54 protein-coding genes (1 of these 54 running past the window's edge) are annotated in these 57,671 nt (G+C 40.8%); 42 read left to right on the top strand and 12 right to left on the bottom strand.

What is annotated here, in order from left to right:
• From B5X70_RS18245 to B5X70_RS02395, 5 genes are all read left to right on the top strand, one after another.
• On the top strand, positions 1-124 hold the 3' portion of the coding sequence (locus tag B5X70_RS18245) for a DUF438 domain-containing protein (RefSeq protein WP_232468293.1). 113 nt of this gene lie to the left of the window's left edge; only the last 124 of its 237 coding nucleotides appear in the window; its start codon lies off the left edge, out of view; it ends in the stop codon at positions 122-124.
• A gap of 22 nt (positions 125-146) precedes the next feature.
• Complete coding sequence (locus tag B5X70_RS18240; protein ID WP_232468294.1) at positions 147-344, top strand: PAS domain-containing protein; 198 nt, start codon at positions 147-149, stop codon at positions 342-344.
• A 37-nt stretch (positions 345-381) separates the two neighbouring features.
• Positions 382-495: a DUF1858 domain-containing protein gene (locus B5X70_RS18135; protein WP_143255013.1), complete on the top strand. Its 114-nt coding sequence runs from the start codon at positions 382-384 to the stop codon at positions 493-495.
• An 82-nt stretch (positions 496-577) separates the two neighbouring features.
• Positions 578-2,632, top strand: a complete 2,055-nt coding sequence (locus B5X70_RS02400) for a DUF2264 domain-containing protein (RefSeq protein ID WP_079556280.1) — start codon at positions 578-580, stop codon at positions 2,630-2,632.
• A gap of 66 nt (positions 2,633-2,698) precedes the next feature.
• Positions 2,699-3,199, top strand: coding sequence for a hypothetical protein (locus B5X70_RS02395; protein WP_079556279.1), 501 nt, complete (start codon positions 2,699-2,701; stop codon positions 3,197-3,199).
• Positions 3,200-3,329: 130 nt separating this feature from the next.
• Here B5X70_RS02395 and B5X70_RS02390 read toward each other — a convergent pair whose 3' ends face one another.
• Positions 3,330-5,387 (bottom strand): alpha-amylase family protein, encoded by a 2,058-nt coding sequence (locus B5X70_RS02390; RefSeq protein ID WP_232468295.1) that lies wholly within the window; start codon positions 5,385-5,387, stop codon positions 3,330-3,332.
• A 491-nt stretch (positions 5,388-5,878) separates the two neighbouring features.
• On the opposite strand from B5X70_RS02390, the gene B5X70_RS02385 reads away from it, so the two are divergent.
• From B5X70_RS02385 to B5X70_RS02375, 3 genes are all read left to right on the top strand, one after another.
• Complete coding sequence (locus B5X70_RS02385; protein WP_079556278.1) at positions 5,879-6,352, top strand: NADH-quinone oxidoreductase subunit NuoE family protein; 474 nt, start codon at positions 5,879-5,881, stop codon at positions 6,350-6,352.
• 63 nt (positions 6,353-6,415) lie between these two features.
• A complete protein-coding gene (locus B5X70_RS02380; protein ID WP_079556277.1) occupies positions 6,416-7,594 on the top strand; it encodes an NADH-ubiquinone oxidoreductase-F iron-sulfur binding region domain-containing protein in 1,179 nt (392 codons plus the stop codon).
• Positions 7,595-7,698: 104 nt separating this feature from the next.
• A complete protein-coding gene (locus B5X70_RS02375) occupies positions 7,699-9,489 on the top strand; it encodes an NADH-dependent [FeFe] hydrogenase, group A6 (protein ID WP_079556276.1) in 1,791 nt (596 codons plus the stop codon).
• 57 nt (positions 9,490-9,546) lie between these two features.
• Here the strand turns inward: B5X70_RS02375 and B5X70_RS02370 are convergent, their stop codons facing one another.
• Positions 9,547-10,374 carry a hypothetical protein gene (locus B5X70_RS02370; RefSeq protein WP_143255012.1) on the bottom strand — a complete coding sequence of 276 codons (828 nt, stop codon included), beginning with the start codon at positions 10,372-10,374 and terminating at the stop codon, positions 9,547-9,549.
• Positions 10,375-10,477: 103 nt separating this feature from the next.
• Between B5X70_RS02370 and B5X70_RS02365 the strand changes: the two genes are divergently transcribed.
• The 13 genes from B5X70_RS02365 to B5X70_RS02305 all read left to right on the top strand — a co-directional run bounded on the left by B5X70_RS02365 (position 10,478) and on the right by B5X70_RS02305 (position 22,485).
• Complete coding sequence (locus tag B5X70_RS02365) at positions 10,478-10,729, top strand: (2Fe-2S) ferredoxin domain-containing protein (RefSeq protein WP_079556274.1); 252 nt, start codon at positions 10,478-10,480, stop codon at positions 10,727-10,729.
• Positions 10,730-10,765: 36 nt separating this feature from the next.
• On the top strand, positions 10,766-12,637 hold the full coding sequence (locus tag B5X70_RS02360; protein ID WP_079556273.1) for a [Fe-Fe] hydrogenase large subunit C-terminal domain-containing protein: 1,872 nt from the start codon (positions 10,766-10,768) through the stop codon (positions 12,635-12,637).
• A gap of 9 nt (positions 12,638-12,646) precedes the next feature.
• Positions 12,647-13,840, top strand: a complete 1,194-nt coding sequence (locus tag B5X70_RS02355; protein ID WP_079556272.1) for a SpoIIE family protein phosphatase — start codon at positions 12,647-12,649, stop codon at positions 13,838-13,840.
• 240 nt (positions 13,841-14,080) lie between these two features.
• Positions 14,081-14,425 (top strand): DRTGG domain-containing protein, encoded by a 345-nt coding sequence (locus B5X70_RS02350; protein WP_079556271.1) that lies wholly within the window; start codon positions 14,081-14,083, stop codon positions 14,423-14,425.
• 20 nt (positions 14,426-14,445) lie between these two features.
• Entirely contained in the window at positions 14,446-14,859 is a 414-nt protein-coding gene (locus B5X70_RS02345; RefSeq protein WP_079556270.1) for an ATP-binding protein, read from the top strand.
• A gap of 15 nt (positions 14,860-14,874) precedes the next feature.
• On the top strand, positions 14,875-16,254 hold the full coding sequence (locus B5X70_RS02340) for a [Fe-Fe] hydrogenase large subunit C-terminal domain-containing protein (protein ID WP_079556269.1): 1,380 nt from the start codon (positions 14,875-14,877) through the stop codon (positions 16,252-16,254).
• The gene (locus tag B5X70_RS02335) at positions 16,241-16,576 is read left to right on the top strand and encodes a serine kinase (RefSeq protein ID WP_079556268.1); all 336 of its coding nucleotides are present in this window, start codon (positions 16,241-16,243) and stop codon (positions 16,574-16,576) included. Before B5X70_RS02340 ends, B5X70_RS02335 begins: the two co-directional genes overlap by 14 nt.
• Before the next feature lie 19 nt (positions 16,577-16,595).
• Positions 16,596-17,348, top strand: a complete 753-nt coding sequence (locus B5X70_RS02330; protein ID WP_079556267.1) for a PHP domain-containing protein — start codon at positions 16,596-16,598, stop codon at positions 17,346-17,348.
• 11 nt (positions 17,349-17,359) lie between these two features.
• Positions 17,360-17,905: an ATP-binding protein gene (locus B5X70_RS02325; RefSeq protein WP_232468296.1), complete on the top strand. Its 546-nt coding sequence runs from the start codon at positions 17,360-17,362 to the stop codon at positions 17,903-17,905.
• Positions 17,906-17,935: 30 nt separating this feature from the next.
• Positions 17,936-18,328, top strand: coding sequence for a (2Fe-2S) ferredoxin domain-containing protein (locus B5X70_RS02320; protein WP_079556266.1), 393 nt, complete (start codon positions 17,936-17,938; stop codon positions 18,326-18,328).
• A gap of 25 nt (positions 18,329-18,353) precedes the next feature.
• The gene (locus B5X70_RS02315) at positions 18,354-20,147 is read left to right on the top strand and encodes an NADH-quinone oxidoreductase subunit NuoF (protein WP_079556265.1); all 1,794 of its coding nucleotides are present in this window, start codon (positions 18,354-18,356) and stop codon (positions 20,145-20,147) included.
• A 35-nt stretch (positions 20,148-20,182) separates the two neighbouring features.
• Positions 20,183-21,955, top strand: coding sequence for an NADH-dependent [FeFe] hydrogenase, group A6 (locus B5X70_RS02310; protein ID WP_079556264.1), 1,773 nt, complete (start codon positions 20,183-20,185; stop codon positions 21,953-21,955).
• Positions 21,956-22,008: 53 nt separating this feature from the next.
• A complete protein-coding gene (locus B5X70_RS02305) occupies positions 22,009-22,485 on the top strand; it encodes an NADH-quinone oxidoreductase subunit NuoE family protein (protein ID WP_079556263.1) in 477 nt (158 codons plus the stop codon).
• 326 nt (positions 22,486-22,811) lie between these two features.
• Here the strand turns inward: B5X70_RS02305 and B5X70_RS02300 are convergent, their stop codons facing one another.
• Positions 22,812-23,162 (bottom strand): TM2 domain-containing protein, encoded by a 351-nt coding sequence (locus B5X70_RS02300; RefSeq protein ID WP_079556262.1) that lies wholly within the window; start codon positions 23,160-23,162, stop codon positions 22,812-22,814.
• A gap of 10 nt (positions 23,163-23,172) precedes the next feature.
• Positions 23,173-23,466, bottom strand: coding sequence for a DUF2752 domain-containing protein (locus B5X70_RS02295; protein ID WP_079556261.1), 294 nt, complete (start codon positions 23,464-23,466; stop codon positions 23,173-23,175).
• A gap of 108 nt (positions 23,467-23,574) precedes the next feature.
• Here B5X70_RS02295 and B5X70_RS02290 point away from each other — a divergent pair, with 108 nt between their 5' ends.
• Together B5X70_RS02290 and B5X70_RS02285 are read left to right on the top strand one after the other, a co-directional pair.
• Positions 23,575-24,156, top strand: coding sequence for a hypothetical protein (locus B5X70_RS02290; protein ID WP_079556260.1), 582 nt, complete (start codon positions 23,575-23,577; stop codon positions 24,154-24,156).
• A gap of 161 nt (positions 24,157-24,317) precedes the next feature.
• Positions 24,318-25,577, top strand: coding sequence for a PLP-dependent transferase (locus B5X70_RS02285; protein ID WP_079556259.1), 1,260 nt, complete (start codon positions 24,318-24,320; stop codon positions 25,575-25,577).
• Between the two features lie 11 nt (positions 25,578-25,588).
• On the opposite strand, the gene B5X70_RS02280 is transcribed toward B5X70_RS02285, so the two are convergent.
• Positions 25,589-26,221, bottom strand: coding sequence for a SagB/ThcOx family dehydrogenase (locus B5X70_RS02280; protein WP_079556258.1), 633 nt, complete (start codon positions 26,219-26,221; stop codon positions 25,589-25,591).
• A gap of 305 nt (positions 26,222-26,526) precedes the next feature.
• On the opposite strand from B5X70_RS02280, the gene B5X70_RS02275 reads away from it, so the two are divergent.
• From B5X70_RS02275 to B5X70_RS02220, 12 genes are all read left to right on the top strand, one after another.
• On the top strand, positions 26,527-27,099 hold the full coding sequence (locus tag B5X70_RS02275) for a hypothetical protein (RefSeq protein ID WP_079556257.1): 573 nt from the start codon (positions 26,527-26,529) through the stop codon (positions 27,097-27,099).
• A gap of 193 nt (positions 27,100-27,292) precedes the next feature.
• On the top strand, positions 27,293-27,859 hold the full coding sequence (locus tag B5X70_RS02270) for a DUF3267 domain-containing protein (RefSeq protein WP_079556256.1): 567 nt from the start codon (positions 27,293-27,295) through the stop codon (positions 27,857-27,859).
• A 433-nt stretch (positions 27,860-28,292) separates the two neighbouring features.
• Positions 28,293-28,907: a V-type ATP synthase subunit E gene (locus B5X70_RS02265; RefSeq protein ID WP_079556255.1), complete on the top strand. Its 615-nt coding sequence runs from the start codon at positions 28,293-28,295 to the stop codon at positions 28,905-28,907.
• Positions 28,904-29,770, top strand: coding sequence for a DUF2764 family protein (locus B5X70_RS02260; RefSeq protein WP_232468297.1), 867 nt, complete (start codon positions 28,904-28,906; stop codon positions 29,768-29,770). The genes B5X70_RS02265 and B5X70_RS02260 overlap by 4 nt, the downstream gene beginning before the upstream one ends.
• Complete coding sequence (locus tag B5X70_RS02255; protein WP_079556254.1) at positions 29,754-31,520, top strand: V-type ATP synthase subunit A; 1,767 nt, start codon at positions 29,754-29,756, stop codon at positions 31,518-31,520. The genes B5X70_RS02260 and B5X70_RS02255 overlap by 17 nt, the downstream gene beginning before the upstream one ends.
• Before the next feature lie 24 nt (positions 31,521-31,544).
• Positions 31,545-32,864: a V-type ATP synthase subunit B gene (locus B5X70_RS02250; RefSeq protein ID WP_079556253.1), complete on the top strand. Its 1,320-nt coding sequence runs from the start codon at positions 31,545-31,547 to the stop codon at positions 32,862-32,864.
• 59 nt (positions 32,865-32,923) lie between these two features.
• Positions 32,924-33,523 (top strand): V-type ATP synthase subunit D, encoded by a 600-nt coding sequence (locus tag B5X70_RS02245; protein ID WP_079556252.1) that lies wholly within the window; start codon positions 32,924-32,926, stop codon positions 33,521-33,523.
• Positions 33,520-35,358: a V-type ATP synthase subunit I gene (locus tag B5X70_RS02240; RefSeq protein WP_079556251.1), complete on the top strand. Its 1,839-nt coding sequence runs from the start codon at positions 33,520-33,522 to the stop codon at positions 35,356-35,358. The genes B5X70_RS02245 and B5X70_RS02240 overlap by 4 nt, the downstream gene beginning before the upstream one ends.
• Before the next feature lie 32 nt (positions 35,359-35,390).
• Complete coding sequence (locus tag B5X70_RS02235; protein ID WP_079556250.1) at positions 35,391-35,846, top strand: V-type ATP synthase subunit K; 456 nt, start codon at positions 35,391-35,393, stop codon at positions 35,844-35,846.
• A gap of 379 nt (positions 35,847-36,225) precedes the next feature.
• Positions 36,226-36,429, top strand: a complete 204-nt coding sequence (locus tag B5X70_RS18545) for an LITAF-like zinc ribbon domain-containing protein (protein WP_079556249.1) — start codon at positions 36,226-36,228, stop codon at positions 36,427-36,429.
• Entirely contained in the window at positions 36,401-36,844 is a 444-nt protein-coding gene (locus tag B5X70_RS18540; RefSeq protein WP_079556248.1) for a DUF2752 domain-containing protein, read from the top strand. Before B5X70_RS18545 ends, B5X70_RS18540 begins: the two co-directional genes overlap by 29 nt.
• Before the next feature lie 27 nt (positions 36,845-36,871).
• Positions 36,872-37,060, top strand: coding sequence for a hypothetical protein (locus tag B5X70_RS02220; protein ID WP_079556247.1), 189 nt, complete (start codon positions 36,872-36,874; stop codon positions 37,058-37,060).
• A gap of 80 nt (positions 37,061-37,140) precedes the next feature.
• Here the strand turns inward: B5X70_RS02220 and B5X70_RS02215 are convergent, their stop codons facing one another.
• Positions 37,141-40,398, bottom strand: a complete 3,258-nt coding sequence (locus tag B5X70_RS02215; protein WP_079556246.1) for a chitobiase/beta-hexosaminidase C-terminal domain-containing protein — start codon at positions 40,396-40,398, stop codon at positions 37,141-37,143.
• Between the two features lie 259 nt (positions 40,399-40,657).
• Positions 40,658-42,325, bottom strand: a complete 1,668-nt coding sequence (locus B5X70_RS02210) for a T9SS type A sorting domain-containing protein (RefSeq protein WP_143255011.1) — start codon at positions 42,323-42,325, stop codon at positions 40,658-40,660.
• A 423-nt stretch (positions 42,326-42,748) separates the two neighbouring features.
• Between B5X70_RS02210 and B5X70_RS02205 the strand changes: the two genes are divergently transcribed.
• Positions 42,749-44,827 carry a beta-galactosidase gene (locus tag B5X70_RS02205; protein WP_079556244.1) on the top strand — a complete coding sequence of 693 codons (2,079 nt, stop codon included), beginning with the start codon at positions 42,749-42,751 and terminating at the stop codon, positions 44,825-44,827.
• 269 nt (positions 44,828-45,096) lie between these two features.
• Here the strand turns inward: B5X70_RS02205 and B5X70_RS02200 are convergent, their stop codons facing one another.
• Together B5X70_RS02200 and B5X70_RS02195 are read right to left on the bottom strand one after the other, a co-directional pair.
• Positions 45,097-47,313, bottom strand: a complete 2,217-nt coding sequence (locus tag B5X70_RS02200) for a heavy metal translocating P-type ATPase (RefSeq protein ID WP_079556243.1) — start codon at positions 47,311-47,313, stop codon at positions 45,097-45,099.
• 87 nt (positions 47,314-47,400) lie between these two features.
• A complete protein-coding gene (locus B5X70_RS02195) occupies positions 47,401-47,961 on the bottom strand; it encodes a helix-turn-helix domain-containing protein (RefSeq protein WP_079556242.1) in 561 nt (186 codons plus the stop codon).
• 92 nt (positions 47,962-48,053) lie between these two features.
• On the opposite strand from B5X70_RS02195, the gene B5X70_RS02190 reads away from it, so the two are divergent.
• Entirely contained in the window at positions 48,054-50,189 is a 2,136-nt protein-coding gene (locus B5X70_RS02190; RefSeq protein WP_079556241.1) for a hypothetical protein, read from the top strand.
• A gap of 12 nt (positions 50,190-50,201) precedes the next feature.
• On the opposite strand, the gene B5X70_RS02185 is transcribed toward B5X70_RS02190, so the two are convergent.
• The 3 genes from B5X70_RS02185 to B5X70_RS02175 all read right to left on the bottom strand — a co-directional run bounded on the left by B5X70_RS02185 (position 50,202) and on the right by B5X70_RS02175 (position 51,035).
• On the bottom strand, positions 50,202-50,438 hold the full coding sequence (locus B5X70_RS02185; protein WP_157666503.1) for an ATP-binding protein: 237 nt from the start codon (positions 50,436-50,438) through the stop codon (positions 50,202-50,204).
• A complete protein-coding gene (locus tag B5X70_RS02180; protein WP_079556239.1) occupies positions 50,432-50,728 on the bottom strand; it encodes a 4a-hydroxytetrahydrobiopterin dehydratase in 297 nt (98 codons plus the stop codon). Before B5X70_RS02180 ends, B5X70_RS02185 begins: the two co-directional genes overlap by 7 nt.
• Before the next feature lie 115 nt (positions 50,729-50,843).
• Positions 50,844-51,035: a GTP-binding protein gene (locus B5X70_RS02175; RefSeq protein WP_079556489.1), complete on the bottom strand. Its 192-nt coding sequence runs from the start codon at positions 51,033-51,035 to the stop codon at positions 50,844-50,846.
• A gap of 79 nt (positions 51,036-51,114) precedes the next feature.
• Between B5X70_RS02175 and B5X70_RS02170 the strand changes: the two genes are divergently transcribed.
• From B5X70_RS02170 to B5X70_RS02150, 5 genes are all read left to right on the top strand, one after another.
• Complete coding sequence (locus B5X70_RS02170; RefSeq protein ID WP_079556238.1) at positions 51,115-51,747, top strand: DUF2459 domain-containing protein; 633 nt, start codon at positions 51,115-51,117, stop codon at positions 51,745-51,747.
• Positions 51,748-51,770: 23 nt separating this feature from the next.
• Complete coding sequence (locus B5X70_RS02165; protein WP_079556237.1) at positions 51,771-52,808, top strand: patatin-like phospholipase family protein; 1,038 nt, start codon at positions 51,771-51,773, stop codon at positions 52,806-52,808.
• Positions 52,809-52,996: 188 nt separating this feature from the next.
• The gene (locus tag B5X70_RS02160) at positions 52,997-53,896 is read left to right on the top strand and encodes a helix-turn-helix domain-containing protein (RefSeq protein ID WP_079556236.1); all 900 of its coding nucleotides are present in this window, start codon (positions 52,997-52,999) and stop codon (positions 53,894-53,896) included.
• Positions 53,897-54,240: 344 nt separating this feature from the next.
• Positions 54,241-56,673, top strand: a complete 2,433-nt coding sequence (locus B5X70_RS02155; RefSeq protein ID WP_079556235.1) for a beta-galactosidase — start codon at positions 54,241-54,243, stop codon at positions 56,671-56,673.
• A gap of 68 nt (positions 56,674-56,741) precedes the next feature.
• Entirely contained in the window at positions 56,742-57,641 is a 900-nt protein-coding gene (locus B5X70_RS02150) for an IS1595 family transposase (protein WP_079556234.1), read from the top strand.
• Positions 57,642-57,671: the final 30 nt, after the last annotated feature.

Below are 57,671 nucleotides of genomic sequence, written 5' to 3'. Positions count from 1 at the left end.
ACTTAAAAATATTCCCTACGACGAAGTGGTAGAGGTGGAACAGGAGCTGATTTCTGAAGGTCTGCCGGTTGAAGAGGTTTTAAAGTTGTGTGATTTTCATACGCAGGTGTCATCCTCCCGGTAGTGTTCATATTGTTGATCAGATTGTGGAAGATTTTAAAAGTGGAAAAGAGAGTAGTGCTGCCTTTTGGATCAATTTCAAGGAGCGATTTATTTACATCGAATATTTTGCAATAAAGGGTAAGGATGGTGAATATTTAGGAGTAGTTGAATTTACTCAGGATTTAACCAAACTAAGAAAGCTTGAAGGAGAACAAAGATTACTGAATTACTCAAACGAGTAATTCAGTCGTTTCAAATAATTGTTATTACGTTGCTTATATGTCTAACAAACAACTGGTCATTACTCCAAAAACAAAAGTGGGTGAGTTGCTCGATACATATCCCCAATTGGAAGAAGTGCTGATTGGGATGTCTCCTGCTTTTCATTTCTGATTTTAAACCCTTGTTTGTTAAATATTTTAAATTGTGGTAAGTTTATGGAAGACTTCTTTAAGAAACCCCTTATTAGATAACTATGAAACCAGCTTTTGAAGTACAGAATCCGGATTTTGAATTAAGCCCGCTAACGGGCATGACCCGCCATCACTATATAGAGTGTGCAAAATACCTGCTGGAGCGGGCTTTTACCCACATCGATTCCATAGACCAACATCTTTCGTTTCCGAGGGTTCCCGGTAAAACCTATCCGCAACCCAATGCTCCCGAGTGGCGGTATCGGTCTGCTGATTTTGAAGCTTTGGAACGGACTTTTACTTTGGCTGGCCCTTTGATTCTAAACGATCCGGAAGTATCCATTAAAGGCATAAAACTAAGAGATTATTACAGCTTGCATTTCTATAGAGCGTTTACTCCCGGACATGCCAACTCGTTACCACTTCCCGAAGAGTTGCCCGATTCGAATTATCAGTTTACCTGCGAGTTTGGTGGTTTGTTTAAAACACTTTTACTGATGCCCGATACCATTTGGTCCCAATATACCGAAGAACAAAAAAGTGAAATGGTTAAAACCATTTCAAAATGGGGGCATCACCGAACCACACAAAATAATTGGCGTATTTTTAATATCACCACGCTCTCTTTTCTTAAAAAACATGGATACGAAATAGATGATGACCTGTTGAAAAGTCATCTTTTATGGGTCGCTTCTTACCACTCAGGTAACGGGTGGTATCTTGAACAAACTTATAATTACTATTCCATCAGCCTGTTTATTGTTTATACCACCATTTGGAACCGGGCTTTTGGAGACGAGTATTACCCTGAAATTGCAGATGTAATTGAAAGGTCGGCTCAGAAGCTGATGGAATCTCTTCCCAGCTTTTTTGGGCGCGATGGATACATAAACATGTGGTCGCGGAGTATTTGTTATCGTACGTGGGTTTCCGGTGCATTCCCGGTTGCTTTTATGCTTAAAAAGCAAAATCTGCTGGATGCTGGATGGGCCAGGAGGTTGTGTTCCGGTTCTTTGTTACAGTTTGTAACTCGCGAAGATTTCTATCATAATGAAATTCCAAGTCTTGGCTTTTATGGTACACGTGAATACATGGTTCAAAACTATAGCTGTCCGGGAAGTCCCTATCTGATGTTCTTGCCATTTATTTGTCTTGCCTTGCCTGAGGATTCTCCATTCTGGACTGCGAAAGAAAATGATGGTTTCTGGGAAAATCTTGGAAACGATTCAAAAAAAGTTATTCTGGACAATCCCGGACTGGTTCTTGTTAACCATGGAAAAACCGGAACTTCTGAAATTATTCCCGGAAAGGTTTATTACGATGACCCAAATTACTCCAAACTAGCATACAATACCCATTTCCCTTGGGAAGATCACGACCCAGACGGAGGGACTTCTATGGAGTACAGTTTTCGGAGTCTCGACCCACGAGATTTAAGAGGAGATGACGTTAATTTTTACCTAACCGGGCTTACTGTTGATAATGATGCATTAAAAAACCAAAAATTCACCATTTCGCAGAGCATGCTTTATAATGGTGTGATTGATGAGGTGTTGTACAGACAGGCCATCATGAGGAAACCACCTAATAACGGGGTTGGGTACATCATTGATTTGGCTGAAATCACATTGGCGGCAGGGGTCATCCGGGTAGATCGCACTCGTCTGGCTTTTGAGTATGAAATTACTCTTGGGCATTTTGGATTGCCTCATTATAATGGCAAAAGTGCCGAGGTTGAGCAGTTTGATGAGGGTGAAAAGAAGGTGGTTACGGCTACAATTCCCGGGCGAAGTGTAGCTTTAATCACCTATAAAGGCTGGGACCAGTTGGAAAGTAAAGTCCATACCAACATGAATGCCGAAACCGATGATAGTACCGTGATTTTTGCACGTAAAAAGAGACTGGATAAAAATCCCCCAATGGAGTTGCTTATTTCTGTAATGCTTCACAAAATGGATGATAAGCCATGGACAACGGAAGAGTTAGACCCCATAAAGAACATTGAAGTAATAGAAGTTACATCCACTTACTCAACTCTCGGTGTGGTTCTGACTTTGGCTGACAAACGGAAATTTAACATTGATTTTAAAGATATCGATGGAAGACGAAGTTGCTGATGGAACTTCTTGTTAATGAGTTGTGTACAAGCTAAATTGACTCACTGCAAACAATAAACGAAGAGAATGAAAAACAAAAATTTATTATTTCTATTTTTCCTGTTAATATCAATGATTTTTTTAGCTCAAGAAAAGGAAATTAGGATAGGACCAGGTCCTTTACCGGTAAGACCAGAACCCGTTGTTGTTTTTGATGGGATAAAATTACCATCTGATATTACAAAAGATATTCTAAGCAAAGATAATAGCGAGATTATTGATTCTGTTACAATTCAAAATGACTCTATTTATGATTGTAACGGACAATTAATAAACCTTGGAATTGTCAGAATATTCACGAAGGATTCGATAAACATTGGAGCAAAAAAAATTCTTAGACTTACAGACAATTGGCTATATAATAACACTCAAACCAAATTAGTAATAAACGACATATCGGTTGATTGGGACAAAAAAACATTTCAGAGATTGACAAGTTTAGATCCTGATAGTATCCTCTATGCAAAAATTAAGCAGATTAAAAAAACAGATTGTAATTCGACACTAATATTAAAGATAAAAGAATAAAGCCAGTACACAACAGCGTATATAATTAAGTGCGGTTTAGGTGCTGATAATCAAGGTTTCTGCCCCGATTCGGCTTCGGCGCTTTTCGACGGGAAAGTGCCCCGCAATCCGTACCCAATTCAAATCAAGTCTATTTTGTAACAAGATCGGTTGAAAGCACATAAATAGCATATCCTCTTGCCGGAGCTTTCACCCAAACACGGCCATCGTCATACACCTGGGTAGATACATTGTTATTAAATATATCTACCAGTGTTTGGTTGTTCCAGTTTGACCATCCTTCAGGTGTTGCGTTTACCCATAATCCTTTGGTTATATTCGAATTATTTAGAACGATGATGGCTCCGTCCTTTTTATCATTACCCTGACGACGAGCAATATAAACGTTGTTTGTGTTGGTTTCAGGATATGGATTGCCGGTTTGACTCAATACAGAGATAATTCCATCCAAATAGGTTTTTCTAACGTCAATCAATTTAATAATTTCATCTTGCACCCACGTCGGAAAACTTAACTGTTTTGAAGCATCATCTTTATCAAAAAGAGTAATTCCATAAAGGTGAGGATAAAAGATGCAGGGTCGACCTTCATGTGTAAGAATATAAGCATATCCTAAATTCCAGTCTTTAGTTACCCATTTATCGTGTTCCTTTCCTGTGTCATGATTTTCAAGAAATGTTACCACAGAAGTTCCGGGGAGACTGTGCCCATCGTTGTTTCTGACAATTCCAGCATGGTTTAACCAGCTCATGTTAAAACTGGCGTCTCCATTACACATGTCTGTTAAAGTAGTTTTTAATGGAAAGTCAAATGCGTCGGTAGCAGCTCCATATGAACCAACGTTATGAACCCAACTTTGAATTGCCGCTGCTGACCCCCAATATTCACTAACAATGTATCTTTGTTCTCCGTTAAGCAACGGGAGACTGTTAATCCATGAAGCCGCATAGGACTCCTGAAACCCACGAACAAAATCAAGCCTGAAACCATCAAATTTTATCACATCAGCCATCCAGACACCCCATTCATTCATTCGTTCCTGAATGGCCGGATCAAAGGTGTTCAAATCGTTTCCAAACCCTTTTGTGTTTGTAATGATTTCATCGCCCATGCCCCAATCTCCCAGCCAATCATTTTCATCAACCGGATGGAAATGGGTATAGTTCCAGGTCCAATTTTGCTCTCCAATACCTGTTTTGTGAGGAAATGAAAGTCCCGTATTAGTAATAGCCTGAAGTTGGGTTGTGGCAATGTTTTGGCCGTTAAACCAAATTTCAAAAGGATAAAAGCCTCTTGTCTGGTCTCCCCAATACCAGCTTTCTCCAGATTGAATTCGAGACGTTAGTTTTATTACAATATCTTTGTTTCCGGGGGCAGTTACTCTAAATTCGTCAATGTCCCCTTCATAATTTATAAATGCACGGACTGTTTGTCCCGAGTCTGGAAATATGTTGTAATGACCATCGCCATTATTGGGCTCAGTTTCCCAGCTATAGCTGTTGTTAAATCCGCTGTCATTGTAATCAATTTGAATGTCATACGCGCGATTTTCATATGAAGAGCTGTAATCCAAATAGTAGCCTTTAATTTTTATATAATAATCTCCGGCCTTCGCATTTGGAATTACCCAGTTAATTTCATTGGTTGGATACGGCACATATTGTTGCCCGTTTCTATAAGCCTCATCAAATACGTACTGTTTCACAGCAGGGTTAACTTCAGCATCATCATCGCCGGAATATATATGGTTAAGAATGATGTCTGCATATACATTTACCTTGGCCATTCCATTTGTTGTATCATGCATGGTAGCAATCATGTTTTCCAGTTCAGCCCTGCTTCCAAAGCGAGTCTCTGTTGATCCTTTTTGATGGTAGTTACCCAAATCATAATGGTCATAAATGCCATAACCCATGTCAAATATTCCCCAGTTTCCCTTAGATGGAGAAGGAATCCATATTCCGGTTATTCCCCAGTTTTTAAAATCGATGGATTTATTGTTAAGGTTGTTCCACCATAGTCCTTTGTTATTGTCTGAATCTACAGGTACATCCCAATAAAATGCCTGAAGCATAACGTCATTTTGAGCTGACAATGGTTTTACCACAAAAAACAAGAACAATGTTATTGATAAACCTATTCCTGCTTTTTGAAGCATCTGGCTTAACTTGAGTTTTGTCGATGTCATTTTTGTAAGATATTTGAGTTAAATTAAAGGAGTGAATTGGAGGTTCTGATTGAAGTATAAAGTATTAAGGATTGTTATTGTGAGATGCATCTCAGGTTGTTAAATATATGTTCGATGGCCTTAGAGGATTGATGAATTATATCCCCAAAATGAATAGAACCTGCTTTTTAGCAAACACCAGTTACAATTATATTTTATATCCCGTCGTGTGTTTACTGGGAAGATAATCAATTGAATTGAAAACATCGAGTTTGAATGCATGTTATATTTTTAATTATAACAGGGCAATTTCTCTCTCATAATCCTGAATTATAAGATTCCCTCCCTGCGAAAATCAAAGAGTTCTCTTACGTATTGTTTTACATAGAATAAATATAAATTGAATATCAGTACAATAAACATGACATAAGTCATAAAAAGAGAGGTGTAGATTATTGTAACTTATATAAAGAAAAAAATATTTAATTGTATCACCTTATATCTCAGTGCTTATGTCACCAATTCAGGAAATAATTCAAAAGGTTTCTGCCAGTCATGGAACTGAGAGGGAATCACTTTTGCCAATTCTTCAGGCAATTTATGCAAAGAATCACATTCTCACAGAAGAGGACATGATTGAAGTAGCCCGTGAGTTAGATATTTCTGCAGCTCATGTGTACGGAACCGCTACTTTTTACAGCTTTCTTGAAACACAGCAAAGCGGAAAATACATTATAAGATTATGCAGAACCATTACTTGTATGATGCATGGAAAGAATATTATTCTGCAGGAACTGGAACGATTACTGAAAATAAAACCCGGACAAACAACTCCTGACGGTATTTTCACCCTCACCGAAACCAACTGTTTAGGCCAGTGCCATAAAGGCCCTGCCATGCTGGTTAACGATACTCCTCATACAGATCTGACGCCTGAAAGCATCCGGGAGATAATAGATAAATACAGGCGCGAAGCTTTGCAGTAAATCAGGGTGTCGCGAATGAAGATGTTTTTGGGTTGCTCATCACAAATTTAAAACCAGACCGTTATGACAAAAAATCTGAAACGACTCGATTTAATATTCAAAAACGAAGGTGATTCAGAGGCTATTCTTGGTAAAACATTGGCCAGAAGTAATGAGGAACTTATCAGCGATCTTATAGCTTCCGGATTGAAAGGTAGAGGAGGAGCCGGTTTTCCGACCGGATTAAAATGGAGATTGGCTGCTGATGATAAGGCTGATGAAAAGTTTATTATTTGCAATGCCGATGAAGGCGAGCCCGGGACCTTTAAAGACAGAGAAATACTGACAAGTGTTCCACACAAGGTCCTTGCCGGGATGGCCGTTTGTGCACGCATTATAAATTGTAGGCAGGGATTTATTTACCTCCGGCAGGAATATACTTATCTGGTTCCCCATCTTAACAATGCCATTGAAGAGTTTCATCAGCTGATGAAGAAATTCGAAGTTGATTTTCAGGTGGAAATATTTATGGGTTCGGGCGCATACATATGTGGTGAAGAAACGGCTCTATTTGAAAGTATGGAAGGAAAACGGGGAGAACCTCGAAACAAACCTCCATATCCAACTAATTTTGGATACAAAGGAAAGCCCACAGTCATAAATAATGTGGAAACCCTGGCTCACACCTATTCAATATTTAAATATGGTCCCGAGAAGTTCAGGGATTTGGGAGTTAAGGATAGTAGAGGAAGTAAAGTGTTTTCAGTTTCGGGAGACACGCCCATCCCGGGTATTTATGAACTTGAATTTGGTATGACACTTCAAAAATTTGTGGATGATTTTGGGGACGGAGATGCTAAAGCTGTGCAGGTTGGTGGTGCTGCCGGTTTTTGCGTTCCTCGTAAAAGATTTGAAAAAACAATCATTGGATATCAGGGGAAACTTACAGGGGTGTCTCTTCCAACGGGAGGTTCCATGATGATTTTTAACTCCTCAAGATCTATGTACAATGTTTTGCATAACTACCTCGATTTCTTTGTGGAGGAAAGCTGCGGACAATGTACTCCCTGCAGGGTGGGTACTCAACAGCTGCTGATGGGAATTCAAGCCGTAAAACGAGGAGAACGACCTTCCACATACCTTGATAAACTGCTGGGACTTGCAGAAGTGATGAGGGTGACAGCCAAATGCGGACTTGGTCAGTCGGTAGCAAATTCTTTTTCTTCAATTGTTGAGAACTTTAAGGAAGAGATGATCTATTGATCATCTCTGAAAAACTCAATGCAACTATGTTGCATTGAGTAAAAAGAACTGAGTTTTTAAATCAGTAATCCAAATCCATTTAAAAACCAAAATAATTTAAGCATATGAGTAGCCAGGTGACTTTAAAAATCGACAGTATATCTGTTAGTGTTAAGCAGGGTACTTCATTGCTTGACGCTGCAAGATCAATAAACATAAAAATACCCACACTTTGTCATCATGAAGATTTGTGTGTTGCCGGAAATTGCCGGGTTTGTATGGTTGAACAGAAAGGCTCGGATCGCTTGTTGCCGGCATGTGCCATACCGGCATCAGACGGAATGGAAATCCATACCAACAGCATGAAGGTGCGTAATGCACGAAAGCAGATTCTCGAACTTCTGGTCTCTGAACATCGTGCTGAATGCACCACTTGCTATAAAAGCGGGAATTGTGAGCTTCAGGAACTATCACATGAATACATTCTCGGAGAGAATGCATTCATAAATCTAATTCCATTTAAGGAGTATACCATCGATTATTACTCGCCATCCATCATAAAAGACGATAGTAAATGCATTCGCTGCCAGAGATGCGTCCGCACCTGTGATCAACTCCAGAATATAGGAGCTTTAACAGTTTCCAAAAAAGGAAGTGAAATGAAAATTTCCACCTTTTTTGAGAAACCAATCTATCAAGTGGTATGCACCAATTGCGGACAGTGTGTAAATCGTTGCCCAACCGGTGCACTCACAGAGAAAAACTATGTGGAGGAGGTGTGGTCGGCCATTAATGATGAGAAAAAATATGTGGTGGTGCAAACAGCTCCCGCTGTTCGCATCGCTTTGGGCGAAGCTCTTGGAATTGATCCCGGAGAAATTGTCACAGGGAAAATGGTGACTGCGCTGCGGCGTTTGGGCTTTAATTCGGTGCTGGATACTGATTTTACTGCCGATTTAACCATTATTGAAGAGGGACATGAGCTACTTCAACGCCTTAAAAAGGTTCTTAAAGATAAGGATAAAAATGTGCGGTTGCCCATGACAACCAGTTGTTCCCCCGGTTGGATTAAATTTATTGAGCATATATTCCCGGATTTTCTGCCAAATCTTTCCTCCGCTAAATCTCCACAACAGATGTTTGGCGCATTGGCCAAAACGTTTTTCGCCAATAAAATCGGGGTTGATCCCGCTTCAATGGTTAGTGTATCGGTCATGCCATGCACGGCCAAGAAATTTGAAGCCAACAGGCCGGAGATGTATTCCAGTGGATATCAGGATGTGGACTATGTTTTAACCACGCGGGAATTGGCGCTGATGATTAAACAGGCCGGCATTGATTTTAAATCCCTGGCCGATGATAATTACGACAGTATAATGGGTGAAAGTTCAGGAGCAGCTGTAATATTCGGCGCTACCGGTGGTGTAATGGAAGCCGCTTTAAGGACAGTTTATGAAGTAGTGACCGGCAGGGAGGTCCCGTTTGAAGGATTAAACATTACTCCAGTCAGGGGAATGGAAGGCGTGCGCGAAGCTACTTTAAAAATTGATAAAGCGCTTCCGGAATGGGATTTTTTGGAGGGCGTTGAGGTTAAAACCTGCGTGGCACACGGACTCGCCAATGCAAAAAGAGTGATGGAATCGGTACGAGATGGTTCATCGAATTATCATTTTATCGAGATCATGGCTTGTCCCGGCGGATGTCTTGGAGGAGGAGGACAACCCATTCCAACCTCTCCTGAAATCAGAAATGCCAGGTCTTCTGCCATTTATCGGGAAGATACCCTTAAAACAATCCGAAAATCTCATGAAAATCCGGAAGTTGTTAAGGTTTACAAGGAGTTTCTTGGCGAACCGCTGGGGCATGAATCGCACAGGCTTTTACACACTCATTACACACCAAGGGAACGGTATTGAATCACCCATGAGTCGTGGCTTTTATCGGTACTCTTGCAAGTTGCATGCGAAATTATGCTATTTACATAAAACGTACGCATTTTTAACCGGATTAACACATAACACAGGAATTCCGGATTTGTTTTTTATGATACGAAGTTCATCAGGACCGGTAATATAATGACCCGGTCCATAGTGCTTGGTGGTACTTAGTATCACCAAACTGTTTCCTGTCTTGTCTGCGAGCTCGATGGTTTCCCAGGGCAATCGACCTGAGCTGACATGACTCTCATTTAAGTCATATGGAGTGTTGGTCTCTTTGAATAATTTATCAACAAAACGGATGTTTAAATGAGTGCTGTTTTTTGCCCATTGTTCTTTCTCATTCGCTTTTAATACAATAATGCGACTGTCGGAGAATCGATTGAAGTATGAAGCCCAAATGGCAGTTTCTTTATCCGTACGATCATAGCCAATTGGTATAATGACTGTTTTGGGAAACCAGTTGTCATAAGCAAATTTAGGTAAAATCATATATGGAAGCCTTAACTTTCGGGTCTTCAACATGAATCTGAGTTCTTTCAATGGTCGTGGAAAACCGCTCGGAAGCTCAGGGAATATAATCATAATTGCCTCCTCATTATGGCTGTTCTTTTCAATTAGCTGGTTGTAATTAAAGTTGTATGGAAATGAGATAAATCTGAATGCCGGAAGTGATCTGAGAGTAGATTCTTTAGATGTTAAGCTTTTCTCAACATATTCTGTTGAGATTTGGTCATTCATTAACAGAAACGTGACAGATGACCCGAATACCTCAGCAATTGGGAATGCAATGCCTCTCAATGTTTGTAGATTCAGAGGTTTAGCACAAGCCACTATGATGGTGGTTTGGATGTTCGGAAGCATTTTGTTTATTGATTTAGTTCTGAAAAATACAATATTTTTTAAATTTTGAGTTATTTTGTTTAAATTCATGCCAAATCATAGGTGGAATTAATTCGGATACCCAATGAATCAGGAGCATAGAGTTACTATTTGTCTTGGAAGTTCTTGTTTTTCAAGAGGGAATAAACATGTTTTAGAGATTGTGAAGAGTTATTTAAGGGAGCACAATCTTGAGCCAACTGTTTTTTTCAGTGGGGAGTTATGTACCGGTTTGTGTGAGGAGGGGCCTGTTCTTAAAATTGATGGTAATTTATATAAAGCGGTGTCATCTGAAAATATTTACGAAATACTCGATGAGTATTTCGGTCATTCATAGTGTTTTCGTAAATTACCAAAGGAAATAAGCATTATTATGAGGCAATTGGTCGTAGTTGATCCGGAAAAGTGCAATCTTAGTCTGGCATGTATCAGAACATGCCCCACCAAAGCAATAAAGATAGAGGAGACCCATGCAACTATAGTTCCGGGTCGCTGTATTGGTTGTGGACATTGTGTGATGGTTTGTTCTCAAAATGCCATTTCCTATAGAGATGAGAAGCAGATGGTAAAAGATCTGCTTGGTTCGGGCTCCAAAGTTGCAATTATTTGCGATCCCTCCATTTCCGGAGAGTTTGTAGACATTACTGATCATCGCAAATTTGTTGCAATGATTCGCGGATTGGGATTTGATTATGTGCTTGAAATGGCTTTCGGGATTGATTTACTTGCTTTCAGATACCGCGATTTACTTCACAATTTCCATGGGAAATACTACATACACACTGTTTGTCCTCCCGTAGCAGCTTATGTGGAAAAGTTTGAGCCGGAGCTGGTAGAAAACCTTGCGCGGATGGTGCCTCCTTATGTGGTAATGGCAAAGGTGGTTCGTAAATATTATGGAGAGGATTTGAAACTGGTTTATGCAACTGCTTGTGTGGCAGCTAAAGATGACACACGTATGCATAAAGATGATGGACGGATAGATGGCGTCCTTACTTTTATTGAGATGCGTGAGCTGTTTAAGGAGTTTAAAATTACCGAAAACAATGTAGAGTACAGTGAATTTGATCCGCCCATTGGCCGCAAAGGTGGACTTTACCCCATCCGTAGGGGAATGCTTCAGGCAGTAGACATCAACCAGGAATTACTTTCTGGAGACATCATCAGCGCCAACGGGCAATTTGACTTTAAGGAATCTCTTTCAGAATTTAAGAGTCAGACAGGTCTTAAACAGCATCTTGACCTGTTCTATTGTGAAGGTTGCGTGATGGGTCCCGGAATGAGTCCGGGAGGTAAGAAGTTTATGCGACGATCAGAGGTTATCAAATATGTAAACAAGCGGTTGAAGGGGTTGGATCTGGTCAATTGGCATGAGCAGATTGAGCAATTTAAGGATCTGGATGTTTCCCGCACATTTAAAGCTCAGGACAGACGACTTCCCATGCCACCCGATAGCGAAATCCGGCGAGTGTTGCACGAAATGGGCAAAAGCAAAGCAGAAGACCAGCTGGGATGTGGTGCTTGCGGTTACCCATCATGTCGCGAATTTGCCATCGCTTATTGCCAGGGTCTCACCAATTATGAGATGTGTTATAGCTATTCAATCAACAAGCTTCATACATTTATCAGTAAAGTAAACGCGACCAATGAAAAACTGAAAAAAACCAAGGAGGCTCTTAAAGATAGTGAAGAAAAAGCCAGAGCAGGCGAAATGGCTGCACTTGAAGCAGCTGAGGTTACCACAATCATGTTAGACAAAATAAATGCCGGAGTTGTAGTCGTAGATGAAAACCTGAAAATTATGGAGTCAAATCATGTGTTTGTTGAGATGTTGGGAGAGGATGCTCAAACCATAAATGATACAATACCCGGTTTGAAAGGAGCAGAACTTTCTGCGCTTGTTCCGTTTCACCGTCTGTTTGCCTCCGTTTTGCAATCTGGACAGGATATGTTAAACCGTGATACGCCTTTTGGTAATTCAATTTTCAATGTCTCTGTATTCACTATTAAAAAGCATAAGGCAGTTGGTGGCATCATTCGTGATCTAACCTCTCCAAACGTCCGGAGAGAAGAGGTGATCAACAGGGCAAGAACAGTTATTCGGGAAAACCTTGAAACAGTTCAGCAAATTGCATTCTTGCTGGGGGAAAGTGCTTCAAAAACAGAGAAGATTCTTTCATCCATCATCGACGCTCAAAAACTAGGCTCAGATAACGAAGGTTCTGAAGAAAAAACTGACTCATAAAGTAATAGAATGCTGGTACCCGAAAGTCATATATATATTGATATTTTTTGTCATCAGGCCAATCATGTAGGCGAGGAGATTTGTGGTGATGTGTTTTTATCCAGAAGAATAAAAGAGGAGGGGCGCACCATTGTTGTGCTTTCAGATGGAATGGGGTCAGGAATCAAAGCCAATGTGCTGGCCTCTTTAACAGCCTCTATGGCTGTTAATTTTACCATGGAGCACCGAGAGGTCAAGAAAAGCGCAGAAATCATCATGAATACACTTCCGGTTTGTTCAGTACGGAAAATCAGTTATTCAACCTTTACCATCATCGACATCGAAGATGACGGATTTACAACCATCGTAGAATATGACAATCCGGATTGTGTCATTCTAAGAGGAGAAGAAATTTTTGATCCGAAATGGGAAACTATTCAGCTTGAAGACGAAAAGTATCGTGACAAGGAGATCAGAACCTGCAGTTTTAGAGCCGAAATGGAGGATCGGATTCTTTTTTTGAGTGATGGAATTGTTCAGTCCGGGATGGGAACCAGAGCCTTCCCATTTGGATGGGGACGGGACGGAGTGATTGAGCAGGTTAAAAAACTATTACAAAACACCCCTTTTATATCCTCTGCAAAATTGGCAAGAAAGATAGTCAGTTTATCTATGAAACACGATGGGGGAATCGCAAAAGATGATACCTCCTTTGGAGTAATTTACTTCAGAGAACCACGTAAAATGCTGTTGGTCTCAGGCCCCCCCTTTGATGAGCGAAATGATTTGGATTTTGCACTTAAGGTACAGCGGTTTTCCGGGAAAAAGATCATTTCTGGTGGTACTACTGCCGAAATAATAGCCCGAGAGTTGGCTTTACGTTTCGATGCAGGAATGGAACAGTCTGATCCTGAACTACCACCTGCCTCTTATGTGGAAGGGATGAATTTGGTCACAGAAGGAATTCTTACGTTAGGAAAAGCTGCCCGCATCCTTGAAAATCTCAAAAAGGATGAAAAAATCGGCACCGGACCGGCCGATCTCATTGTGAAATATCTTCTGGAGAGCGATCGCATTCACATCATTAACGGAACGCGCATTAATGTGGCGCATCAGGATCCTAACCTGCCGGTTGAGTTAGAAATACGCCGGTCGGTTGTGAAAAGAATTGTTAGAGTTCTCGAAGATAAATTCCTCAAGGAAGTGACCGTTGAATACATGTAATCCTTCAAGCATTATCGCATGTCATAATGGATAGATCATGTTTTTTGTAGAATATTTTAACAAATTCGACATAAATTACATGTTTGTTAATTTAGACTGTTTATATATTACTGTAAGCCACGTCAATAAACTCTTTTAATATTTTTAAGGATTGTACTTTCCGTGTATCTTAACATCTGAAAATTCATGCGATTATTTTGATTTGTTTATGTGTTTGACTTTTAGTAATATAATGTTTATATGAATATAAGTACGGTTGTGGAACTTCTGGAGGCCAGGTTGATTTGCGGCGATGTAAATCAGGAAAGGGAATTTATGTATGGATTTGCCAGCGATTTAATGAGCGATGTTTTAACTCTGGATTCTGACAACCTGATTCTGATAACAGGTCTGACCAATACGCAGGTTATAAGAACCTCTGAAATGGCAGACATCCATTGCGTTGTCCTGGTTAGGGGGAAGAAAGTTTCAGACGAGATGAAACAATTAGCTGAAGAAAACCACATTACCTTAATTGAAACCCCGTTTTCTATGTTCAGAACTGTCTCAATTCTGCACGAGGCGGGTTTAAAACCGGTTTACTAACCGCGAAAAACCTATAGAAAATGGAGTTCAGATATGAAGTAGAAGGAGGAAACTTTTCCCGTGCCGGCCATGCCAGCAGTGCGGTAAAAAAGATATTGAAGCAATTAAATGTCGACAACCGCATCATTAAACGAATTGTGGTAGCGCTTTATGAAGGAGAAGTAAATGTGGTGGCGCATGCACATAAGGGAAGTATTTTAGTCGATATAGATGAACAAAGAATCGAAATAAAGATAGAGGATGAAGGCCCCGGTATTCCCGATATTGACCTCGCCATGCAGGCCGGATATTCTACCGCATCTGCCGCAGTGCGCGAAATGGGGTTTGGAGCTGGGATGGGACTTCCAAATATTAAGAAGAACACCGATGAGTTAAAAATTGCCTCAGAGGTGGGAAAAGGAACAACGTTGGAAATGATCACTTATTTGCAATAAAATCAGGTTGTAAACATGGCAAATGACCAGTTTTATCATGCTTTAAAGGTTGACGAATCCCTCTGTTACGGATGTACTCATTGTATGAATGTATGTCCTACCGGAGCCATCCGAATCCGGAATGGTAAGGCTTCCATTCGTAAAAACTGGTGTGTGGACTGTGGTGATTGCATGAAGGTATGTCCTGTAAATGCTTTTTATGTTGAGCAGGACGATTTCGATAAAATATATGATTATAAATATAGAGTGGCACTGGTGCCTGCCGTTATGATAGGTCAGTTTCCGTCAAATATTTCTGAATCCCAGATATTTTCTGTGATGCGGGAACTGGGATTTACGCACGTGTTTCAGACGGAGCATACTGTGGACATCATCAATGATGCAATGATTGAAGCTGCCCGTAAGCAGTCTGAGAAGCCCTTAATTTCCTCTTTTTGTCCGGCAGTTGTGAGATTGATACAGGTGAAATTTCCTGCTCTGGTTGATCAGATACTTTTGGTGAAACCACCCATTGATGCATCTGCCATTTTCTTTAGAAAAAAGTTGCAGGATGAAGGCATCCCTGACGAGGAGATAGGCATTTTCTTTGTAACCCCATGTGCTGCCAAAATTGCTGCGGTTAAAAGTCCTGTTGGTGAAACCAAATCTCCTGTTAATGGGGTCATTAACATGGATTTCATGTACAATAAAGTGTATCACGGAATCAAAAATCGCAGTGGTTCCGGAGTCAGATCACCCGGTGAAAATTTGCCCAACCTGGGGCCTAAACATATTAAATGGACGCTCACAAATGGAGAGGCTCCGCATATGCGGGGTCGTTGTCTTGCAATTGATGAAATACATAATGTAATAGATATTCTGGAAAAGGTAGAGAATGATGAGATACCGGATTTGGATTTTCTTGAGCTCAGAGCATGTGACGAGAGTTGTGCAGGAGGGGTTCTGGTAGTAGGAAATCGTTTTCTAACAGTTGAACGGTTAAGAAAACGAGCTGAACTTTTCAAGGACATACATGGGATACCTGAAGATCTGGCTTCTTATGTGGATTTTATGAAAACCCGCCTTCCACTTAAGCCATTGGATCCACGATCCATGTTGAAGCTTGACGAAGATATGAGCGTTGCTCTCAGAAAGATGCAGCAGGTTAGAAAGTTGATGTGTTATCTGCCCGGAATAGATTGTGGAGCCTGTGGAGCGCCAAATTGCCTGAGTCTTGCACAGGACATTGTACAAAAGGAGGCTCAACTCTCCAGTTGCGTGTTTATTCAGCGAACGATGGAAAAACATAAGAAGCTTCACAGCGATCATGCCATCAGAATTATTGATAAAGTTTGGGGTAAAGACAGATTAGATAAAGATTGTACAAAATTAGGAGCTAAAGATGAAGGTACGTGATATGGTTCAAAAATTGGGGCTAAAGGTTTTTTCAGGAGAATCTGGCCTCGAAAATGAGATAGCCGGCGGCTATGTTTCCGATTTGTTGAGTGATGTCATGGGAAATGCAGATGAAAATTTTGTGTGGATGACTCTTCAAACCCATAAGAACATTATGGCCGTGGCATCACTGAAAGAACTTGCTGCCATCATTATTGTAAAAGGATTGGAACCCGATGGCGATACCATCGCTCACAGCAATGAGGAGAAAGTTCCTTTGCTTGGGACTGATATGGAAACCTTTGAAATTGCAGGGAAATTGTATGGTTTGCTAAATAATTAAAGTGGCTTAACAATCTGAAATGATGAAGTGGTATCGGGCAGATTTACATATTCACACCGTTCTTTCACCATGTGGAGGATTGGATATGACGCCCGAACGAATTATTGACGAAGCTCTCAAAAAGAAGTTGGACATCATTGCTATAACCGACCATAACACTACCAAACAATGTAAAGAAGTTATGGAGGTAGGTAAAGAAATGGAGTTGATGGTCATTGGAGGAGCAGAAGTTAACAGCAGGGAAGAGGTTCATTGTGTAACGCTCTTTGAATCGGGTGAAAGATTGGAAGAGTTTCAGGTGTTTCTGGATGCCAAATTGCCAGAGATACTAAATATACCTGAAAAGTTTGGCCATCAGGTATGGGTCAACAGATATGAAGAGATACAAGGAGAGGAACAGAGGTTGTTATGGAGTGCGTTAAATGCATCAATGGAAGAGATAGTTAAAGAGGTATATCGTCTTAATGGCATGTTTTTTCCGGCACACATTGATCGTATGATCAATGGGATGTTGCGTCAATTGGGATTTGTTCCGGCCGATTTAAAGGCTGATGCTCTTGAAGTTTTATTTCTTAATGATCAAAAAATTGCCGAGGTTAAAGATAAAAACAGAAGATTTTCAATCATAACCAATTCTGACGCCCATGAGCCTGAGCATATCGGACGCCGTTTTACCTGGCTAAAAATGAAAGAGCCAAGCTTTGAAGAGGTCAGAAAGGCTTTGAATCAGCAAGATGGCAGAGAGGCAAAGCCCGGAACCGGGAAAATATAGTAGGTGTAATCATGAAAGATCTCTCTATGCATATGATGGATATTGCACGAAACTCTGTCAGAGCCGGAGCAAAAGTCGTGGAAATATCCTTGAATTTTCAATCAATTGATAATTCCATGGAATTATCAATATCGGATGATGGATGTGGGATGGATCAAGAAACGGTTAACAAAGTAACAGATCCGTTTGTATCCACAAGGATCACACGTAAAGTGGGGTTGGGACTGCCTTTTTTGAAAATGAATGCAGAACAAACCGGAGGATCAATATCGATTGATTCTGAACCCGGAAGAGGAACCCGGGTAAAGGCCGGGTTTTTACGTGGTCACATTGATTGCATTCCATTGGGAGATATCCCAGGAACTGTGGCTCTTCTTATTTGTGGTACGCCCGATGTGGATTTCATCATCCACATCACACAGGATGAAAAAAGATTCAATCTGAATTCAAAGGAGGTGAAGGACGAACTAGGGGATGTTGGTGTATACAATCCTGAAGTAGTCAATTTTTTGCGGGAAATGGTAAAAGAGAACATGGAAGAGATGAGTATTCAATAAGAACCCAAAATATTAAAACATCCAATAATTATGGCAAAAGTTAAGACATTGGCAGATCTTCGGAAAATGAAGGACGAACTCAGGAGTAAGATTTCCCTCAGAGAAAACAGCGACAATCCGGAGAGCATGGTACAGATTAAGGTCTCAATGGCTACCTGCGGAATTGCCTCAGGCGCAAAAGAAGTAATGAACCATCTAATCAATGAGTTGGATATCGAAAATATTCCTTCGGTAGTGACTCAAACAGGATGTATGGGATATTGCTATGCCGAACCTACCATCGAAGTGATTAAGCCTGGTGAACAACCTTTGGTGTTTGGAGATGTAACTCTGAAAAAAGCTTCCGAAATCATAGAAAAATATATTAAGGGTGGTGAACTGGTTGATGGTATCATTCCCGATAGTTACGAAACAATAGAGTAATAAACTGATAACCCTCTTGAATGTTATGGGAAAATATAAAAGTCATATTTTAGTATGTGCAGGCACAGGATGTCGCGCTTCAGACTGCGAAGGCATTGTGTCTAACCTTGAATCTGCTCTGGAAGAGAACAACCTCAATGAAGATGTACAGGTTGTACGAACCGGATGTTTTGGTTTTTGCGAAAAGGGGCCGGTTGTAAAAATGGTGCCTGATAACACTTTTTACGTTGAAGTGACTCCTGATGACGCTGGCGAACTTGTATTGGAACATCTGGTAAAAGGACGAAAAGTTGAGAGGCTTCTTTACATTGATCCTGATACCAAAGAGCGTATTTCCGACTCCAAACACATGGGGTTTTATAAGAAGCAATACCGCATTGCCTTGCGCAACTGCGGATTCATCGATCCTGAAAATATTGATGAGTATATTGCCCGCGATGGTTATGCAGCCATGGGAAAAATTCTGGAAAGCATGACACCCGAAGAAGCAACTGCAATAATAAAGGAGTCCGGTCTGAGAGGTCGGGGTGGAGGTGGATTTCCCACCGGGCTTAAATGGGAGTTTACCAGAAAAGCTCAGGCTGACAAAAAATATGTGGTATGTAATGCCGATGAGGGGGATCCCGGTGCGTTTATGGACAGGTCGATTCTTGAAGGTGACCCACACTCGGTTCTTGAAGCTATGGCTATATGCGGATTTTGCATCGGAGCCGATACCGGTTTGATATACATTAGGGCAGAGTATCCGTTGGCCATCAACAGACTAAAAACTGCCATCAATCAAGCCCGGGAATATGGTCTTATAGGTAAGGATATTTTAGGAACCGGATTCAATTTTGATGTAGAAATACGTCTGGGTGCGGGCGCTTTCGTTTGTGGAGAGGAAACAGCACTGATTCACTCCATGGAGGGTCTCAGAGGTGAGCCCACCGTTAAGCCACCTTTTCCTGCGGAAAAAGGTTACAACGGAAAACCAACTAACGTCAACAATGTTGAGACTTTTGCCAATGTGCCTCCCATTATTCTTAAAGGAAGTAAATGGTTTTCAGAAATTGGCACAGAGAAAAGCAAAGGAACCAAAGTGTTTGCCCTGGCCGGAAAGGTCAACAATGTTGGACTCATTGAAGTACCAATGGGGATTTCCCTGCGCGAAGTCATATTTGATATTGGTGGAGGAATAAAGGGTGGAAAGAAGTTTAAAGCCGTTCAAACCGGTGGCCCTTCGGGTGGTTGTCTTACCGAAAAGCATCTGGATATACCCATCGACTACGAAAACCTTCTGCAATGTGGTTCCATGATGGGGTCGGGAGGGATGATTGTTATGGACGAGGACGATTGTATGGTTTCTATGGCCAAGTTCTATCTTGATTTTACTGTGGAAGAGAGCTGTGGGAAATGTGCTCCGTGTCGTATCGGGAACAAAAGATTGTATGAGATGCTCGATAAAATTTCATTGGGCAAATCAACTGAGGAAGACTTGGGGATGCTGCGTAACCTTGCCAATGTAATTAAAGACACCTCCTTGTGTGGATTGGGACAAACATCACCAAACCCGGTGTTATCAACCATGGATAATTTTCAAGAAGAGTATCTGGCTCATGTTGTTGATGGCAAGTGTCCGGCCGGACAATGTAAAGCGCTGATGCATTATATCATTGACTCTCACCTATGTGTGGGATGTACGTTGTGTAACAGGGTGTGTCCGGTGGATGCCATATCAGGAGAAAAAAAGACTCCGCATGTCATTGATAGCAGTATCTGTATAAAATGTGGAGCCTGTCTGGAAAAATGCAAGTTTGGAGCCATTAGTGTACAGTAATTCCAAATTGTTGGTAACCAAAAAATCTTAAAAGAATGGATATTGTAAAATTAACCATAGATGATAAACCGGTAGTGGTTGAGAGGGGAACAACTCTTTTGGAAGCTGCCAAATCAATAGGGATTAATATTCCCACACTTTGTTATATGAAGCTGGAAGATCTCAACTTCGAGAACAAACCCGGCGGATGCCGTGTTTGCGTTGTCGAAGTGGAAGGGCGCAGAAATCTGGCTCCAGCCTGTAAAACTGAATGCAGTGAAGGCATGGTGGTTCACTCTCACACGGTAAGGGTAATAAATGCCCGTCGCACGGTTATGGAGTTGATTCTCTCTGATCATCCGGCAGAGTGTCTTACCTGTGCGAAATCCGGGAATTGCGATTTGCAATCCATGGCTCAGAAACTGGGTATTCGGGAATTGCATTATAAAGGTGAGCAATCTCGCTATAAAGGCGATAAATCACCGGCTATTATCCGCGAAATGGATAAATGCATCATGTGTCGAAGGTGCGAAACAGCTTGTAATGATGTTCAGACTGTTGGGGTTTTGTCTGCCATCAACAGGGGATTTGAATCGGTTGTAGCACCGGCATTTGAAATGGATCTGGATAAATCATCCTGTACTTACTGTGGCCAATGTGTCGCTGTTTGTCCTACTGCTGCGCTTACCGAAAGGGATTCTACATGGAAAGTGGTGGAGGCCATTGTGAATCCTCAAAAAACCGTGATAGTTCAAACGGCACCTGCCGTTCGTGCCGCATTGGGTGAGGCTTTTGGAATGGAGCCGGGAACCCTGGTGACCGGGAAAATGGTTGCAGCTCTCAAAAAGCTCGGGTTTGATTATGTGTTTGATACCGATTTTGCTGCTGACCTCACCATCATGGAAGAGGGAGCAGAAATTCTCGATCGCTTATCACGCCATCTAAATGGCGATAAAGAGGTTAAACTGCCTATTTTAACGAGTTGCTGTCCGGGATGGGTTAAGTTTTTTGAACATCATTTCCCTGAAATGATTGATATTCCTTCCACTGCCAAATCACCGCAGCAGATGTTCGGAGCCATTGCAAAATCTTACTTTGCACAGCAATTAAAGAAGAAGCGCGAAGATTTAGTTGTCGTTTCTGTTATGCCATGTCTGGCAAAAAAGTATGAATGTACTCGAGAAGAGTTTCAGGTCAATGGAGATCCCGATGTTAATTTGTCTATTTCTACCCGTGAGTTGGCTAATCTCATTCGAAATGCCAATCTCGATTTTGGCAAACTGACCGATGAGGATTTTGACCATCCGCTTGGTGAATCCACAGGCGCATCTGTGATTTTTGGAACTACTGGCGGTGTTATTGAAGCAGCAATTAGAAGTGCCTATGAAATGTTTACCGAAAAGAAACTCGAAAAGGTAGATTTTTTGGAGTTACGAGGAATGGAAGGCATCCGAAAGGCCACTGTCGATTTTGACGGCCTACCTATAAACATCGGAATTGCCCATGGATTAGGAAACGCCAGAAAACTCCTTGAAGATATAAAAGCCGGAAAATCGGAATTTCATGCCATCGAGATTATGGCGTGTCCGGGTGGCTGTATCGGTGGAGGAGGCCAGCCTTACCATCACGGTGACGTAGAAATTCTAAAGAAAAGACAAAAAGCCATATATGCAGAAGATGCCGGTAAGCCCATCAGAAAATCACATGAAAATCCTTATATCCAAAAATTGTATAAGGAGTTTTTGGGCAAACCTCTCAGCGATAAGTCCCATGAACTTTTGCATACGCATTATTTCGATAGAAAAAGTAAGATTGAAGTTAATCATTAATAATTCCGAAACTCTATCGATCCAATTTTTAACAGATATTAAACAACAAAGATATGGCAAGTGTCAAATTACCTGAGAGCAAGATTCAGGAGCTAAAAGAGGTCTGTCAGAAATATGACAATAAAGGTAGTGAACTGATCAATGTTTTGCATGGAGCGCAGGAGTTGTTCGGTTATCTGCCGGCTGAAGTGCAGGAAATTATTGCAGATGAATTGAATGTTTCTGTGGCTCATGTTTACGGCGTGGTAACCTTCTACTCTTTCTTTAGTATGTTGCCCAAGGGGCGGAACCCTATTTCCATTTGTATGGGGACGGCATGCTACGTGAGAGGTGCCGAAAAGGTACTGGATGAGTTTAAGCGCATATTAAATGTAAAAGTGGGCGAAACTACAGGAGATGGGAAATTCTCACTTAGTTGCCTGAGATGTGTTGGCGCATGCGGACTTGCTCCGGTAGTCACCATTGGTGAGCGAGTTTACGGAAGGGTCTCGGCCGATGATGTAAAGAAGATTTTATCAGAATACGCCTGAATTGGCTGTCTAAAAAGTCTGTTAATAATATTCAATACTTACAATTTGTCAAACAACCTTGCTTTCACCCCTCCAAACCTCCCCCAAGAGGGAGGCTTAAAGTCCCCCTTGGGGGATTTAGGGGTGAATTATTAACGTGTAATTTACGATTAGAAAGATAAGGAAAATTTAAATTTACTTTTTGGACAGCCCCAAAGGAAAATTTCCACAAAGTCCACATAGATTTTTTGGGTTGTGTTTAAACAATGATTCATTGTTATCCTCTTAAAATTCTTAGTGGTCTTTGAGGTTTTATTAAATGGTATGTGAATGTTATTTTTATCCAGTTATTGGTTTTCGAAAAGCGCCATCACCTGGAATGCAACCTTCCGGTTGTATTCTGTTGCCAGGGATTTATGGTTGATTAGGTCAACAATCGTTCCAATAAAACAGAATCCCATGGTGAAAAAATACAACACACCCATCCCAATCTGGTTTATTAAGAATCTTTGAATACCGGCAAATCCTAAAAACCCAATCAGAGTTGTGAGTAAAATGATTTGCGGATCGCGTCGTCTCGAACGATAAATGTACAGGATATTTCTGAACTCTTCGTCAGGTTTGTCTTTTAGAAGAGAGTTTAGAAACTGAGCTTCTTCCAGTTCTGCTTCAGGTAAATAGTTGAAAATTCTTTGCATGGTGTCTGATTTAGTAGCGATTATTCAATAAGGTATATATTCTGTGTGCTAATATTATAATGGTAGGAATTCCTAACGGATGGCTATGAATTGATTTTATAATCTCTCCCCTGAACAACCATGATATAGAGCGTCCCAAACCGCAGCCTGGACAAAACCCCATATCCAAATTATGCAAGAGGCACAATGAAAAGTGTGTACTGCTTGCCGGATTGTTTAAAGCCAATAACAAAATCGCCAGCAACCACGTAGCGGCTTCAAAATATTTGGCTTTGTGGCTCAATATGGCTTTAATGGAAATCATTTATTCATTGTTTATAACATGTATAAATTTAACTCTTTTTGATTAGAAATAAGCATTTTATTTTTATCATTGTATAAAAATACCTGATAATAAAGTCATCAAAATTGCATGATATCATTCAGATTATACCCGTCTCTTATTGCCATTTTATTGATGGCAATCTTTTCAAAAGCTAATGGTCAGGCATTAACAATGCGTGACAGTACACGCCTTGAGCGTGCTGAGATAAAAGTTGAGCGTGCACAGGCTTCCCATCAAAGGCATGAGAACAGAATTTTAGAAGGAGATTCTCTGATTCAGGTTGGTTTTGAGATAAATGATGCGGCAGTGGCGAAAATTGACAGTCTTTCACTGGAGATGCAAAAGCGAATGGATGAGTATCATGCCAAAGAGAGACAACTGCGACGGCAAATGCGTAATGCAAGTGATGCGGAGAGTAGAACTATTCGAAATACATTGCGTGATCTGGAAAGAGATCACAGAGCTACAGTTAGAGAAGATGATGCGAAAATCAGAAACTGGCTCCGGGATGCCACTCAAGGGGCTCGTCTTGTAGAAAGAGGAGAGAAGATGAAAAAGGATGCCAACAAGGCCATGAGATCGACCCAACGCAATTTGAATCGTGCGAAAAAGGAGCATTCAGACTTACTTAATGAACTTAATCTTGACGCTGCGTTCACTGTCCGTTAATTATCTCAATTTAACTATCACCTTCCCACCCTTCTACCCTTCCACCTTCCTACCTTTCCCACCTTGTCACTCTTCTACCTTGTTCCCTTCCCACCTTCCTACATGACTATTGTTATGGTTTTTCAAGGCATACTTTCTTAACTTTAAGAAAAAGGTGTATTATGATCAGAACATTTCTTAACTCTGAATCGTTGATGCAGTCTCATGGATACGATTCCAAAGAGCACTTAGGCGCAGTAAAGTGCCCATTGTATCAAACCTCCACTTTCGCGTTTAAATCAGCAGAAGAAGGTAAGTCTTTCTTTGAGTTGGCCTATGGGTTAAGAGAACCTAAGCCCGGAGAGGAGCAGAAAATGATATATAGTCGTTTGAATCATCCCAATCTTGATCTTATAGAAAAACGACTTGCCGCATTGGAAAAATGTGATGATGCTGCATTTTTTGCCAGCGGAATGGCAGCTATCTCAGCAGTTATGTTCGCCTGGCTAAGCCCTGGTGATTTATTGCTATATGGTGCTCCGGTTTATGGCGGAACAGATCATCTCATCAACCATGTTCTGCCACTTTACGGGATCAATATAGTGCGGTTCACGGCAAACGACTCTTTAGATGCAATTATTAAACGCGTTGAAGAGCATTACCCCGGAAAAACGCCTTCTGTAATTTTTATTGAGGTGCCGGGTAATCCTGTAAATTCTCTAATCGACATAGAAATGTGCAGTTTAATGGCTGAAAAATATGACAAATTGGGGAAAAGACCGGTTCTGGTGGTTGATAACACTTTTTTGGGGCCTGTTTATCAAAAACCATTGGAAAAAGGTGCTGATATTTCTCTATATTCTGCAACTAAGTTTATAGGAGGACACAGCGACTTAATCGCCGGAGCTTGCGCGGGAAGTTTTGAAAAAATTGCTGAACTGAAACATCTGCGCACTTTTTTTGGGTCAACCCTGGATTCGCACACCTGCTGGCTGGTGTCCAGAAGTCTCGAAACTCTTCACATCAGGGTTAAGCAACAGGTGGAAAATGCTATCAAGGTTTCTCGTTTTCTGAAAAATGAGCCGAAGATTCAGAGAGTCTATTATCCTGGGCTTTTAGAAGATGATCATCCCCAGCGAGAAATTTATAATCGTCAGTGTTTGTCTCCCGGATCAATGATTGCCTTTGAGATTAAAGGTGGGGAGGAAGAAGCATTCAGGTTTTTGAATAACTTACAGCTATTTAAAATAGCCGTAAGTCTGGGTTCCACTGAAAGTCTTGCTGAGCATCCGGCCACCATGACACATGTTGATGTGGCTCACGATGATCGGGTTTTATATGGTATTACCGATCAGCTAATCCGTCTCAGTATTGGATTGGAAAACTCTGATGATCTTATAAACGATATCAGACAGGCTCTGGAACGAGCGATTCCGGATTAAAAACTGCATGATTATTTTATATGACCAACAGATTGTCCGTATAATGGTCTTTTCATTTCATCAAGTTCCAGAAATGCGTGGACTTCATCGGCATCAATCCATGCTCTTATAACACTGCCTAATCCTTTTGATGCGGCTACCAGATATACATTTTGTGCCATAAAACCTGAGTTGGCATGTGATGGAATCAGGCTCTCTGGGGTGATCTCATCCGGTGAATCCAGACCTGCTTTTTTCATGTCAGCAACAAAAATAAGGTTTACTGCTGCATCAGCAACAAAATCCTGTAAACCTGCAACGCTTCTGTGATCTCCTTTTTTAATGAGTTCCAGTTTATGCTCCTCGGCATTGTATAAATAAACTCCTTTCTTGAGAAATACATACAAAAGCATCTCCTGTTTGTTCATCGATGATGGGGCAGTTCTTTTATCTTCACGATTAAATCCCCAGGCAGCCCAGCAGATGTCGGATAAATCCTGAAGAGTCAAATCTTTATCTGCAAAATCCCGTGTTGTCTGCCGATCATTTAATGCCTGCATTAATGGTATTCCACCTGTTTTGTCAGGGGATGGAAGTTGTATGTCCTGAGCACAAGCAGCATTCAAAACGGAAATAAATAAAAGTGGTAAGATAATTCGTTGCATATTAAAAGGTTTTAGTTGATTAATAGATATTCAAAAATAGCAAAATGCAAAATAAGATATGAACAACAGAGAAGAAATTTAATCTCCTTTTTACTGTTTGATGTCAGATGTCTTGTTATTATTGGAGTTTCCGGATTGGCGTAGTTGTTATAGATTAGTTAATGAGGGAGTTATGCGTTCGTCAGGTTTATTTTGACGTTCGTCATTAAAAATTAACTATTTATCACATATCTGTAACCGATTGATTGTTATCTGTTCAGCTATATATATCTTAGTTGCATTCAAAACCTAAACAGCCATTAGACATGAAAAATGTAATATTCAAACTCCGGAAAGAAATCCTTCTTGTTTTAGTAGCTCTGTTTTTGTTGCCGGTTACAATGATGGCCGGGACTTCTAGTTCTGAAAACAATCCGACGGACAGACGTATTCAAAATATTAAGCAACAGCATGAAAGATATCAGTCAAGACTTGAAATGGCAGATTCTTTAATTACCACAGGCGATACCATCAGAGAGAGAACTTCTATTGAAATCAGGCTAGCTACTGACAGAATGCACGAAAGAGCAAGAGCATATACCCAGGAAAGACGTGAATTGGAGAAATTGATGAGAAATGCCTCTCGTGAAGAGTTAACCGAATTGCGTCTTCAGTTAAGAGATTTTGATCAGGCCTACCGTCAAGAGCTAAATGCTTATGATGAGTTTATGCGTGAGGTTATTCGGGAATCCGAAATAGGAACTCGTGATTTTGAGCGAGGACGTGAAATAAAACGAGAAGCAGAAAGAGGGTTACGTGAAGCCACCAGGTTGTTGGCAGAATTGCAGCAAGAGATCAGGGGCGGTGAAAGTACAGAGGTTGATGTCGCGACTAATTAATCACTGAAAGGTTTTAAAGATGTCTTTCATTTTCTTGTGAGACCCAATTAAATTATGATAGAACGAGCTATCTGCTTTTGCAGATAGCTTTTTTTTGTGTCTTTCCGCAATTGGGTTCAAACCTGATTTGTTCTCATTTTATTACCTTTGTACCATTGGATGCTGTCATCTGTTTTTTTAATGAGTTTTATTTATGGAGGAGAAGAATAAAGAAGAAAATATACATGAGGAGGTGTCCATTCCAGTTGAAGAGGCTGCACGTTGGGTTATGCGTAATGTATTCCCTTTCTCGCTGGTTGCTTTGGTGCCTTTCTTCATTGTTTTTGGTTTTAGCGTATTTAGCGGAGTTTCATTGTTAAGTGTCATGCTCTTTCTTCTGTTGGTATTGTTTGGTTTGGTATTTCATGAACTCCTGCATGCTTTAGTCTTCGTGGTTTTTTCTAGAGACGGAATTCGTAAAGTTTCTTTTGGTATTGAACCGAAAACTCGCTCACCTTGGTGTCATTTTAAGGGAGAGATGTCAGTTCTATTGTATCGCGTTGGGGCATTAACTCCATTTTTTGTTATGGGTTTGTTCCCGTTGATTTATGCTTGGTTTATTCAGTCTCCCGGATGGCTGTTTTATGGTTATATTTTCAGCGTTGGAGGTGGTGGCGACTGGGTCTCTTTTTTTCTTACACGAAATTTAAAATGGAATGATAAGATTAAGGATCATCCCTCAAAATTGGGTTTTTATATCGTGAAATCTACAGAAAATTAATTTATTACATTCTTTTGTTGTCTAAAAAAACTTCATTATTTTTAGTTGAGACCCGATTTAATTTGTTTTAGAGCATAATTTTTCCGCTTTGTGAGGTTTTTTTTAGTTTTTTTTCAACAGTTTAATAAATTTGTTGAGAATGTTAATTATTAAGGGCTTTCATTGATTATTTAGAATGGATTTATATAAGATTTGATGGTGCATGCTGTTCATTTTCTTGTACAGCTTCTAGGAATAGTTTATTTTTACATGTTTGGTTGAAGAAAATCAAGGAAATATATTTATGAGAAATGCTTTACCGGTATCGGTTAAACTGCACATACACTAAAAGAGGGTTTACAGGCGATAACATCGTCTGTAAACCCTTTTTTTACATCAATTTTCAAGAAAATAAATAATTAAATACTTGCAACAGCATCAAAAAAGAAGTGTTATGCAAACAAAAATTCAGGAGTTAACTGAAAAGATTTATAATGAGGGCGTTGAAAAGGCTCGGCAAGAAGCAGAAGCCATCATTAATGAGGCAAAAGAAAAAGCTGCTTCTCTCGAAGAGGATGCCCGCAAAAGCGCTGAATCCATTGTGAAGGAGGCTGAGGAGAAAGCTGAGACACTAAAAAAGCATGTGGATTCTGAACTTAAAATGTCCATTAATCAGGCTGTGGCTGCATTAAAGCAAGATCTGGCCTCCTTGGTAACCATGAAAGCTGTTCAACCTGGAGTAAAAGAACTGTTCAATAATATGGACTTTCTTCAAGAGGTGGTTGTACAGATGGTTAAGGGCTGGGCTGAAAAGGAAAGTGTGGATATCAAGGTGGTCTTGTCTGAAAAGAATCAAAGGGAGTTGGAGAAACATTTTAAAAACCAGTTGGCCGATGAATTAAACAAGGGATTGGAACTTGCATTTTCCGATGGTGTAAAATCCGGATTTAAGGTTGGTCCTGCTGACGGTAGCTATCAGATCAGTTTTAGTGATCAGGATTTTATCAACTTCTTTAAAACCTATTTGCGTCCCAAAACCAGTGAACTTCTTTTTGAGGAGAAGAAATGATGCAAAAAAACTATTATGCTTTAGTGGCCGGACTTCCAGATATAGCACTTGATGATAAAAAAGTGCTTATATCGTCGTCCGATATGCGTGAATTGCTCAGAGATGAAGTGAATCAAAAGGACTTTGCTCTGGTGGAATTGATGTTTATGCCATACGATCATATAAACCTTCTTAATCTTTTGTTCAAAAAAGAGAAGGGTTGGGATGACCGCGGTAACATCTCAATAGATGTTATGGAGAAATTGCAGGATAGAAAAAGCATTGAAACAGCTGATTCAGATCTTGTGCCTGCCTACATGATCGAATTTCTTGAAAAATTTCATGGGGAGGAACTGGTGGAAAATTATCATCAGGCTGAGCAAATGCTCACAGAAGGTTATTATAATTTCCTTTTGGATAGCTCAAATGAGTTTGTCCGTGAGGTATCAATGTACCAAAAAAACATTGGAAATTTAATGATGGCTCTCAACGCCCGTAAGTATAATATGAAGGTTGATGAGCATCTGGTTGGAGATGATGAAGTTACTTCTGCATTAAAGAAGAGCAGAACCCGGGATTTCGGGCTCTACAATCAAATTACAGATATAGAGCAACTGATTCAGATTTTCGAGTCTGAAGACATGGTCGACAGGGAGCTGAAATTAGATTACCATAAATGGCATTTTTTAGATGAATCTACATTCTTCAACTATTTTACCATCGAGAAAGTGCTGGCCTTTTTGCTTAAGTTATTCATTGTGGAGCGATGGATGAGTCTTGACAGTGAAAAAGGGAAAGAGATGTTTAATCAATTGCTGAAAGATCTTGAATCAGACTTTCAGATTCCGGAAGAATTTACATTAGCATATGGAAAGAAAAAATAAAACCACAGGAAAAGTTGCCGGTATTGTGGCCAACCTGGTGACCGTAAAAGTCGATGGCCCGGTGGCGCAGAATGAAATCTGTTTCATTTACCACAATGATGAGCGGCTCATGGCAGAGGTTATTAAAGTGATCGGCGTAAATGCTTATGTTCAGGTGTTTGAAAGTACCCGTGGCGTTAGAGTAGGTTCTAATGTTGAGTTTGAGGGGCACATGCTTGAAGTGACTCTCGGCCCGGGAATCTTATCCCGCAATTACGACGGTTTGCAGAATGACCTGGATAAAATGGATGGCGTTTTTCTCACAAGAGGGGAATACACCGACCCGCTGAACCGGGAAGTAAAGTGGAAGTTTAAACCTCTGGCCAAAGCAGGAGAGACTGTCTCGGCTGGCAGCTGGCTTGGTGAAGTGGTGGAAAACAGCATCCCGCACAGAATCATGGTTCCATTTAAAATGGAGAAACGATACGAGGTGAAATCGGTGGTGGATGAAGGTGAATACACCGTTGACGAAACCATTGCAGTAGTTCTGGATGAGGATGGAAAGGAGATTCCTCTGACCATGGTTCAGAAGTGGCCGGTTAAAATGCCTGTTAAGGTTTATAAACATAAACCCCGTCCATTTAAATTGCTGGAGACAGGAGTGCGTTGTATTGATACATTGAATCCTATAACTGAAGGAGGTACGGGTTTTATTCCCGGTCCCTTCGGTACCGGTAAAACCGTATTGCAACATGCCATCTCAAAGCAAGCCGAGGCGGATATTGTAATTATTGCAGCTTGTGGTGAACGTGCCAACGAAGTGGTGGAAATCTTTACCGAGTTCCCTGAACTTGACGACCCGCGTACTGGACGAAAACTGATTGAGCGCACAACCATTATTGCAAATACTTCAAACATGCCGGTAGCTGCAAGGGAGGCATCTGTTTATACAGCAATGACTCTGGCAGAGTATTATCGTACCATGGGATTGAAAGTGTTGTTGATGGCCGACTCAACGTCGCGTTGGGCTCAGGCATTGCGCGAAATGTCGAACCGATTGGAAGAGCTGCCGGGACCGGATGCTTTCCCAATGGATCTTTCGGCAGTGATATCTAATTTCTATGCCCGGGCAGGATTTGTTTATCTGCCAAATGGTGAAACAGGCTCCATTACCTTTATTGGAACCGTGTCGCCCGCCGGAGGTAACCTTAAAGAACCTGTTACCGAAAGTACCCGTAAGGCAGCTCGTTGTTTCTACGGACTTTCTCAGGCACGAGCAGATAGTAAACGATATCCGGCCATCGACCCCATCGATAGTTATTCGAAATATCTTGAGTATCCTGAAGTGCAGGAGAATCTAGTTGATGTGGTTGGAGAAGGTTGGTTGAGTGATGTAATTAAAGCAAAGGATATTTTGTTACGTGGTAAAGAAGCCATGGAACAGATCAATATTCTGGGTGATGACAGTGTACCGATGTCCTTCCACGACAGATTCTGGAAGTCTGAGTTGATAGATTTTGTTATTCTTCAGCAGGATGCATTTGACTCAATTGATGCGTCAACCCCCTTAAAGCGCCAGAAATATATGTTGGCAAAAGTGCTGGAGGTGGCCGATTCTGAATTTGAATTTGCTCATTTTGAGGAAGTCTCCGGTTTCTTTAAGGAGGTTATTAACTTCTTTAAGCAGATGAACTATTCTGAATATGAATCAGACGAGTTTAAGAAACACGAGAAAAGCCTGGAAGAACTTCTGAAGGAGCGGAGAAACTAATTTGTAACCTGAAAATTATTTATAATGGAAAGTCAGGCATTTCAAAAAATATATACCAAACTGAACAACATCACCAAGGCAACAGTAACACTGAACGCGGCTGATGTTGGCTATGATGAAATAGCCACCGTTCACGGCCGGATGGCGCAGGTGGTAAAGTTGATGGGCGACGAGGTAACATTGCAGGTGTTTTCCGGAACTGAAGGAATTCCTACTAATGCGGAGGTTACATTCATGGGACGTCCACCTCAGCTAAAGGTTAGCGATGATTTGGGCGGGCGTTTTTTTAACGCCTATGGAGATCCCATTGATGGAGGGCCACATGTTGAGGGCGAAGTTCGGGACATTGGTAGTCCATCGGTAAATCCGGTTCGTCGTAAGCAACCTTCGCAGCTGATCGCTACAGGTATTGCCGGTATCGACCTCAATAACAGTCTTGTTTCGGGACAGAAGATCCCATTCTTTGCTGACCCCGACCAGCCTTATAATCAGGTAATGGCAAGTGTGGCATTGCGTGCTAAGGCTGATAAAATCATTCTTGGTGGTATGGGATTGACCAACGATGACTACCTCTTTTTCAAAAACATATTTGAAAATGCAGGAGCCCTGGATCGCATCGTAAGTTTTGTTAATACCACTGACGATCCGCCAGTGGAGCGTCTCTTGGTTCCGGATATGGCTCTTACAGCAGCAGAGTATTTTGCCGTTGATAAAAACGAGAGTGTTTTGGTGCTTCTTACGGACATGACGCTCTTTGCTGATGCTTTGAGTATTGTATCCAACCGTATGGATCAAATTCCATCGAAAGACAGTATGCCGGGATCTCTATATTCTGACCTCGCCCGTATCTACGAAAAGGCGGTTCAATTCCCTTCGGGTGGTTCCATTACCATTATTGCAGTAACAACCCTGTCGGGTGGTGATATTACACATGCTATTCCAGATAATACCGGTTATATTACCGAAGGACAGCTGTTCTTGCGTCGTGATACTGATATTGGTAAAGTAATAGTTGACCCATTCCGCTCATTGTCGCGATTGAAACAGTTGGTGATTGGAAAGCAGACCCGCGAGGATCACCCACAAGTGATGAACGCTGCCATTCGTTTGTATGCAGATGCTGCCAACGCCCGCACGAAGTTGGAAAATGGTTTCGACCTTACCGATTATGACGAGCGTACTCTGGAGTTTGCCAAGTCTTATTCTGATAAACTTCTGGCCATTGATGTGAATGTGGATACCGATACCATGCTTAACATTTCATGGGAACTTTTCTCTAAGCATTTTAATAAAGCTGAAGTAGGTATCAAAGGGGAGTTTACCGAAAAATATTGGCAGAAGTAGATGTTCGATTGATTTATCTAATCATCTAATATCTAAAACTCTAAATATCTTTTTTAAAGATGGCAATAAAATTTCAATATAATAAAACATCGCTTCAAACCCTTGACAAGCAGTTGAAGGTGCGCCAGCGAGCTTTACCAACGCTTAAAAACAAGGAGTCGGCTTTGAGAAGCGAGGTGAAGCGCGCCAGAGACATGGCTGCTAAACTTGAAAAGGAGCTGGAACAGGAACTAAGGCGTTACGACGACATGGTAAGGCTATGGGGAGAGTTTGATGCATCACTTTTAAGGGTTGAGGACGTAATTCTGTCGGCGAAGAAAATTGCCGGCGTGCAGACGCCTATGCTTGATGAGGTGAGGTTTGATATTGCCCCGTATAATCCTTTTAACAAACCGGTTTGGTTTCCCGATGGGATTGACATCCTGAGAAAACTGGCCGAAATTAGTATCAACCGGGAGGTGTGGCTCCGAAAAATGGAACTGCTTGAACATGCACGGAAGAAAACCACCCAAAAGGTGAATCTTTATGAAAAGGTTCAGATCCCGGGATTTGAGGATGCCATGAGAAAAATCAAACGATTCCTGGAGGATGAGGAGAACTTATCGAAATCGGCGCAGAAGATTGTTAAAACCCGTCAGGAACAGGAGGTGCAATTATGATAGTACCAATGCTTAAATATTCGTTTCTGGTATATCATGCCGAGTATAAATCGTTTCTAAAGGATTTGAAACACCTGGGCGTGTTACACATAGAAACCAAGCGAAAGGAGCCTACATCAAAAATGCAGGAACTTTTTCGATCACACACCGATCTGACCCGTACCATTGGTCAGATGCGCGACAGGGTTAAGGATAAGAATGTGGAAGGAGACAAACCAGCTTTGAAGAGCGGGGATGAGGTGTTGAATCGCATTCGGGAAGTGGAAGGTAAACTCGAACAGTTGAATCAACAGGTGGGGCATCTTGAAAAAGAAGCTCAGCAGTTAATGCCCTGGGGCGATTTCTCAATTGATCGGGTTCAGGAACTTGAAAATTCGGGAGTTTATTTCCGGTTTTTGGTTTGCCGCACAAAGCAATACAAGCCAGCCTGGGAGGATGATTTTTTTATTCAGGTAATCAGTGATCAGGGAGATTATCGCTATTTTTTAATGATTGATAAGAGCGAGGATAGAACTGAGAATCCCATTGAACTTCCCGGAGCAGAGGAGTTACAATTACCCGATAAATCTTTAGGGGCAATTCGCAAGGAGCAGGAAGAGATTAAAAAGGAAATTGCAATATTTAACTCTGAACTGGATCTTATTGCTGCCCATTGCATGGATGCATTAGAAGCTCATTCTGTAGTTGTGAAAGGAGAGTTGGACGAGAGCAATGCTTGGCATCAAACTGAGAAAGAAGTGGAAGACCAGGTGATGTTAATTGAAGGGTGGGTGCCTAAACCCAAAGTCGATGAATTAAATAGCTATCTGGATAAGAACAATATTCTTTATGTGGCAAAAAACAGCCGCGATGATGAAAAGGTCCCTGTCTTGTTGAAAAACAATCGTTTTGCGCGCTTGTTTGAGCCAATTGGTAACATGTATGAGTTGCCAAATAGCAAGGAGCTGGACTTAGTTCCTTTCTTTGCTCCTTTTTACATGCTGTTTTTTGGATTTGCGTTGGGCGATGCCGGCTATGGTTTGTTGATTATCGCCATTGCCTTTTGGTTAAAATATGCCAAAGTAAAAGATGTAAAATTCAGACGTATTCTTACTCTGGCGCAATGGTTGGGATTATCTACGGTGGTTTTTGGTGTTTTTACCGGAACATTCCTTGGAATCAACCTGATGGAGGCGGAAGTGGCATGGCTTGAGAGGTTTAAAGAGTATATGATTGATCCCAGTTACATGTTCTATCTGGCACTATCTCTGGGTGTGATTCAGATACTTTTTGCAATGGTGCTGAAGATCATAAATATTTCCATTGCACGAAGTTTTAGGTATGCATACAGTACTGTTGGTTGGCTCATATTGCTTATTGGAAGTGGAGTAACGTATGTTCTAAAAATAACAGGAGCATTTGATGAAACAGTTGCATCGTACAGTCAGAATGGGGTGCTTATAGGTTCAGGAGCTTTGATTTTGTTATTTAGTAATCCCAAGAGAAATATTCTGATGAATTTTCTGGCCGGATTATGGGATGTTTACGGAATGCTTACTGGGTTAGTTGGAGATGTCCTTTCATACATTCGTCTGTTTGCCCTGGGAATTTCCAGTGCTATTCTTGGTTTTGTGTTTAACCAGTTGGCATTTAGCTTGAAACCTGATAATATTATTTTAGGTCCTCTTGTGATGGTTCTTGTATTAGTTATTGGGCACAGTATGACCATATTTATGGCAGGGTTGGGTGCCTTTGTCCACCCCATTCGTTTGACATTTGTAGAGTTTTATAAAAATGCCGGTTTCACCGGAGGCGGAAAGGCCTATGCGCCTTTTGCCGAAAAAAGTGTAGAATAAATAATCGTTGATTTCAAATTAAAACAAAAAAAATGGAACCTATTGTATTAGCTTACATCGGAATCGGTTTAATGGTTGGATTAGCCGGAACAGGAAGTGCATTTGGATGTTCAATTGCCGGAAGTGCTGCTGTTGGAGCATTGAAAAAGAAGCCTGATGGATTGGGAACTTTTCTATTATTAACGGCTTTGCCCGGTAGTCAGGGATTATATGGATTTGCCGGTTATTTCTTAATGAGTAATTTTTTTGGACTACTTACTGACCCAACCTGGTTGCAAGGTGCTGCTGTTTTAGGAGCCGGAATGGCTGTTGGAGTTGCTGGTTTGTTCTCTTCTTATGGCCAGGGGACTATTTGTGCCAACGGTATTGCAGCAGTTAGTTCAGGTCATGATGTTGGAGGTAAAACCATCGTTTTGGCTGTATTCCCTGAGCTGTATTCAATCATTGCTTTGGCCGCTGCATTTCTTATTGGTCAATCTGTTGCTTAACTTTGACCATCAACAAAGAGAAACGTTGTCAAAGTTTTGATGCTTTTTAAGCATTCTAAAGTTTGGCTGTTTTATAATTTAGTGTATAATTGAAAAGTGGACGCCTGAAATAAGACGTTAACCAAAAGCTCTGTTGTATTTGTGGAGACGAACATGTTTATTGTTTAGGCATTTTTTTCTGTGCGATACCTATAAAATTTTTGGTTAGTTAAGTGTTTCCTGTTTTCAGACTGTCGCTTTTCTTATATCAATATGACGTTAAATAGCCAGAAAACGATTTTTTTAACAAAAAAAATCGCTTTCTGGCTATTTTTATTATATTTGACAACTGTCTTTGGCCAGATGGTCAAAAGATATTAATCCTTATTTACTTACCCTTATGTATCATTCTATTATGCTAAAATGCCCTTTTTGTAGCCATGAAGGGATACCTGTTTTTGAAAGAAGAATATCTTCCACCGGTTGGGTGTTGTTTGGTTTGCTGCTTTTCTTCTGTCTGCCTTTGTGTTGGATTCCATTTGTAACATCAGGCACAAAAGAGGAAATCAGAAAGTGTGCTAGGTGTGGCAGCAGGCTTGGATAGATTTTGCGTCCTGGAAAGAGATGGTTTTCTAACCATAACAGGAAAAATCATATATTTTCTGATTGTTGTTTTGTGCTCTGCAACATTGCTGTACCCGTTTATTAGCTGTTCAGGAGAATATGGTATAAGTTGTTTGTTTCGCACTCTGACCGGTTTCCCGTGCCCTACATGCGGTTATTCCCGCGCGGTTTGTAACGCTTTAGCAGGTAATTATGGCAACAGTTTCATGCTAAACCCTTTGTGGTTGATTCTTATTATTTATCAGTTTTTTCTGATCTCCATCTCTGTTATATCCCTTTTAAAAAATCGGATGTTTTTTATCTCCTCAAGGATTGTTATTATTTTTGTGGTTATTCTTGGGGCTAATTGGTTGCTGATGTTGGTTTTAGGGTTTGCTGCAGCGGATGGTTTATGAGTTTCAACCTTGTTAAAATATTAAATTATGACTTTTAAAGTGATATTGTTGGCAATAGCGTTAATGGTTGTGGTAGCCATTTTAATGTCTGTGGGGGTGTTTTTAAAGAAAAAAGGAGGAATGGTAAACACCCACGTTGGAGGGAATAAGGAACTGACCAAACGCGGCATTAGTTGTGCCACTTCTCAGGATCGGGAGGAACGGAAGAGGAAATGAAGTTGAATCTTCCATTACAAAATTAAACAGGGTTGTCGTTTACGACAACCCTGTTTTGTTACATATTAAAGTTGGTTATTCTATTTTTTTATGATTCTGCTCATCACTACTTCACCATCAATGTCGGTAATTTTTATCAGGTAAACACCATTTGGCAAATCACTCACATTTAAGCTATGGCTTGATGAATTTACAATAGCTGATCTTACTAATGATCCTGAAATGTTGTAAAGTTTAATGGATGCCATAACATCCGGAGATTGAATTATTAAAACATTCTGGGTCGGGTTTGGTGAAAGACTATAGCCTTTTGCTTCGGCTGAGTTAAACCCTGATTCTATCACCTCTTCAAAATCAGCCCAGGCTCGTGGGACCAATTGTATGTCATCTCTGAACTGTAAAATTACGCCGGTTATATGATATTTTTTATCCGTAATCTCCATATCAATATAATCCAGATCTGCATAAGCTGTACGCAGGATTAGGGTGTAATCCTCCGCATCTTTAAGTTCGTAGCTGGTGCCTGCTTCAAATACCGGATCTTCGGTGTTGATGGTCAGATCTTTGACGCTTACCAGTCTGGCCTGATAGTCGGAAGTGTCATTGGTCAATGCTGTAATCAATGTTAACAACGTGACTTCCTGCGGAACGATTGTGTTCTCAGTGGAGGTGGCTTCACCCGGATCTGTTGCCGGAACAAACTGTAGCATTCCTTCATAATCTGTTAATTGCCCGGTTAAGCCAGTTATTCCGTCGTATAAATCATAATCGCCGGCAATAATACCACTGTTATCATCAATTAAAATGGCTGCTTCACCATCTTTATCCTGTATGTACTTTTGATTACGATTTGAGGTAAAGAAGGTAAATACCACTTCGCCTGTAATTCTGTAATAGTCATTGTTTCTCTCCACTTTCCTGAGGTCTGCAATAGAAGCGACTTCTGTTGGGAATGTGAAAGTGGCAGAAGCTACTTCACTGTCCTCCATTTCATTCTTCTCGGCATAAGCCCAGAGAGTTACGTTCTCCGATACGAGAATCTCCTCTTCGTATAGAACCCAATCTCCTTCCTCTGTTGTTTTGTACCAAATGGTGGCATCTGCAGTTGAAGTTTCAATGGCAACCGGTGTGGGCTCAAAAAGTACTCCTCCGTTTGGTGTTATTGACGGAGTTGCAACCACATTGCTCTCTTCCAGTGCTTCGAAGGCGCCTACGCGCATTCGGTTATTATTGTCTGTATCACCATAAAAAACAATAATAATTTGTTCTGCTGAAAAACTTTGAGCACCATCAGGGAAATAGTATGTGAGAGGATGAAAGTCATCTTCATTGGGAGCCCAGTTAGCGTCAACAACTTCAATAAGTGTAAAGTTTTCTCCTCCGTCAACGCTCAAATGTACCTCACGTTCACTTTTTGGATTATTTCTCCATTCTCTTAACCACAGCCTGAAACCGCCAAGACCATCTATTGGTAAAAGGTTTGTGATGGTTAAGTCGTCGCGGTTTCTTAAAGAATAGTTAGATTCCTCAAATGTGACGTCTGTATCACGTATTGAATTTTCAGCCGTAAAGTACCACCCTCCTTCTTCATAATGTTTTAGGCCATAGGAGGTCGCACCAGATACCAAATCCCAGTTTTCCTGTATGGAGAACGTTGTCATAAATGGCACAACCATAGGATCCGGGAAATCGAAAAATGCATGGGCGAGCGGACTGTCATTCATTCCGTCTTTTTTAGTTTTTGCCCAAATGTGCGTGGTTTCAGTAATGGTTATGGCTCCGGTGTATTCAATCCATTCCGGTTCGTCTGCATCGGGTGCGGTGAAATTATACCAGATGGTACCATCTTCGGTGTCGGTTGTGATGTTTACTTCAATGGGTTCAATAAAATAACCTCCGGCCGGATCAATTACCGGTATGGCTGCAAGATTATCATTGATATCAGATTCCTCAAAATCACTTAAAAACCTCGGGATAAAAATGACCAGATCGTCTTCCTGAAGAATGACACCTGTCAGATTTTGCCAACTGTCGGGGATGGGTTCATCAAGATAATCTTTATCGGGGTATGGGGTGCGCATGGTCAGGGTGTTGCCATGTAAGTCACGCAGTTGATAAGCTCCTCCTTGTGAGAATTCTGTGGCTTCGGAAATGATAAGTACATTTTCCATTTTTACCAGTTGCCCCTGATAATCGGCGGTGTCATTGGTGAAAGATGTTTTCAAATCATCAATTGATAACGTTTGGGGAGTCATCTCATTGTTTTGTGAGGCAGCACTTCCCGGATCAACAGAAGGTACAAACTGCATCATATTTCGGAAACCGGTGATTTGGCCTGTAAGGCCTGCAATGCCGTCATACAACTCATATTCAGTGGTGATGTTTATACTGTTGTCATCAATAAGTAGAGCATCGCTGCCATCCTTGTCCTGAATATAAACCTGGTTTCGGCTATTTTCGGTAAAGTATGTAATGACAACCTCTCCTGAAATGGTGTAGAAGTTGTTGTTTCTTTCAACCTTTCTAAGTTCAGCAATGCTGGCAACTTCAATGGGGAAGGTGTAAGTAGCGCTAACAACATCGCTGTCCTCCATTTCGTCTTTTTCTGCATACGCCCAAATGGTGGTGGTTTCAGAAACCATAATGGCCTCTTCGTAAAGAATCCAGTCTCCCTCTTCCAATGTTTTGTAGTAGATGTCAGCATCGGTGGTTGTGGTGGTAATTGAGACTTCTGTGGGTTCAAACAGATTACCTGATGCCGGAGAAAAGGCTGGGTTGGCCACTGCTTGTGGAGCATCGGGGTCGAAGGCTGTCCAGGTTAGGTTGTCGATGACTAACTGCCTGTTTTGTGTTCCACCAGTTATATGCCTTATTTCAATTGTAATATCACCATCTATATTAATATTATCTACAGAAAACGTGTGAATGGTTTCATCAGCTCCTGAGGCACTGCCAAATGCCTGCGACTGTGCAATAGGTTCACCATTGATGACCAACTCAATTTGACGATCACCGGTTGATGTAAACGCTTTTCTCATTTGGACTGAGAAATTTCCAATTCCACCAGTGATTGTTGATGAAACGATTCGGCTGTTTTCACCAGATCTTCTTAGCAAAACACCTTTCCCATCAATAGGGTAAGTCTGCTCGCCAGTAACATGATAATAATTCCAAGTTATACCATTATTCCCAACAAAAAAACCATCTCTATAGGTTCCTCCATCAGGGATGTTGTGATTTTCAAAATCTTCAAATCCCTGAGCCTGCATAATTCCTATGCCAGCCATTAGGAGAAAAGATAGCAATAGTAAACAATTTCTGGGTATCAAGTTTGTCATAGTAATACAGTTTTAATGATTTGTTTTATTTGGTCATAAATTTAGTTTTTATTTGTCGGTTGTTCAAGTTGATTTTAGTCAATTATTTGTTAACTGTAAACGCTACTTTCTAATAATAAAAAAAATAAACCACAAAGTTCACGGAGTTATACACAAAGAGCGCAAAGGCTAATAACCTTTGCGCTCTTTGTGTGTTCTTCATGTTCTTTGTGGTTAAATTCTCTTTTTAGAACCTAACTCTAAAGCAACAGATTTAAGTTTACTTTTTAACAACTTTCTGCACTGCGATGGTTCCATCTGCATAGGTCAGTTTAACCAGATAAATTCCACCTGGCAAGTTGCTCATGTTCAAGGTTACTTCGGTAGAGTTCTCCACAGAAGATACCACCAAACTACCAACGGTATTGAACACCTCCACTGCACTAATCACCTCAGCCGCGTTGATGTTCAGGATGTTCTGCACGGGGTTGGGGAAGATGGCAATATCGCCTGCTTCATTCAGAGGAATATCTACGGTCGATGATGGGGTTATATCCGCTGATGATCGTGGAACCAGCCTAAGAACTGCAAATCTTTGGTGAATAACTCCGGTAATATCTTGCGCTGCTGTTGGAATAGCTGTGCCAACAAAATCCAAATCATTGGCATAAACCCTTAAGGAGCCTGATCCGGTCTCATCGGAGATGTCATATGTTTCAGGTCCTGCAAAGTTATCATCAGTACCAGGGGCAATGGTTGTTTTAAGGATGGTTACTAACATTGCCTGATGATCTGTGGTTAAGTCCTCTAAAGTTACTACCTCTGGGATGATATAATTCTCCTTGCTATTTGCTTCAGGCGTATTGGTGGCGGGAACTAACTGCAGCATATCCTGAAAAATATTCAGTGATCCCATAATGTTTTCAATACCATCGTACAGATCGTACTGGGTTGTAATGACTCCATCTCCATCATCAATTAAAATGGCACCTGTTGCATCTTGAACAAATTTCTGATTGCGATTACTCGTGGCAAAAGTAAGAATAGCCTCCCCGGTAAGATGGTAATAAGTTCCATCAGTATTTCCTTCACGCAACTCGGATATGGTGCTAACTTCTATTGGAAATTGAAATGTAGCAGAGGCAACATCACTGTCATCCATTTCGTCCTTTTCGGCATAAGCCCAAATGGTTGTGGTTTCAGTAATGTTTAAAGCATCAGTATAAACTTCCCATTCATCCTCTTCATTGGTCTTATAGAAAACTGTTGCACCATCCGTGGTACTGCTGATGGTAACTTCTACATCCTCAAAAAAGTTTCCGCCGTTGGGTGAGAAGGTGGGGGCGGAGACTTTTGTAGATGAAATTACGGATCCTAGAACTTCAAAATCATTAAATCTTAAATTCCCAGTACCTGACGCTGCATATCCCCAAATTCTAAAGGAGATTTTTTGGGATGTGTTTTCTATTAGGTTTTCAGTGAAGGAAAATGCATCTAAGTTATTGGCATCCGTACTTTCTACAGAACCATCTATAATGAGCGTGTTTTCATTATTCACAAAATTATCGAAACTATATTTTATTGTTATTTTTTGAGGGCCAGCAGCAGTTCGACCAAATCGGAAATTAAGTTTAGATATAATTAATTCAAAACCGGGTTTTGGTTCAATTGCAAATGCTAAATACTTTTCATCTTTATCAAATTCTGGTTTGGTGCTCCATGAAGAAGAGTTGCCAATTCTTCCTCCTTCTCCATTTTGAAAACCAAATGTACCTGCAGATAATGACACATCTGTTGCTTCAATGCCAGGGTTTACAGCGCTTGCCTCTGTGTTATCATTGAAATTCCAAGTTGCTAAGATCTCTTGGGAATGTGTGAAGTTCCAATTCAAGAATGAAAATGTTAGAAGAATTAAAACCGTTTTTTGTCTTTGTAAAATTCGTTTCATAATTTCATTTTTATATTTAACATTAAAATTCGGGTAATCAATTTTCTTTAAATTCAGAAGCAATCATTGTTTTTTACCTCTGCGCTTTAGCGTCTCCGCGTTTAAACAACACCAATTCTATAAATATAGAACAAATATTTATCCCATAAAATGACAGATGTTGGATATGGCTGGTTCCACGTTTTATCTAAAATCATTGACTCAAAAAAAATAAAATGCTTTGCGTCTCTCTGTCTCCGCGTTTATTCATCTAAAGGTAGCATCTAATGTTCAAATTTTCAATAATAACATGTAAAGATTTTGTTACTTGAATGGGGGAGGGATTTAAAGTGTAAATAAAACACTATAAACTATTGAGTTTTTTCCCGGATGTATTATCTTGCAGCGCTATCCTTGCCACTTAATCACTAAAACCTGAATAATATGCGAAAGATTACAGTATGTTTGTTGTTTTTTGCATTGCTGTTCCATGCTTGGGGGCAGGATGCAAACCGGTTTTTTCCGGAGGATAGGTTGTTGATTCCCGGTGCATTTTACTATCCGGAGCACTGGCCTGAACATCAGTGGGAAAGGGATTTTGAAAAGATGGCTGAGATGGGGTTTGAGTTTGTACACATGGCAGAATTTGCCTGGGCATTTCTTGAACCAAGCGAGGGGGTTTATGATTTTGATTGGCTGGATCGAGCCATTGATCTGGCAGCCAAAAACGGTCTGAAAGTGATGCTGTGTACTCCCACGGCCACCATTCCGGTGTGGATGGGCATCAAATACCCAGATACTTATCTTATGAACAATCAATACCGACGGGCTGAGCATGGGTCAAGGCAAAACAACTCGCTGGTTAGTGGGAAGTACATCGAGTTGTCAGAGAAGATTATTCGTGAAATGGCAAAACGTTATGGCGACCATCCGCATGTGTGGGGATGGCAGCTTGACAATGAGCCTTATGCCAAGGATGACTACAGTCCGGCAGCACAGGAGGCATTTCGCCAATGGCTGAAGAATAAATACCAAACCATTGAAGCGCTGAACCATGCTTGGGGAACCGCATTTTGGAGCATCACCTACAGCAGTTTTGACGAAGTGCGGATTCATAATACAGGTGCCATTGACTGGTGGGGTAACAATCCCCACGCTGTATTGGATTTTAGAAGGTTTACAGCATGGGTGCAAGCCAACGATCTTGATCGGCAGGCTTTGATTTTGCGGGAATATATCAATCCCGATCAGTTTATTACCACCAATTATGTGGCTGTGCCGGGCAACGCCGATCCACGATTGACCGAAAATCTGGATTTTATCTCGTATACTTCATATCCCAATAATGGAACACCCAATTTGGGAGAGTACGGATTCAGGCTGGGAAATCATACAGCGTTAATGCTGGCCAACGATTATTTCAGACCCATTAACGGAGTTACAGGAGTTTTGGAAATTCAGCCGGGACAGGTTAATTGGGCCAGCTCAAATCCGATGTTAATGCCGGGAACTGTTCATATGTGGCTGTACCACAGTTTTGGTGCCGGTTCCCGTTTGGCAAGTTCCTACCGCTTTCGGCAAAAGATATATGGTGTAGAGCAATATCATGATGGGATGTTGAGGACTGATGGGGTAACACCTTCTCAGGGAGGTGAGGAGTACATCACCTTTATTGAGGAGTTGAAGATGCTTGAAGGAATGGATGTTGATACGGAAATGCCGGAGGATTACGCGGCAAAAACAACAGCCATATTGTGGAGCCACGATAATATGTGGGATCATAACCGCCAACCTCAGAATGATCGTTGGAACATCTGGAATCATACCCTGAAATATCATCAAATTTTAAAATCCATCGACGCGCCGGTGGATTACGTTTCGGAATCATGTGACTGGAGTCGTTACCCAACATTGATTGTTCCGGCCTATCAGTCGGTAGATTCAGTGTTGGTTGAAAAACTAACAAACTATGCAAAAAGGGGAGGTACCCTGGTTGTGACATGCCGCACAGCAAAGAAAAATAGGTTTGGTCATTTCTGGGAGGCCGGCTGGAGTGCACCAATTTATGATCTGATTGGAGCGGAAATTGAAGGTTACGATATGTTGCCGGGTTATAAGCACGCCACTGTAGAAATGAATGGCAAGGAGTTCAAATGGAATAGATGGGGCGAACTATTGAAACCTTTTAAAGATGAATACGCAGTGGCGAAATATTCAGATCAGTTTTATGCAGGAAAGAGTGCGGTTGTTCAGAGGGAAATAGGGCAAGGGACTGTTACTTATATAGGTGTGGATACTGAAACAGGCGAGTTGGAGAAACAACTGATCAAGGGATTGTTTAAAAATCGGGGGCTGCCGGTTTCAAATCTCCCCGAAGGTGTTTTTTCTTATTGGCGCGATGGTTTCAGAGTGGCAGTGAATTACAGCTCCGAGGTGTATGAAATGCCCCTGCCTGAAAACGCGAAGATTGTAATAGGAGAGAAGAAACTTCCATCTCCGGGAGTTTTGGTTTGGATAGAGTAAAGAGCTGTTTAGATTTTTCTGGCCGTCAGATTAATTTAAAGAACTAAATAGATTGCAAAGAGTAAGCGAAGAGGTTGTCTAAAAAGTAAATTTAATTTTTCCATATATTTCAAATAGTAAATTGCACGTTAATAATTCACCCTTAAATCGCCTAGGGGGACTTTAAGCCTCCCACTTGGTGGAGGTTTGCAGAGGTGAAAGCAAGGTTGTTTTACAAATTGTAAGTATTGAATATTATAAAAAGACTTTTTGGGCAGCCTCTTTTGTTTTTAAAGTCTCTTCAATTTTAATCTTAAACTATTACTCACCACTGATACCGAACTCAATGCCATAGCTGCGCCCGCCACCATTGGGTCGAGAAGAAAGCCGGTAAACGGATAAAGTACGCCAGCTGCTACCGGAATGGCAATTATGTTATAAATAAATGCCCAAAAGAGATTCTCTTTAATGGTTTTCACCGTTTGTTTCGACAGTTGAATGGCTTTAGGAATCTGCTCCAAATCAGACGACATCAAAGTGATTTTTGCCACATCCATGGCAATGTCGGTGCCTTGCCCCATGGCAATGCTTACATCTGCCAAAGCAAGCGCTTCACTATCGTTAATTCCATCGCCCACCATGGCAACTTTTTTACCTTGTTGGCGGAGTTCTTTTATAAACTCTCCTTTTTGCGATGGAAGCACTTCGGCTTTGAAGTTTTTAATTCCGGCTCTCTGTGCAATGACTTTTGCCGTTTCCTTGTTGTCGCCGGTGAGCATATAAACTTCAATGCCGTTGGCATGAAGTTTTTCAACAGCTGAGGCCGAAGTGGGTTTTATCTCGTCGGTAATGGCCATTACAGCCATTACCCGGGTTTTGTTGGCAAAGTAGACAACCGTTTTGGCTTCATTGTGGAACTGTTCAATTTTTGGTTTCCACTCCGAAGGTAGTTTTATTTCATTCTCATCCATCAATTGGAGGTTACCCACAAACCATTTTTCGCTATTTACAATGGCTTCGGCTCCCCTTCCCGTAATGCTGGCAAAGTTCGATACGTCAACTTCACTTGTTTCCAAATTTTGCAGTGCTTTACAAACGGCATCGGCCAGGGGGTGTTCCGATTGTGATTCAATGGCCAACAGGATGGATCGAAGTTTCGATTCTTCTTCAGGATTCCAGATTTGGTCGGTTACTTCAGGTTTTCCAATGGTCACCGTTCCGGTTTTGTCCAGCACCACGGTGTCGACACTGTGAGCCAACTCCAGACTTTCTGCATCTTTTATTAAAATTCCGTTTTCTGCACCTTTACCCACTCCAACCATAATGGCAGTTGGTGTGGCAAGCCCCAATGCACAGGGGCAGGCAATAATCAAGACCGTAATAAATGCCAGTAATGCCTGTGTAAAGGCATTTTGCTCTGATAGAAAAAACCATGCAATGAAACTGATGATGGCGATGACAATGACCACCGGCACAAAAACAGAGGCAATTTTATCCACCAGTTTTTGCACAGGTGCTTTGCTGCCCTGTGCTTTTTGAACCATTTCAATGATTTGCGAAAGCATGGTCTCTTTGCCAACTTTTTCGGCCACAATTCTCATGCTTCCCTTCTGATTTACAGTTCCTGCCAGCACCTGATCGCCGCGCTGTTTCTCCACAGGAATAGGCTCACCCGATATCATACTTTCATCAACAAAAGATTCCCCAAACACCACTTTGGCATCCACCGGAATTTTGTCGCCAGGACGAACCAACAAAATATCTCCTTTGTTGATTTCGGAGATGTCAGTGGCTATGGTCTTTCCGGTTTTATCAATTTTTATTACCTGCTTTGGCTGCAATCCCATCAGTTTTCGAATGGCCGATGAGGTGTTTGATTTGGCTTTCTCTTCAAGAAAGCGGCCAACCAGAATGAATGCGATGATAACTGCAGCGGCTTCAAACCAAACGTGAGCATGCAGCCCCTGACGGTGCCAGAACTGCGGAAACAGGGTGTTGAATACACTGAAAACATAGGCAATCCCGGTACTCAGCGCTACCAGTGTGTCCATGTTGGCGGAGAAGTTTCGTGTCTGTTTCCAACCATTGATGAAGAACTGGCGGCCAAATACCATTAAAACAGGTGTGGTTAAAGCCCACATGATATAATTGGCATACGGCATGTTCATGAAAAACATGCCGATGATCATCACTGGAGTTGCAAATGCCAATGCCCACCACATGTTATTGCGAGCCTTGTCATGAGTCTTTCTCTGGAGATCATCCTGCTCAACGGATTCGTCAATTAGTAGGTCGTATCCAATGTTGTTCAGAACATTTTTAAACTCATTGGGAGATACCAGCGAATCATCATATTCAATAAATGCCGAAGCATCGGCAAAATTCACCGATGCGCTTTTTACCCCATTTTGTTTTTTTAGTGTTTTTTCGGCGTTGATGGCACAAGAGGCACACGAAAGTCCCGTAATGGCATATCTTTTATTTGTTGCTGAAGAGTGGTTCATCATGTTTCTTTTTTGTTGATTATTATTCAACAAAATAACAAAACCACCGGGTTTTGTGTGTTATACTTTTTCGTAAATGATTTACATCATTTACAGATTGTCCAGTGAATTTCGTTTTTTCTCTTTAATCTTTCTGAAATGAGTGGGTGTTAAGCCGGTTATTTTTTTAAACTGACTGCTGAGGTGAGCCACGCTTGAGTAGTTGAGTTTGTCAGCAATCTGGCTCAGCGAAAGCTCGTCATATACCAAAAGCTCCTTCGCTTTTTCAATTTTTTGCGTGATGTAGTATTTCTCAATGGATTTTCCTTCTGTTTCGCTGAAGAGGTTGCTGATGTAATTGTAATCGTAATTGACCTGGTTTGATAGATAGGAGGAAAGGTTGATTTTGATACCCTCTTCAGAATGATGAATGAGTTTAATAATTGATGTTTTTATTTTTTCGATGATTTGAGCTTTTTTTTCTTCGATTAATTTAAAACCGATAGGTTTTAAATTGCTCTCAATTAGGTTTATCTGTTCAGGATTTAGTTCTTCCTTTATCTCAACCTCACCCAGTTCTGTTTTTATTACATGAAAGCCAGCCTCCTTAAACAGATTTTCAATCACCAGAATACAACGGTTGCAAACCATGTTTTTAATATACAACTTCATATATTTTGTTTAAAAAGTAACAATCAAATTAATGATGGGTTGATAAATGTTTTCAATTTTTATACATTTATTTGATTTTAAAAATAAATATAATGATTCTAACTCGCTTTATCCTTGTTTTAGTTGTGCTAAGTATGGTTTCCTGTGCCTTTGAGAAGCCAATTGACCGTTACAGCCTTGTTAACCGTCATAATATTGAGCATTCAGATCCTGATATTTATAACAGCCTGACCGTTGGTAATGGTGGATTTGCTTTTACAGTGGATATTACCGGCTTGCAAACTTTTCCGGAAAAATATGAGACTGGTGTGCCTTTGGGAACGTTCTCTGATTGGGGGTGGCACTCATTTCCCAATACAGGAAATTATTCTTTTGCTGATGTAACTCGCTACTATCAGGTTGGCGACGATTCCATTCCCTATTTTTATCAGTTTGAAGACGGAGAGGACAACCGTGAAAACAGAGCCACAGCCTGGTTGCGGGAGAGCCCTCACAGGATTCATTTAGGAATTATTGGCCTTGAATTGACAAAATCAGATGGAAGTCCGGTTTCGTCGGAAGATATTGTTAACCCGCAACAGAAACTGAATTTGTGGACTGGGGAAATATCCAGCAAATTCTACTTCGATGGCCTACCGGTGGAAGTTATTACCTTGTGTGATCAAGAGGCCGATCGTGTAGCTGTAAATATACATTCCGATTTAATCAAGACGGGACAGTTGGCAGTTAATTTCCGTTTTTCATATCCCCGATCAGAAAAATTTAACTCTGGTCATGACTTTTCGAGACCTAAGGATCATTCTACGACATTGCGATGGGAGGAGGATGAGAAAGTTGTGTTTTCAAGAGAACTGGGTGAAATCGTTTATCATGCATCCCTCCAATGGGAAGGTGCGGCATCAATCAATAAAAGAGAGGATCATTACTTTGTGCTTCGACCGGACAAAAATAGCAATACACTTACTTTTGGTGCATTATTTTCAGAAGAGCAAAGCGATATTATGTTTGACTTTAATGACGTAAGGTGCACAAATCGTCAGGCATGGAGCGAATTTTGGAACAGTGGTGGCGCTGTGGATTTCTCCGGTTCAAAAGATGAAAGAGCTTTTGAGCTGGAGCGGCGGGTGATTCTTTCTCAGTATTTAACCAAAACTCAATGCACCGGACCATATCCGCCGCAAGAGACTGGTCTTACCTACAACAGCTGGCATGGAAAGTTTCACTTGGAAATGCATTGGTGGCATGGCATTCACTTTATTCTTTGGGGACGAGAGGATTTAATTCTTCAACAACTTGAGTTCTATTATGATATCAAGGACAAGGCACGTGAAATGGCTCAAATGCAAGGATATGAGGGCGTGCGCTGGCAAAAGATGACAGATCCTTCAGGGGTGGAAAGCCCAAGTTCAATTGGCGTTTTTCTTATTTGGCAACAACCCCATATCATCTATTTTGCCGACCTTTTATATCGTTCGATGGGAAATGATTCTTCTGTAGTTGAGAAGTTTACTCCGTTAGTTATGGAAACAGCGGAATTTATGGCCAGTTATGCGCGATACGATGCAGACAGGGATGAATATGTACTAGGTCCTGCTTTAATTCCTGCTCAGGAGAGATTTGCTCCCGAGATAACCATTAATCCTGCATTTGAACTGGCTTATTGGCATTGGGGACTGGAAACTGCGCAACAGTGGCGCGAAAAAAACGGACTCGAGCGAAATCCGGAATGGCAGGATGTGATTGATAAATTGTCCCCTCTCCCCATGAAGGACGGACTTTATCTTTTTACCGAGTCCGCTCCAGATTCTTATTCAAATGAAAACTACCTGACCGACCATCCGATGGTGTTAGGGCTTTTAGGAATTTTACCGGAAACACCCATGGTTGATCATGATTATTTAAATAATACTTTGAATGCCATTTTGGAAAAATGGCATTGGGATACTTGTTGGGGATGGGATTTTCCAATGGCTGCGATGAACGCTGCAAAATTGGGGCGACAAAATTTGGCGGTGGATTTATTATTAATGGAAACAATAAAGAACACCTATCTTCTTAATGGACATAACTATCAGGATGATGATCTTTCATTGTATTTGCCGGGAAATGGCGGGTTGCTTACCGCGGTTGCCATGATGTGTACCATGCAAAATAGAAAGACTAAATCCGGATTTCCTGATGACGGGACATGGAAGGTGAGACATGAAGGTCTTAAGCCACTTCACTAAAGCTACAAATTATTAGGGCGTTTCCGGCAAAGAGAAAGAGAATCGTGATCCTTTTCCAGGTTCCGATTGTAGTTTTATTTCGCCGCCCAATAGTTCAACATAGGCTTTGGATATGGCAAGTCCTAGACCGGAACCTCCTGCACGTATGGTGTGGTCTCCTTCTACTTGCCTGAAGCGGTCGAAAATCAGTTTATGATGAATTTTATTGATACCAATACCTGTATCTTCGATAACAGTTGAGTCTAACAATGATGAGTCTTTACAAATTTGTCAGCAAATCCGGCCAATTTAAAATCCTTATCAGTTATTCCACCTTTGTCGTGGGTTGTGAGAGATATTTGCACTTTGTTGTATGAGTTGCTCCAGTCTGGGTGGTGATCCATTTTTTCTGCTTCAAGAGCAAAGGCTGTCATGAACGAAAAGGCCTCAATAAATGTAGAAAACTTTAACCCTTTATGAAGTGCTCCATCTTTAACCTCCCAGTTGTTCAACTCTTCTTTTGCCATCTTTAGAGCTTCTTTTTCGGAATATGTTTTCATAAGTGGTTTTTAATAAAATGTTTGACTTTAATCAGTTCAAAGATTCAGTTTCTCAGGAATCTTGCAAGCCCTTACAAGTTATGTTTCTTATCTGTCTATGTCAACAGAAACCAGGTTATTGTTGTATCATCTTTTCCAGATCACGTTTAATGTTGATTTCATCAATGTTGATTTCTCCAAACTCGTTTTCGATTATGGCAAATTTCTTGTTTTGTGATGTTTTTAAAAGATGATTAATGAGTGTGGTTTTACCGGATCCTAAAAATCCGGTAAGAATGATCACCGGTATGGGAAGTTTGTTTTGCATGATATTTTTCATCAAACATAATCAAAATTGTATATTTGATTATCGGTATTAAACCATTTTTTTACTGAAATTTGGTCATATGTTACGTTTGTTTATACTGGTATTGCTGCTGTCGGTTTCATCCGGATTGTTTCCAAGTAAAGGCGACATCCAGGAAGATACCTGCTATGTTTATGTGGTTCAAAATCGATGGCACACCGGACTTGTTTTTCGGGTAGATGATTTGAATGCCGATATTTGGCCGGAAGCAGAAGGTTTTGATGGTCGCAGATGGGTAGATGTTGGTTGGGGCGATGAACATTTTTATCAGGCAGATGGAAGTCCGGTTCATTTGGCAGCACGCGCAGTTTTATGGCCTACCTCCAGTGCTTTGCAGGTTTTTCCATTTATTAATCCCTTGCGTTTGGCTTATGGAGAGCGGGCTCGTATTTTAAGAATTCCGGTAAGTGAGTCGCAATTATTGTCTTTAATGAAATATGTTGCCGACAGTTATATACGGGATCAGTATGGGAGAGCTCAGCCGAGTTCAGTATATGGTGAGAGTCGGCATTTTTTCAGGGCAACACAAAAATATCACCTCTTCAGAACATGCAACACATGGGTTGTTAATGGATTTAAGGAAGCAGGATTACCTGTGCGATCCTTTTGTGTTTTAAATGCTAATCAATTATTTCGGCGTTTATCAAAGATTCCTGGAGCAGAGTTTGAATAATTATATTTTTATCCTTATCCAAAATGAAGAAAACTACTATTTTGTCTATTGATGGGGGAGGCATTCGTGGCATCCTTCCGGGAGTTGTTATTGCATATATTGAGCAACAGCTTCAAAAAAGAGAAGGAGAAGATGTTCGGCTGTCGGATTATTTCGACCTGATTGCCGGAACAAGCACGGGAGGAATACTTTCATGTTTGTATCTTACACCCAATGAGGAAGGAAGACCTAAGTTTACAGCTTCTGAAGCGGTATCCCTCTATCTGGAAAATGGTTCTTCAATTTTTAATCGACCATGGTATCGAAAGATTTCGAATCCCGCAGCTCTTTTTAAAGCCAAGTACGATGTTGAAGCCCTGGAAAAGATCGTATTGTCATACCTTGGGGATGCCAGACTGAGTCAATGCGTTAAGCCCTGTCTGATTACTGCATACGACTTCTTTCAGCGACGGAGCATCTTCTTTAATAAAAAAGATACGCTTAAGGGAGAAATTTTCGATTATTATTTGCGCGATATTGCCCGATCCACATCTGCGGCGCCAACCTATTTTAAGCCATCCCGGATTTACTCCGTTTTTAATGCACCATTGTCTCTTATTGATGGTGGCGTTTTTGCCAATAATCCCGCAATGTGTGCTTACGCAGAAGCACGGACATCTGATTTTTCAAGGTTGTTGGATCGCTCTGATAAACCTGCCTTCCCGGGTGTGGATGATATGCTGGTGATTTCAATTGGAACCGGATCAAAAGGGGAACCTTACCATTTTAATAAAGCCAAAAAGTGGGGCGTGGCAGGATGGTTGCCGCCATTGATTGATATTTTGATGTCGGGAAACTCGGAGACTGTTGATTATCAGTTGAAACAGTTGTTTGCTACTTCTAAAAATGAAGAACGAGGTGGTTATTACAGGTTAGCGCCTTCCGTGGGTGAGGCTTGCACAAAATTGGATGATGCTTCTCATAAAAACATGAAACTGCTCGAAGAGGCGGGCCGAAGTTTTGTGGCAGAAAATCGAGAGATTTTAAATGAAATTGTTGATTTATTAATATTGAATAAGTAAATCCCTTATTGAACGGTTGTTTGAAACTGCTTAAGAAGAGATTGTGTAACTTTTTTGTTTTTGAATAAAGCAATTGGTTATGGCGTATTCAGGTAAATATTTGGATACCATCATAGCTTTGATCTTCTCAGTGAAAATACCATTTTTATAACCTGAATTATTCAGGTTATAAAACAGATGACTAAAAAATGTCCAAGCATCAAAACAATAGACAAAAATTGCAGGAAGGGTTTCCCGGCCAACGAATGATTGTCCTACCTGACAAACTGATTGAAGATGTTGCCATCAGTGATTTGACTTCAGCCTTATTTCTGACCGATGCCGGCTTTTATCCTCGTGCCCGATTTCATTTCAGGGAACGTGAATCGGGGTGCAGGGAGTATATTCTGATCTATTGCATTGAAGGTAGAGGAGTTATTGAAATACCTGAAAACAGGCTTAAAATCACACCCAATTCCTTTTGTATCATTCCTCCTGACACACCTCATACCTACTTTTCGGATACGAATGATCCCTGGAGCATTTATTGGATACATTTTCGGGGGTTATATGCTCCTCATTTTTTTTCTAAATATGCACCTTTGGGTGAGATACATAACAGAGAAGTTTTTTTTGATGAACGCAGACTTAAATTAATAAACTCTGTCCTATTTGCATTGGAAGATGGGTTTGCCAGCCATAACATTGAGTTCGTAAATCTAAATATGTGGCAAATAATAACTTCTTTTCTTTACCAGGATCTTTATAGTGGAAATGTTTCCGGGAAAGATAGTAAAGTTACGGATGTTGTGGATTTGATGAAAGTTTCGATGGATCAATCATTAACCATCCAGGATATAGCTGAAAAAGTGAATTGTTCTCCTTCTCATTTGTATGCTCTTTTTAAAGAGCATACCGGTTATTCTCCTCTTCAATATTTTACTCAGTTAAAAATTCAGAGAAGTTGCTACCTGCTGAGTTTTTCCGATCTAAGCATCAAAGAGATTTGTTGTAAAATTGGCATTGCTGATCCTTTTTATTTTAGCCGATTGTTTAAAAAAGTGATGGGTCTATCACCTTCTCAATACAGAAGAAAACACAAAGGATAGATGGATGGCTTATGCTCAATCCTCTAATTTTTAGGATCGGGGCCTCGTATAAGGTTTTAGGAATAATCATAGTTTTGTCCATGTGATTTAAAAAATGTCCATTTCTATTTATTAATGTTATTTGGATATTTGTAATTGAGATGAATTATTTATCCGTAATACTTTAACCATCTGCCATTGGATATGAAATAATATAAGATATTCCAGAGGGTTGTAATGTTCTTATTTCAATATTTTAAGTTTTTTATCACAATAATTTTATATGGAGCATGAAACGAGTCCCGAGGCTTCGGGACTCGTTCTCCCGAAGTCTCGGGAGCCATTGAATAGCAAATTATAGACACATGAAAAATAAACTGTTAATCATCCTGTTTTTATTCCTACTTTCATTTCCGGCATGGTTGATGTCAGGAGGTAAATATCATATTGATTTGTCGGATGTAAACACGGAAGTTTTACGTGGGCACCTCGATTTAGGTGGTCAAAGTTTATCCGGAGAAATCATCGAAGTCAATAGTTTTTACATCGAGCGCAACGGTGAACCTTATATTCCTGTAATTGCAGAGTTTCATTACAGTCGTTATCCGCGGGAGTATTGGGATGAACAGATAAAAAAAATAAAAGCCGGTGGTGTCACCGTTGTTGCCTCCTATGTGTTTTGGAATCTTCATGAATTTAAAGAGGGGGAATTTGATTGGAGCGGAAATCTTGATTTGAGACATTTCGTTGAGTTATGCGGAAAAAACGGATTGGACGTGATTGTGCGCATAGGACCATTTGCACATGGAGAAATGCGCAACGGAGGCTTGCCCGATTGGCTATATGGCAGGCCTATAGAGGTGCGTAGCAACGATCCGGCTTATCTATATTACGTTAATCGGTTGTACCACCAGATTGGAGAGCAACTGTCCGGGCTTATGTTTAAGGATAATGGGCCCATCATAGGAATTCAAATTGAAAATGAATATCAGCATTCGGCAGCACCATGGGCTTTTACATACCAGGGAGCTCCCAGGGAAAACACGGTAGCCAGACGCGATGTGGATATTACCCAAATTGGTGTAGGTGTAAACGAGTTTGGAAATGAATTTGCCGGACTTGGCCGGGATCACATGAAAACCCTGAAGATGTTTGCCATTGAGGCAGGTATGGAAACGCCTATTTATACAGCTACAGGGTGGGGGTATGCCACTATTGTCGAGAAGGGCTCCATTCCTGTTATGGCCGGTTATGCATATCCTTTCTGGGTGCCTGATAATCGACCATCGCCATTTTATCTCTATAAAAACATTCATAGAAATCCTGATTATTCCCCTGTAAGTTATGATGTGAATCTATATCCATCTATGGCTGCAGAACTGGGAACCGGTATAGCTGTCACTTATTCCCGTCGCCCAAGAGTACCTGGTGAGAGTTTTCTTCCCATGATGGTGCGAACAGTGGGAAGCGGAACCAATGGTCTGGGATTTTATATGTACCATGGAGGCACGACTCCTTCCATAGGTAATTTTTTTATGACTGAAGGGTTTGGTCTCGCCAATAAATCTTATGATTATCAGTCTCCCATCGGAGAATTTGGGAAGGCCAGTGTGGGATATTACCCTCTGAAACTGATCAATTATTTTCTGCAAAGCTATGGAAATGTACTTGCCCCTTTATATCCTGTTTTACCTGAATCAAATGAATCAATTACGCCCGATAACACTGAGACTTTACGCTATGCAGTGAGGACTGACGGAATATCCGGTTTTATCTTTATGCATAATTTTCAGGATAGAATTGCCATGCCAGATCATCGGGATCTGCATATTAATGTCAATACCATTGAGGATTCTTTTCGATTCCCCCATGATGGAACTTTTACATTGAAATCTGAAGCTTCCGGGATTTTTCCGTTTAATCTGGATTTTGATGGCGTTTTTCTTCATCAGGCAACAGCACAACCATTTATGCGCTTCGAAAACGATGGACGCGTTTATCATGTGATGGTAGCCATTGAAGGTTTTCATCCACAATTGGTTTTAAATGGAGATACAGATGTTTCAGGAACCGGAATAAAAACTGAACTCATTAATGGTCGTAAAGTGGTATCATTTCCTGATGACCGACTTTCGGAAATGGTTTCCAATGATGTTTCTTTTCTGGTTATTCCCTACGAAATGGCTTTGAAGGCCTGGTTGACAGGAAAGGCAGGTAATCAGCATCTGATTATCAGCAATGCTCTCGTGCTTGAAGATGAGAAAAGTCTTTCACTTATCAGCGATCATCAAACAGATATATGTGTCCGGGTTTATCCTGCCATTAGAGATTTACGATCTGGTGAGGCGAGCGTAAAAAAACTCGAGCAGGAACTTGCTTCTGTTTCGGGTTGGATATTGTCTATTGATCCAAAAGAGCCAGTCCTTCAGTTGATTCCCTCGGGCGATCGTCATTTTGTATTGAGAGCTGAGCAGTTGGATATGAATGGGATCAATGATGTGTTTATCACTTTCGACTATCGTGGTGACAGAGCTGTATGCATGATGAATGGAGAATTGATGACCGATCACCTATATACCAGTGCTCCATGGACGATTGGATTAAAGAGATATGTGGAGATGCTGAAAAACCATGAAATGTATTTCTATTTCATTCCCATGAGAAGCGATGCTCCTTATTTGAACTGGCTCGATGAAGAAGTGGTGCCTGATTTTGGCGAAAGACGTGAGTTTTTGGAAATCAAAGAGCCTGAAATTTCTGTTGAGTACCGCATTGACATCATACTTGATAAGAATTAATTATGAATAAGATTATTGGTATAGGCGCTTAGACCGCCCAATATTTTTTTTAATGCTACTTTAGTAGCATGAATGAACGAAATAAATTTAAAGGCGTGAACTCAATTAAGTTCTATAATGCGTTTCCTTCTGAAAATGATTGCTACCGTTATCTGGCTGATGTCAAATGGTTCGAGAACGGTTATCAATGCAAAAAATGTAATCATACAAAGTATTACAAAGGCGTAAAACCATTTTCAAGACGATGCATGAAATGCAAATATGATGAAAGTCCAACTGCAGGAACCATGTTCGACAAATGTAAATTTTCTTTGCACTTAGCTTTTCACATTGCTTTTAAGATAAGCACCAAGAAGAAAGGAATGTCTTCCTTAGAGTTATCTCAGGAATTTGAATTGCGCCAAAAGACCTGTTGGGAGTTTAAATGGAAAATTCAACAAGCCATGCAAAGCAGCAAACAGCATACAATCAACGGTATAGCTCATGTTGATGAGTTCTATATCGGCGGGGAGGAAGAAGGCAAACGAGGTCGAAGCAAAGGAGACAAAAAGCTTGTAGTTGTCGCCCTCGAGATTGTTGAGGGCGGTGTTGGACGTGCCTATGCTCAATGCATCGACAATGCTTCTGCTGCTTCCTTTCAGCCATTCTTTAAAACATACATCAGCAAGGACACAAAAGTCATAACCGATGAGTGGAAAGGGTATATTCCTCTAAAAAAGACTTATCCCAATCTGGAGCAACTAAAATCAGAAAACGGGAAAAGTTTTCAGGATATCCATATCCACATAATGAACCTCAAAGGATGGTTACGAGGGATTCATCACCATTGCAGCAAAGACCGTCTTCAAGGATACCTTGATGAGTACCATTTCAGATACAATAGGCGGTCTAATATGGATACAATATTCGATTCACTCATAAAAAGAATGGTTTTCAATAATCCTATTCGTTTACAATCAGTTAATTAACTTGGGCGGCTTAAACGCCTATACCAATAA

This window comes from Alkalitalea saponilacus (genome assembly GCF_900168165.1).
GTDB classification, from domain to species: domain Bacteria; phylum Bacteroidota; class Bacteroidia; order Bacteroidales; family Marinilabiliaceae; genus Natronoflexus; species Natronoflexus saponilacus.
The sequence above is the reverse complement of the archived record's forward strand: the minus strand, read 5'-3'. Positions and strand labels throughout refer to the sequence as shown.

Coding starts and splice junctions, on each gene's coding strand:
- B5X70_RS02315 (WP_079556265.1), top strand. CDS start 18,354: ATGGGAAAATATAAAAGTCATATTTTAGTATGTGCAGGCACAGGATGT.
- B5X70_RS02190 (WP_079556241.1), top strand. CDS start 48,054: ATGATTCTAACTCGCTTTATCCTTGTTTTAGTTGTGCTAAGTATGGTT.
- B5X70_RS02210 (WP_143255011.1), bottom strand. CDS start 42,325: ATGAAACGAATTTTACAAAGACAAAAAACGGTTTTAATTCTTCTAACA.
- B5X70_RS02325 (WP_232468296.1), top strand. CDS start 17,360: ATGAAAGATCTCTCTATGCATATGATGGATATTGCACGAAACTCTGTC.
- B5X70_RS02260 (WP_232468297.1), top strand. CDS start 28,904: ATGATGCAAAAAAACTATTATGCTTTAGTGGCCGGACTTCCAGATATA.
- B5X70_RS02295 (WP_079556261.1), bottom strand. CDS start 23,466: ATGATTTCCATTAAAGCCATATTGAGCCACAAAGCCAAATATTTTGAA.
- B5X70_RS02180 (WP_079556239.1), bottom strand. CDS start 50,728: ATGAAAACATATTCCGAAAAAGAAGCTCTAAAGATGGCAAAAGAAGAG.
- B5X70_RS02305 (WP_079556263.1), top strand. CDS start 22,009: ATGGCAAGTGTCAAATTACCTGAGAGCAAGATTCAGGAGCTAAAAGAG.
- B5X70_RS02270 (WP_079556256.1), top strand. CDS start 27,293: ATGGAGGAGAAGAATAAAGAAGAAAATATACATGAGGAGGTGTCCATT.
- B5X70_RS02335 (WP_079556268.1), top strand. CDS start 16,241: ATGAAGGTACGTGATATGGTTCAAAAATTGGGGCTAAAGGTTTTTTCA.
- B5X70_RS02205 (WP_079556244.1), top strand. CDS start 42,749: ATGCGAAAGATTACAGTATGTTTGTTGTTTTTTGCATTGCTGTTCCAT.
- B5X70_RS02150 (WP_079556234.1), top strand. CDS start 56,742: ATGAATGAACGAAATAAATTTAAAGGCGTGAACTCAATTAAGTTCTAT.
- B5X70_RS02345 (WP_079556270.1), top strand. CDS start 14,446: ATGGAGTTCAGATATGAAGTAGAAGGAGGAAACTTTTCCCGTGCCGGC.
- B5X70_RS02220 (WP_079556247.1), top strand. CDS start 36,872: ATGACTTTTAAAGTGATATTGTTGGCAATAGCGTTAATGGTTGTGGTA.
- B5X70_RS02175 (WP_079556489.1), bottom strand. CDS start 51,035: ATGCAAAACAAACTTCCCATACCGGTGATCATTCTTACCGGATTTTTA.
- B5X70_RS02400 (WP_079556280.1), top strand. CDS start 578: ATGAAACCAGCTTTTGAAGTACAGAATCCGGATTTTGAATTAAGCCCG.
- B5X70_RS02355 (WP_079556272.1), top strand. CDS start 12,647: ATGCTGGTACCCGAAAGTCATATATATATTGATATTTTTTGTCATCAG.
- B5X70_RS02360 (WP_079556273.1), top strand. CDS start 10,766: ATGAGGCAATTGGTCGTAGTTGATCCGGAAAAGTGCAATCTTAGTCTG.
- B5X70_RS02155 (WP_079556235.1), top strand. CDS start 54,241: ATGAAAAATAAACTGTTAATCATCCTGTTTTTATTCCTACTTTCATTT.
- B5X70_RS02275 (WP_079556257.1), top strand. CDS start 26,527: ATGAAAAATGTAATATTCAAACTCCGGAAAGAAATCCTTCTTGTTTTA.
- B5X70_RS02160 (WP_079556236.1), top strand. CDS start 52,997: ATGTCCAAGCATCAAAACAATAGACAAAAATTGCAGGAAGGGTTTCCC.
- B5X70_RS02380 (WP_079556277.1), top strand. CDS start 6,416: ATGACAAAAAATCTGAAACGACTCGATTTAATATTCAAAAACGAAGGT.
- B5X70_RS02290 (WP_079556260.1), top strand. CDS start 23,575: ATGATATCATTCAGATTATACCCGTCTCTTATTGCCATTTTATTGATG.
- B5X70_RS02255 (WP_079556254.1), top strand. CDS start 29,754: ATGGAAAGAAAAAATAAAACCACAGGAAAAGTTGCCGGTATTGTGGCC.
- B5X70_RS18545 (WP_079556249.1), top strand. CDS start 36,226: ATGTATCATTCTATTATGCTAAAATGCCCTTTTTGTAGCCATGAAGGG.
- B5X70_RS02375 (WP_079556276.1), top strand. CDS start 7,699: ATGAGTAGCCAGGTGACTTTAAAAATCGACAGTATATCTGTTAGTGTT.
- B5X70_RS02320 (WP_079556266.1), top strand. CDS start 17,936: ATGGCAAAAGTTAAGACATTGGCAGATCTTCGGAAAATGAAGGACGAA.
- B5X70_RS02265 (WP_079556255.1), top strand. CDS start 28,293: ATGCAAACAAAAATTCAGGAGTTAACTGAAAAGATTTATAATGAGGGC.
- B5X70_RS02395 (WP_079556279.1), top strand. CDS start 2,699: ATGAAAAACAAAAATTTATTATTTCTATTTTTCCTGTTAATATCAATG.
- B5X70_RS02310 (WP_079556264.1), top strand. CDS start 20,183: ATGGATATTGTAAAATTAACCATAGATGATAAACCGGTAGTGGTTGAG.
- B5X70_RS02215 (WP_079556246.1), bottom strand. CDS start 40,398: ATGACAAACTTGATACCCAGAAATTGTTTACTATTGCTATCTTTTCTC.
- B5X70_RS02365 (WP_079556274.1), top strand. CDS start 10,478: ATGAATCAGGAGCATAGAGTTACTATTTGTCTTGGAAGTTCTTGTTTT.
- B5X70_RS02390 (WP_232468295.1), bottom strand. CDS start 5,387: ATGACATCGACAAAACTCAAGTTAAGCCAGATGCTTCAAAAAGCAGGA.
- B5X70_RS02240 (WP_079556251.1), top strand. CDS start 33,520: ATGATAGTACCAATGCTTAAATATTCGTTTCTGGTATATCATGCCGAG.
- B5X70_RS02245 (WP_079556252.1), top strand. CDS start 32,924: ATGGCAATAAAATTTCAATATAATAAAACATCGCTTCAAACCCTTGAC.
- B5X70_RS02170 (WP_079556238.1), top strand. CDS start 51,115: ATGTTACGTTTGTTTATACTGGTATTGCTGCTGTCGGTTTCATCCGGA.
- B5X70_RS02165 (WP_079556237.1), top strand. CDS start 51,771: ATGAAGAAAACTACTATTTTGTCTATTGATGGGGGAGGCATTCGTGGC.
- B5X70_RS02340 (WP_079556269.1), top strand. CDS start 14,875: ATGGCAAATGACCAGTTTTATCATGCTTTAAAGGTTGACGAATCCCTC.
- B5X70_RS02280 (WP_079556258.1), bottom strand. CDS start 26,221: ATGCAACGAATTATCTTACCACTTTTATTTATTTCCGTTTTGAATGCT.
- B5X70_RS02330 (WP_079556267.1), top strand. CDS start 16,596: ATGATGAAGTGGTATCGGGCAGATTTACATATTCACACCGTTCTTTCA.
- B5X70_RS02285 (WP_079556259.1), top strand. CDS start 24,318: ATGATCAGAACATTTCTTAACTCTGAATCGTTGATGCAGTCTCATGGA.
- B5X70_RS02195 (WP_079556242.1), bottom strand. CDS start 47,961: ATGAAGTTGTATATTAAAAACATGGTTTGCAACCGTTGTATTCTGGTG.
- B5X70_RS02250 (WP_079556253.1), top strand. CDS start 31,545: ATGGAAAGTCAGGCATTTCAAAAAATATATACCAAACTGAACAACATC.
- B5X70_RS02370 (WP_143255012.1), bottom strand. CDS start 10,374: ATGCTTCCGAACATCCAAACCACCATCATAGTGGCTTGTGCTAAACCT.
- B5X70_RS18135 (WP_143255013.1), top strand. CDS start 382: ATGTCTAACAAACAACTGGTCATTACTCCAAAAACAAAAGTGGGTGAG.
- B5X70_RS02385 (WP_079556278.1), top strand. CDS start 5,879: ATGTCACCAATTCAGGAAATAATTCAAAAGGTTTCTGCCAGTCATGGA.
- B5X70_RS02350 (WP_079556271.1), top strand. CDS start 14,081: ATGAATATAAGTACGGTTGTGGAACTTCTGGAGGCCAGGTTGATTTGC.
- B5X70_RS02235 (WP_079556250.1), top strand. CDS start 35,391: ATGGAACCTATTGTATTAGCTTACATCGGAATCGGTTTAATGGTTGGA.
- B5X70_RS02200 (WP_079556243.1), bottom strand. CDS start 47,313: ATGATGAACCACTCTTCAGCAACAAATAAAAGATATGCCATTACGGGA.
- B5X70_RS02300 (WP_079556262.1), bottom strand. CDS start 23,162: ATGCAAAGAATTTTCAACTATTTACCTGAAGCAGAACTGGAAGAAGCT.